This is a genomic window from Clostridium culturomicium, assembly GCF_000821305.1.
In the GTDB taxonomy this organism is placed as follows: Bacteria; Bacillota; Clostridia; order Clostridiales; family Clostridiaceae; genus Clostridium_J; species Clostridium_J culturomicium.
Window position 1 is genome coordinate 346,029 of record NZ_CCXK01000017.1, and the last position, 57,671, is coordinate 403,699.

Below are 57,671 nucleotides of genomic sequence, written 5' to 3' on the forward strand. Positions count from 1 at the left end.
CATTTACTTTAAGGGTCTTTGAATCAAGAAGATTTTCAGCTAATGGCATATCATCTGCAAAGCATTCAACATAAGCTTTTTCAATTTTAGCAGTTGCTTCCTCAGGTACACCACATTCAAGCATTAATGTTTTGATATCATCTTTGGATAATATTATTGGATCACAATCTACGTCTTCATAGGTGGCATTAAACTCTTCAATCATGGCATTAAGGTTTTCTTGTACTTCCATAAAAACTTTTTCAGCTTTTTGTTCATCGTCACTAAGGGAGCCTTTAATTATTGATTGGAATGTTTCTTTTTGGATGGTGGCTGTCTGTTTAGAATAACAGCCTAAAGCATTCTCCATTAATTCATAATGAGGATCTTTTGCATTTTTAGTGTAATACATTATTGAGTTTACATCAGTGCTGCGATCTATGAAGGCCGGGAATACGAAACCGTGTGTTGGAACTTCAACAATCCAGTCTCTGATGCGAGCCGATATTCTATTGTCTTCTTCACAGTATCTAAGACCAGGCTCAGATAGGGAAACTGGACAGATGGCACATAACACATATTCATAAACTTCCTCAGATTCATCCAGCTTTGCATTATCTGTAGTTTTAGTGATAATGTCATAAGCATCATGGAAAAGAAGTATTAAAATATTGCCAGTATAATCATAATTGTCAATAATGGTGTCATAAAATTCATCAAGAAGAGTATCATCCTTTAATTTACTATTTTTCAGCTTTATTAAAGCTATTTGGTTTTCGTTTATGTACTCATCATTTACAGGGAAATTTAGTTCGAGTATGTTGTTTCCAATGGTTCCTGATAAAACTTTTTTAGCTATTTCCATGTATTTATGAAATTCATCTTCATCTAAATTTAGAAAGGTTTCTCTAAATTTTAAAATTACATTTTTTTCCCCGTTAACATAACAGCCGCACATTTTTGTAAAAGTACAATAGTCTTTTTTTAAACGTTTCTTTAATTCAAGTATATCTTTCTTTCTCATATATAAACCCCTTAATATAGTTAATTTTATTTTCAAATCCAACATTTGGAGACTCGCTTATTTTAGTATATTATTTTTTGAAGAGTTTTTAAAGATTTTATTATGTGAAGTTTTAATTTTAAATATACAAAAGTAAAAAAGTTATCATAATAAATATTATATTTAAGTTTTATATATCTTAATCGTAAAATAAAAGAGCCCCTTAAATGGCTCTTTTCATGTAATGTATTTTTTACAGAGTTATGAAAGCATATTATTGGTTAATTCCAATAAATATCACATTTGCATTAAGTGCATTTCCATTCAATTCAAAGTGTGCAGTGGTTTGAATATGAGGAACATACTGCAAAAATACATTTCCTTTAGTTCCTTCAGTTGGTAATAGGGCTTTAATTAGCAGTTTTGTTCCACTTTCAAGTGCAAGATCATTCAAATCCTTTTCCCAGATTTCATCAATTGAATATTTATCGCTTACAAGGATTCTTGTTCCATCTTCTTTTTCAAGAGCCCATTTTATGGAGGTCCAAGAAAGATTTTCACTACTAATCCTATCACAATTAATTATAGGTAATTCACCTATATATCGTAGCTCTTTATAAATGGAGTCTATCTCTCCAAATACATCGATGGATTTATCATATTTTCTTTCGAATAAGGTAGTTTTATCTATAAAGGTATTATTTACGTCTATTCTTCTATCACTCACTGTAATCCTCCTTCGTATTTATTAATTAGAGAAAATCTCTTTATTAGGCTTATTACAATATATGAAAAATTAAGTATAAAGATACTTTTACAAGGTTGAATTTACAATATTTAAGAATGTTCTATGAAACAGTATAAATTGAATTGATGCTAAAAAAAGAATTATTATTACTAATTATGGTATTATAAGTATAAGTAAGGGGGGGATGATGGGTGAAAAGATATATAAAATTTTCAAATTAAAAACTTTAAAAATTATTATAGCTTTAATAATTTTAATTTTATTAGGAGTATTCTTTTATTGTATTTATAGTAAAAGTGATTTTAAGCGAAAGGTTTTTAGTGATGAGTTTCTAAATGGGTCAAATATTGTCATTAATAATTTAGATAATAATGAAGTTGAAAGCTTAAGTAAGCTTTGTAAAGTTTGGGGATTTATTAAATATTATCACCCTAAAGCAATTGAGGGTGATATAGACATGGATTTTGAGTTGTTTAAGGTAATTCCATTAGTTATGGAGGCTAAGAATGAGAAGGCTGTAAACAGAGTTATATATGATTGGGTTAATAGTTTCGGGGAATTTGATGAGGGAGTATATAGCGAAGAGTATGAAGAAGAGTGTGCTTTAAAGGTTGGTGATGTAATACTTAGAATTAATGATAAGGATATATTTGAAGTTATAAATGAGCAATCTAAGTATTTTTCTTTTTCATGGGAAGAGGCTATAGTAAATACTCTAGCCTATAATTTATTTAGGAGTAAAGAGTATAGTTTAACTTTAAAGGTAGAAAGAGCAGGTTCAGAATTAATAGAAGATATTAAGTGTTATAATGTGAGTGACGTAAATATTGCTGAAGTAAAGGGAGAATCCCATGAGCTTTTAGAGGGCAATATCGGAGATATAAACCCTGGGGCTTTAGCTAAGGGGAAAATAGAAAAGATTATGAAAAATCTAAAGTATACAGATAGTATAATTGTTGATTTGAGATATTTTCCTTCAGATATGATAGCATATACCATGCCTAATTATCTTTTACCAGAGAAAACGGTATTTTCAAAGGGGACAATTGCTAATATAGCAGTACCAGGTGAATTCATATTTTGTGAAGACATAACCGTTGGAATGAAGAATCCAGATTATTATAAGGGGAAAGTAGTAATAATTATAAATGAATGTACTCAAAGTCAGGGAGAATTTACTGCAATGGCCTTAAGAAGGGCGCCTAATGCAGTTGTAATTGGTGAAAACTCAGTTGGAGCAGATGGAAATGTTTCATATATAAATTTACCAGGAGGGGTAACTACAGTTATCTCGGGAGTTGGAATATATACACCTGAAACTTTTGAAACACAGAGGGTTGGAGTTAAGCCAGATATATATGTTAAACCAACTATTGAAGGGATACGAAGTGGGAAGGATGAACTTTTAGATAAGGCAATTGAAATTGTGAAGGACAAAAAATAAATGTTAATGGTTAAAACACAAGGATATCATTAAAATATAAGGAAATAAATATGAATACAGCCTTATCCAGATTATTTAATGGATAAGGCTGTATTTAAATAAATTAAAGTATACTAATCTATTTTAGTAAATAAAAGTATGCAAGAACTATTATACCTAAAACTATTCTATACCAGCCAAATACTTTGAAGTCATTCTTTTTAATATATGACATTAAGAATTTTATTGCCCATACAGAAACTGCGAAAGCTACAACCATTCCAACGATTAATAGAATTAACTCACTACCAGTAAATGCAAAGCCAAATTTAACAAGCTTTAAAGCACTAGCACCAAACATTACAGGGATAGCTAGGAAGAAAGTAAATTCAGCAGCTACTGTTCTAGATACTCCGATTAATAGAGCTCCAACTATGGTTGCACCAGAACGAGAGGTTCCAGGGAACACAGCAGCGATTAATTGCCACATTCCGATTATTATAGCAGTGTTGTATGTAATCTGACTTAAGCTATTGATTTTTGGTAATTTGTTTTTGTGAGAGTTTTCAACCACAATGAACAGAATACCAAATAGGATAAGCATGATTGCAACGGTTGTTGGATTGTAGAATAAAGCGTTTAAGTAGTCATCAAATAAAAGTCCAACTACTGCTGCTGGTATGCAGGCTACAACGATCTTAAACCACATATCAAAGATATCTTTTTTGATTCTTAGTCCTTTTCCTTTTTTTATGTAGAAAGGAAATATCTTATTCCAGAAAATCAAGATTACTGCAAGGATTGCTCCAAGTTGAATAACAACTAAAAACATCTCCATGAATTCAGGGCTTACTTTAAGCTTTAAGAATTCATCAACTAATATCATGTGACCTGTACTACTAACAGGCAGCCATTCTGTTATGCCCTCAACAACACCAAGGATAATGGCTTTGAAAATTTCTATAAATTCCATTCTTATACCTCCAAAATAAATTCGCAAAATAATTATGCCCTTCTAATTATATATATAATTTCAGGATTTTTAAACAATATCATGTAAATTTAGTATGAATCATTTATATTTTTTAAAAAATAAGGTAAGAACCATTATAAAATGGGAATGATAATATTACTAATTGAGGTGTTTTTCTAATACCCTTAAATTATCATTCCCATATAAAATAAATTTTTGAAGTTATTCTATTGCACTTTTATAGCCAAGATATGTGGCGTAAAAATATCCTCCATATACCACAATAAAGATTAAAGCAGTAATCAAGGCTGAGAATAGTATGTCATAGTTACCAAAGGTTTTTAAATACTCTTCTACAACATTAATTCCTACAATTGAGTGCACAATTGCTAGAGATAAAGGAAGCAGAAAGAAGGTTAATACCTCTATTAAAATACTTTTGTTAATCAGGCTCTGTGATGCACCAATTTTCTTTAAAGCTTCATATCTATCTAAGGAATCATTACATTGAGATAGTTGCTGAAGGGCTAACACAGCTGCACTGGAAAGCAAAAATACAATTCCAATATATATTGCTATAAATAGTATTATTGTAGACATTCCTGTGCTTGCGTCATAGGCTATTTCCTTAGTCATTCCACTTAATTTAATTTCGCTTTCAAAGGAAGGGGTCCCCATAGTAACATATTTATCAAGCAGCTTATTGACCTCAGCTATCTTTTGCTCCTTGTTTTCTCCAACATAAATAATGTTTATAGTCTCATCTTGAGGAACTAAAGCTTCACAAAATTCATCTGGCATGATCAAAGAAAATAAATTATTGCTGGCTGGGGAGGTAGCTAAGGAATCCTCTATAACTTTCTTTTCTTTAATTTTATAAGTTTTGCCATTGATTTCAACCTGATTATTTTCCTCAAAGAATCTTTCAATGGTTGGTATTAAATTATCATAATTTGAAGAAATATAAATCTCATCTTCCTTTAAATCTAAAGGTTCTTCACCAAGCAACTCCCTGTTCTTGTTTAAATCTGAAACTGAAATAACTTGTGATTTTTCAAAGGCTGGATTGAAGTTTATAAGTTCAGAAGCTGAATCAGTATATTTTCCCATCATGTTCTTTACACTAAAATCTATTATATAGCTATTCATGGTTATATAGTTAGTGCTGTCATCTAAAACAATTCCTGTTGTCTTTAATGCTTCCTCTATTGGAATATTGCTTGCCTCATTGTCTTTATCTAAGGAAAAGGATAAATCAAAGGTTGTATATTTCTTAATGCTTGTCTCAAAGGAGCTTTTAATACTAAAGCCTGAAGTTAAAATTCCTATGGTAACAAATAACATTAAACATATAACAGTCATTGAAATAAAGTTTGTTGTAAATTTACTTGTGATTTGACGTATTGTAAAAGTATTTAAGCTTTTATAATAGGTGCTCTCATTTTTCCTTAAAATAACTAATATAACTGAAGATAAGCCATAGAAGAAACCTAATGTTCCGAGAATTCCTAGTATAATTGCTGCCATAAACCTTTTATCAAAGAAATTCAAATTAGTTATAACTGCAAAGTAATAAGCTACACATAAAATTATCATAGATAAAAGTAATATTATTGCTGATACTATGCCATTTCTTACACGAATTTTTTCGCTTTTTCTTGAAGAATTTATTAAATCTATTAGCTTATATTTTGATATTACAAAGATATTAAATAGAATAACTACAAAATAAATTAAATTAAAATAAGAAATTGACTTTATAACTGCTGCCTTAGAAAATACAAATCTGAACTTAGATAATTCAACTAAAAACAATTTTACGGTTAGAATTGATAAGCCCTGTGAAAGTATTATTCCAAGTATTAATCCTGCTATTAATGAAATACATCCTACTATAAGGGTTTCGATAAATAGAATAAGTGAAATTTTTCCTTTTCCCATTCCAAGCATCATATAAATTCCAAATTCTTTTTTTCTTCTTCTAATAAGAAAATTAGTGGCATAAATTATTAATCCACTCAAAATAAAGGATACAAATACCGATACTACTGATATTAAAGTCTGCATTACCTCAACATAGGACACTTGTACTGCACTCATCTCTGTCATTGCCATCTGTGAGTCTATGGAATTAAAGCAGTAAAATATACATACAGCAAAGGTAAGTGTTAAAAAATAAATTGCATAATCCTTAAAGCTCTTTTTAATATTTTTTATGGCTATCTTAGAATACATCTGAAGTGTCACCTCCAAGTAGAGTAACTACTTCAATTATCTTATTGAAGAAATCTTTTCTGCTGTCATTTCCTCTAATTAATTCATTGAAGATTTTTCCATCCTTTATGAATAAAATTCTATGAGCATAGCTGGCTGTAAAGGCATCATGGGTAACCATTAAAATTGTTGCTTCTAATTCTTTATTCAGCTTTTCCATAGAGGTTAAAAGCATTCTTGCTGACTTAGAATCAAGGGCACCTGTAGGTTCATCTGCAAGAATTAAAGATGGATTTGTTACTATTGCCCTTGCCGCTGCAACTCGCTGCTTTTGTCCACCTGACATTTCATAAGGATATTTACTTAAAACATCCTCAATGCCTAAGCTTTTAGCTGCATCTTCAATTAATGGTCTTATTTCTTTTCCAGACCTTCCACCAATAGTTAAAGCTAGTGAAATATTTTCATAAGCAGTTAAAGTATCTAAGAGATTAAAATCTTGAAATATAAATCCCAATTTGTTCATTCTAAACTTATCAAGTTTTTTACCTTTCAATCTTGTGATATCACAATCTTCAATTTCAATTGCGCCTGTAGTAACCTTATCTATGGTTGAGATGCAATTTAATAGAGTTGTTTTACCACTTCCCGATGGACCCATAATGCCTATGAATTCCCCTTTATCTATGGTAAAACTAATATCATCTAGGGCTTTTGTAATATTATTCTTGCTTCCATAATATTTTTCTACATTTTTAACTGTCAAAATACTTTTCATAAATTAAACCTCCATTTTTTCAGGAAAGTGTCAAACCAAACTTAGTTTTATTCTGTTTTGTTCGAGCTTCCTCCGCTTTCATTAACTAAATTATAAATCTGCCCTAGAATTGAAACTATCGAAAAATCTTTCAACTTTCTTTCAATTTTGTAAGAAAGCTATTATATACATTTTCATGATGGACAAATAAAAATCCTCTCAAACCTGAAGTTAAGGTTTAAGAGGCAGCATTAGCTAATTCTATTTATGCAGATGGGTTAAATATCCCAAAGGAAACACAAGGTTAACCTTTGTTCCTTTATCATATTCAGAGGTCAAAGTGATATTTAAACCAAGTTTTAAGCAAAGCTTCTTACAAAGATATAAGCCTATTCCAGTTGATCTACCATATATCCTGCCATTATATCCAGTAAACCCTTTTTCAAATACTCTGTCCACATCCTTTGCTATTATTCCGATACCATTATCTTCAATAGTTAAAATTAGCTTATCTTTAGAAAGGATTGTATAAGCTTTGAGTTGAACATTATGTTCTTTTTTATATTTAATTGCATTGATAATGATTTGATTAATAATAAATTCAAGCCACTTTTCATCAGTGATAACTTTTCCAGTTACATTCTCTAAATCAATTTGAAAATGTCCATTAATTAGCTCGAAGCGGTTATTTCTAATTACCTTATTAAGGATGTCTCTAATTTCAAATTCTTTAATAAGGTAATCCTTATTTACATCAGTACTTCTAGAGTAATATAGAACCTGCTCCACGTAGCCCTCTATCTTCTTAGTTTCATTTTGTATAATAGTCTTTGTTTTTCCTTCACTATTTTCTGCCACTAACTTTGTTAGGGCAATTGGAGTTTTAATTTCATGAACCCAGGTTTCAATATATTCTCTGTACTCACTTTGCATTATTTTATATTCATTGACGTGTTCATGCATAGCTCTATTACATTCTTCTAAGACGTCATATATAAGCTGACCTTCATAGGAGCTAGGTCTGTTTATAACCTCAGGAAGTAGATATTTTTTATCTAATTTATTTGTAAGTGTAATAATTTCAGAATAAAATCTTTTTTTAGTGAAAAAATCAAACATCATAAATATAAAGATAGGCATAAACCAAACAAAGGCTAAAAGCACAATTATGATAGGTGTAGAGTTTGATACTTTTAACATGATTGAACAGAATAAAAAAATAATTATATTTAAGACTAAAAAAGGTATTTTATCTATAATATATTTTTTTAAGCTCATATCAGAATATACCCCATGCCTCTCTTAGTTTCTATGGAATTCTTAAGACCTATGCCATCAAGTTTTTTTCTTATTCTAGTAATATTTACTGACAAAGTATTCTCATCAACAAATAAATCAGAACTCCATAAATAATCCATGAGCTCATCCCTTGTAACAATTGTTTCCTTATTCTTCAGCAAGCAGCTTAATATTTTAATTTCATTTTTCGTTAAATCAACTGTTGCTGCCTTATAAGCTAATGTTCCAGTTGTTATATTTAATTTAAGACCTTTATGCTCTAAAATATCCTGAACTTTTCCACCTGAACTTCTTCTTAGTACCGAAGCTATTCTAGCTAAAAGAATTTGGGTATTGTAGGGTTTAGTAATAAAATCATCGGCTCCTAAATTCATACTCATAATTTCATCCATATCACTATTTCTGCTGGTTACAACTATAACTGGAGTATTTTTTTCTTTTCTAAGTTCACGACATATATAATAACCATCATAATAAGGTAAATTTACATCTAAAAGAATTAAATCTGCATCATCCTTTAATACAGTATTCATTATATTATCAAATCTATCTGGTCCATAAGCTTCATATCCATATCTAGAAAGAAACTCTATTAACTCATTTTTAAATTCTTTGTTATCCTCAATTATCATAATTTTTTCCAATATAAACACCTCAATGATATTATATTTTAAAATTTTCATTAAGTCTAATTCTTTTATAAATAAACTTATTGGGAATAGGTTTGCAAAGCATTATTGATAAACAAGTCAGAGTTTTTTAGTGAAAATAAAGGTAAAAAAATGAAATTAATGCAATAATTAAGTTGAAAGAAAAACAGTTTAAATTTATAAATTTTATTAAAGAAAGCCCTGCCAAGTAGGAATCTATATAATTCTACTTGTAGGGCCATTATTTATCTAAAATTTTTTATATCTATTTAATGTTGTGCCTAAAAATACTAAAAGTAGAGTTGAGGAAGTACTTTCCAATCGGAAATTAGCAGTAACGTTGCTATCAGGATTATATTCCAAAATCACTTTAGAGGTAAGATTATTATTCACAACAAGAGCCTCTAAAATAAATTGTGTGCCATCATCTATATTTAAGGTACTTAAATCAAGAGTACAAGTTTCATTACCACCATAGCTAGGACTAATTGATAGTCTAGCTGTATTATTATCAAGAGCCCATTTTGCAATGGTGGCAGAGTTGTTGTAGCAAACAATCTTTGAACACTGAAGCACTGATGATGAAATGTTGTCATCAATGAGGCAATCATCATGTTTTTTTATATCAAGTGTACTGTTCTCTGCCTTTTTACTCATAAAAATTCTCCTAAAGATTGATATCACCTATTATTTAAGCTACATACAGCATGTCCAATAATATGCTTATTATAGTATATGTTTTTAAATAATTTTAGGAACATAATATGTAGATAAATATTAGTAGTTTGTATAAAAAAAGTCTTAACTATGGTTAAATAGTTAAGACTTTAAGTAAAGGAGACATTATAAGAGTGTAAGTTCATGGGGTGATGGCATTGCTGGAATTGCGCCTCGTCGTTGAACGCAGATACATGCAGCAGTGTTGGCAAACTTAGTGAAATCTATAACTTCACTCAAGGTAATTTCCTTTGGGGTCTTATTGGATTTTCTTAAGCAGTATAAAAAAGCTCCCCAAAAGGCATCTCCAGCACCAGTGGTATCTATTGCAGCAACCTTTTTGGAAGGTACCTTTGCACAGCCTTCCTTTGTAGCTACGAAAGCACCTTTTTCTCCAAGGGTAAAGGCTGCAATGGAGATACCTTTGTTTAGAAGGAATTCAGCTGCTTTTTCAAGGTCTTCTTTACCAGTAATTAAATTCACTTCTTCATAAGATAATTTTATTACATCTACATAATCTAAAACATTAGTCATTTTTTCAATAGCATTTTCTTTGCTTTTCCAAAGAAGTGGACGATAGTTTGGGTCATAAGAGATTATGGCTCCAGATTTTTTTGCATGGTTCACTGCAAAATGAGTTGCTTCCCTAGCTGGGTTATCAGTGAGGGAAAGGGAACCAAAGTGAAAAATTGTACTATCCTCTATTAAAGCAAGGTTAATTTCTTCAATGGTAAGCTGAGTATCAGCTCCAGGATTTCTTGCAAAAGTAAAGGCTCTATCACCTTTTTCATCAAGACTAACAAAGGCTAGGGTAGTAAAGAAATTGTCATCCATAATAAGCCCGCTAGTTTCTATGTTAGCTTTGCTTAATATATTTTTTAAAAATACTCCCTGCATATCATTTCCTGCTTTTCCTATGAAGGCTGTTTTAAGACCAAGCTTTGCAGCGCAAGCAAGAACATTAGCAGGAGCACCTCCAGGGTTTTGCTCGAATACCATCATGCCTGCTTTTGAATTAGGCATTGGGGTATAGTCTATAAGAATTTCACCTAGTGCAGTTATATCATATTTTTTCATAGTAAGCTCCTTTAGTTGAATTTAAGATATTCATATCAGAGAAGATATTCTGCTTACGCATCTTCATCTATGGAAGTTAATGTAATAAACGTTTTTTATATAGATACTTAGTTTATTTTCAAATAAGGAATTAAAGGTGTAAGTAATGAGGTTAGAATGTTATTTTCATTTATTTTCCATTCATTATCTTCTTTACCAAGATGTAAATTCAGTTCTACAGGTGTTTCCTCCATTGAAATTTTATCTTTTAAAGTAAATGAAATTTTATAACTATGCAAATCTGGATTGGGGTTATCTTGTGGCTTTATAGAAAGATCGAGAACTTGTAACTCTACATCATCTATGAAGCGTCCTGAAAGATTTCCTCCGATAGCTCTTTTAATACAAAAATCTTCATAGGCTGTAGATGTCAAATATTCTTCATAAGGTTCAAAATCGTATTCATTGTATGTGTAAAATGTATTAATAAAGTTTGTAATTAGTGTTTTGTCTTCTTTTTTATTTTTAGTTAAGCATCCGGAAAGTAGAATTGACGTAGTAATTATTAGTAATAAAATAGTAATTTTTAAGAATTGTTCTTTTTTCATATTAATCAGCACCTCTCTTACTAAAACTATTGATAGGGGAATTTAGTTTGAAATATTTTGAAGTTGTAAAAACGATTTCTTAATTACATAATTCGCTAACTTAACATTATATGATTCAATCTGTCCCTAAAAACAATATCATTACATTATTTTTACAAATTAAATACTAGTATAGTATTTATGAGTAGATTCATTATGTATTATATGAATATTATACTATAAATTTACATTTAAAATAAGGGGTTACATTTTAAAGCTTTTTATGAATGTTTTAGACATAATGAAATTAATTCGATAATAATTATTGATAAATAATAATTATTGAACTATAATTAGATATAAATGAAATCTAACAAAAACACTATATATAGTAGGGGGTATAATATGACTTACTATATATAGTGCTTTTCTTGTGAAAGGTTGATTTAATACAGAGAAATTATAAGGATGTGGAATTGTGAATTGGATTGAACTTAATAACCAGGTAATCATAAGAAATGAAGAGGGACAATATCAATTAGAAAAGGATAAGGAAGCTTTAGAATGCTACTTAAATGAAAGTATAGATAAAAAAATGATGAAGTTTAACTCTTTAATGGAGAAGTTAGATTATCTTATAAAACATGATTATTATGATGAAAATGTTATAAATAAATATAGCAATGATTTTATAGAGAAGATTTATAATCATATAGAAAAAGAAAAATTTACTTTTAAATCTTATATGAGTGCTAATAAATTCTATCAAAATTATGCACTTAAAAGTGATGATGGAAAATACATATTGGAGAACTATAATGATAAAGTTCTAATTGTTGCTCTCGCTCTTGGAAATGGTGATGAAAAGTTAGCTTTTAACATTGCAGATAAGCTGATAAATCAGGAGTTTCAACCTGCAACCCCAACCTTCTTAAATGCAGGAAGAAAAAGAGCCGGAGAGATGGTTTCCTGCTTCCTCCTAACTGTAGAGGATAGTTCTGATGGTATATCTTATGCAATTTCTTCAGCAAACCATTTATCTAAAATTGGTGGGGGAGTAGCTTTAAATCTATCTAGGCTTAGAGCTTCAGGTGAGGACATAAAAGGAATTCGAGGAGCAGCAGGTGGCGTAATTGGAGTAGCTAAAATGCTTGAACAATCCTTTAGTTACTTTAACCAGATGGGAGCTAGACAAGGTGCAGGGGCTGTGTATTTAACTGTTTTCCATCCAGACTTTGACATGTTAATGGATTCAAAGAAGATAAATGCAGATGAAAAGATTAGACTTACATCTTTATCCATAGGAGCAGTTATCCCAGACAAGTTCATGGAGCTGGCTGAGAAGAATGAAATAGGATATGCCTTTTATCCTCATACCATATTCAAAAAGTATGGAGTACGTCTTGATGAACTAAATATGGATGAATGGTATGATAAGCTTGTTAATGATGCTGATATTCGTAAAAAGGAAATTAATCCAAGACAGATGCTTACAAGGATTGCACAAATGCAACAGGAAAGCGGATACCCTTACGTGATATTTATAGATACAGCCAATAAAGAGCATACATTAAGAGATGTGGGCAAGGTTAGAATGTCTAATCTATGTTGTGAAATATTCCAATATCAAACTGAGTCAGATATTAATGGATATTCTTGTGATAATGTATGGGGACAAGATATTAGCTGTAATTTAGGGTCCTTAAACATTGCCAATGTAATGGATAATAAGGACATAGAAAATACTGTTGAAACGTCAGTAAGAGCTTTAACCTTTGTTTCTGATAAAACAAGTATTAATCAAGTTCCCACAATAAAAAATGGTAATAGTAAATCCCATGCAATTGGACTAGGAGCAATGAATCTTCATGGTTATCTCATGAGAGAAAATATCCTTTATGGTTCTGAAGAAGCTTTAGATTTTGCAAATGTATTCTTCGCAATGATGAGATACTATTCTATAAAAGCTTCCATGAATATTGCAATGGAAAGAAAAGAAGCTTTTTATGGCTTTGAGAAATCAGAGTATGCAAAGGGAATGCACAGTGAGGTTTTAGGAAAATATGCACAAAATTCGTATTCGCCTAAAACTGAAAAGGTTGAAGAATTATTTAAAGGAATTTATATACCAACAAAGGAAGATTGGATAAACTTATTAAACCAGGTGAAGGAAAATGGAATATATAATGCATACCTATCTGCAATAGCGCCAACGCAGAGTATTAGTTATGTTCAAAACTCGACCTCAAGCATAATGCCAATTACAGAACCAATTGAGGTAAGAACTTATGGAGATTCAACAACAATCTATCCAATGCCATTTTTAACAAATGAAAATATGCTGTATTATAAGTCTGCCTATAGAATGGATATGAGAGAAGTAATTGATATGGTTGCAACAGTACAGGAGCATGTGGATCAAGGAATTTCAACAACTCTCTTTGTTACTGACGATAAGACCACTAGAGATATTGCAAGACACTATATATATGCATATAAAAAAGGATTAAAGAGTTTATATTATACAAGAACGAAAATGACCAGAGACAGTAATGAATGTCTTATGTGTTCAGTTTAGGAGGGTGACTTATGACATTTAGTTTAAATAGAATTCATAAAGCTGTTAACTGGAATAATGAAGATGACGGATTTACACAAGCCTTTTGGGAGCAAAATGTTAAACAGTTTTGGCTTCCAGAGGAAATTTCAGTTTCAAAGGATATAAAGGTTTGGGCGGAATTAAGGGATGAAGATAAAGAATTATATAAAAAGGTTTTAGCTGGCTTAACTCTTCTTGATACAAAGCAGGGAAATAACGGAGTTCCATCCATGATGAGCTTAACTGAAAACCTTCAAAGAAAAGCAGTTTTATCCTTCATGGGAACCATGGAAGAAATTCATGCAAAGAGTTATTCATCTATATTCATGACGTTACTATCAAAGGTTGAGATTGATGAGCTTTTCCAGTGGATAGAAACAGAGCCAACCTTGCAGAAAAAGGCTGATTTAATCCTTGCTCAATATGAGAATACCACAGATAATAAAAGTCTTTACTTATCTATGGTAACCAGCGTATTTTTAGAGAGTTTTCTATTCTATTCAGGGTTTTTCTTCCCACTATACTTAGCTGGTCAAGGTAAAATGGTGGCGAGTGGAGAGATAATTTCTCTTATACTAAGGGATGAATCTCTACATGGTAAATATATAGGACTGTTAGCACAAGAAATTTTTGATGGCTTTAATGAAGGTGATAAAAAGGAACTTAAGGAAAGAGCTTATTCAATCTTTGAAAGTCTTATGGAGAATGAAATCAACTATACAAATGGGATATATGAGCATAGCGGTTTAGTTGATGAAGTTGTAGATTTCTTAAAATATAATGCAAATAGAGCTCTAAATAATCTTGGATTTGAAGATTATTATAAAGTAGGTAACATTAATCCAATAGTTTTAAATGGCTTAAGTGTTGAAACAAAGACCCATGATTTCTTTTCAACAAAAGGTAATGGATATCAAAAGGGGATTTATGAAGAGTTAGAAGATGAGGATTTTATAGTTTAATTTATGAATTAAAAGTTAAAAAAGAATTGAGTAGAATATTCTGCTCAATTCTTTTTAGTTATTTTTAGTTATTTTTAGTTATTTTTAGTTATATAAATATACTTATCTTTAAAAAAATCTCTTCACAACCACTGCAAAGCAAATAATAAATAAAAAAAGAATTATTAAGTTGAAAAATGTCAACATAAAGGTATCTAAATTAAAAGATAGCTTATACATAAATGAACCTCCTTAATTTGAGAGGAAAGGTAAGGTTTGACTGTGTTTAAACTCCAGCTTCTGAAAACTATAGATTAATTATATAAGATATTATACCATAATTTTGAAAATGTATATAATAGAAATCCGTTGCATAATAAAAAGTATATTTATGATTTTTCAAATGATTAGAATAAAAAGATAATGTTTACAGTGTAAAAAATAAAAAATATTCAAAAAAAGGTATTGTAATCAAAAAACTACTGTGGTATTATCAATATAAAGTTAAACATAAACGTGTTGAAGAGGAAAGTAAATTTAGGATGTCTCTTACAGAGAGCTTCGGTAGCTGAAAAGAAGCAGAGAATAGTAAATTGAAAATGGCCTTGGAGTGGTGCAGGCGAGATTCAAGAGAATTAAGGTTGCAACGGGTTCGCCTGTTATAGCGATAGAGTATAATCATGATTTTCATGACGTACTTGAAGAGGTTTATATTGTGAGATATGAATGAATTAGAGTGGTACCGCGAGTTTATACAGCCTCGCCTCTAGTTAGTTATAATTAAAACTAACTGGAGGCGGGGCTTTTTGTTTTTACATAAAGTCATTAAAAGGAGGGAGCAGTAGTGATAGAGATTAAAAACATCAATAAAACATTTGGGGAAGGACAAGGTAAGGTAGAAGCATTAAAGGAGATAACACTATCCATTGAGGAAAGAGATATTTTTGGAATTATTGGTTACAGTGGTGCTGGTAAAAGTACATTAATCAGATGTATAAATGGTCTTGAAAAGCCATCAAGTGGTGAAATAAATGTATTAGGAAAAAATATTAATGAGCTAAAAGAAAAGGAGTTAAGAACTATAAGAAAAGACATAGGTATGATATTTCAGCATTTTAATTTAATGGGCAGTAGGGATATCTATGATAATATTGCATTTCCGTTAAAAGGAAGAGCTATGAGTAGCATTGAAAAAAAGGAAAAAGTTAAAAAACTTCTTCAGTTGGTAGGACTAGAAGATAAGGAAAAAGCATACCCATCACAGCTAAGTGGTGGACAAAAACAAAGGGTAGCAATAGCGAGGGCCTTAGCAACAGAACCAAAGATACTTTTATGTGATGAAGCAACATCAGCATTAGATCCGATGACTACTAAGTCAATTTTACAACTTTTGAAAAAGATTAATGAAGAATTAGGAATAACAATAGTTTTAATTACTCATCAAATGGAAGTGATTAAGGAAATTTGTACAAAGGTTGCAGTTATGGAGCAAGGAAAGGTCGTTGAGGAAGGGTCTTTAGTTAAAGTATTTACAAGTCCAACTAGTACCATAGCTAAAGAATTTGTTACAAAGAATTTTCATTATGAGAAGTTTGGAAGCGAAGGGCCAAATAGAGTTAGCAGGCTTTTACAGCTTAAGTATGTGGGTGAACCTGCCAGTGAACCATTAATTTCAGTGATTTCACAGAAATTTGGAGTTACTGCTAATATTACTTTTGGAAACATTGAAAAGCTTCAAGAGGTTTACTTTGGAAACTTGGTTGTGGAGCTGGAAGGCAGTGAACAACAGGTAATTCAAGCAATAGAGTATATGAAATCAAAGAAGGTTGAAGTGGAGGTTATAGAGGATGAACGAGTTACTTATAAGAATTATTCCCAATGTAGTTGAGTATTTTCCAGAAATGATGAAGGCTATAGTTGAGACCTTTCAAATGGTTGGGGTAGCAACTGCTATTTCTGCAGTATTAGGAGTTCCACTAGGGGTATTTTTACTAGTTACTTCACCAGGACATGTGTTGGAGAATAAAGCAGTAAATAGCATTTTTAGCAAGGTTACAAACACCTTAAGATCTATTCCTTTTGTTATACTAATTCTAGCGGTGAAGCCTATTACAAAAGCATTAGCAGGAACCACCATTGGAACAGCTGGAGCAGTAGTACCCTTAGTAATTGGGGTCACACCTTTTATTGCAAGACAAATAGAAGCAGCTCTTCAAAAGGTAGATAAGGGTGTTATAGAAGCTGCAAAGGCTATGGGGTCAAGCCCAGTGGAAATTATCACAAGAGTTATTTTAAGAGAAGGCTTGTCAGGTATTGTTCATGCAATAACAATTTCAGTAGTAAGTCTAATCGGATATTCAGCTATGGCGGGAACTGTAGGAGGCGGAGGTCTTGGAAATTTTGCAATTCTATATGGATATCAAAACTATAAGATGGATATCATGGTTGTCACAGTAATTCTTCTTATTATTATGGTAAGTGGAGTGCAGAAGTTTGGTGACTGGGTTGCTGGAAAGTTTGCTCATTAAGTGACAGTTTAAATTTATGATTTAGTTACTGGAGTCTATTCAGTGAAGTTCTTTTGGAAACAAGAGAGAAGGTATTTATTTAAGTGAATATCCAAATCTGAATTTAGAAAATATGACTATACTTATTCTAAGAAAGAGAAATGGTATTTTAAAATAAATAAAAAATAAATCATAAACAAAGTAAAAATAGAAGAAAATATTTACAGAATATTATGAATATTTAAAAATAAAGGAGAGTATTGAAATGAAAAAAGTTAAAGGATTAATTTTAACAGTTTTATTAGGAGCTTTATTAACAGGTTGTGGTAGCAAAGGAGCAGGTGAGGATAATCATATTAAGTTAGGGGTAAATGGTACTGATTTTAGAGTTTGGGATTATGTTGAGGAAGAGCTTGCTAAGGAAGGTATAGACCTTGAAGTAGTAACCTTTGCAGACTATATTCAACCAAATCAAGCTTTAGCAGAAGGAGAGATAGATATTAACTCCTTCCAAACACAAGTATACTTTGATCAGTTTAAAGAAGAGCATAATCTAGATTTAATCAGCATTGGAGATACAGTGTTTGCACCAATGGGTATATATTCTGAAAAGCTTAAGGATGTAGCTGACATTGGAGAAAAGGGGAAGATTGGAATTCCTAATGACCAAACCAATGGAGGAAGAGCCTTACTACTTTTAGCTGATGCAGGAGTAATAAAGCTTAAAAAGGATGCTGGATTAACACCAACTATCAAGGATATTGAAAGTAATCCAAAGAATGTTGAAATAATACCTATGTCAGCACAACAGATTCCACTTTCTCTTGGTGATTTAGAAGTTGGGGTAATTAATAGTGGAGTTGCAGTAACTGCAGGATTAAAACCTCAAGAGGATTCAATTTATATTGAAGATCCAACAGCAGAAGGAAATGAAGCTTACTACAATATCTTTGCTGTAAGAAAAGAAGATGAAAATAATAAAACTTTAAAAAGATTAGTTGAAATTTATCAAACAGAGCCAGTTAAAGAAATTTTAGATGAGATGTACGATGGAGCACAAGTGCCACTATTCTAAGTTTCACTATGTTGATCTTCATGGTCACTAATTTATACCCTGAAGGAATAGAGTCTTACAGAAACACTATTACTATTCCATAATTTAGACCAGAGAGATCCATAATTTTAAAGGAGGATATTATGAGTATTAAGGAAAGGATAATTGAAGTTATAGATAGCAATAAGGACAGGTTTATAGAAATTAGTCACTTGATTCATGAAAAACCAGAGGTAGGAAATAAGGAATTCTTTGCTTCAAACCTTTTAATAAAGGAACTTGAGAACCATGGTTTTTATGTTGAGACTAATATAGCAGGCCATGAAACGGGCTTCATTGCAACAAAGAAAGCTTCAAAGGAAGGAGCTACTATTGGATACCTAGCAGAGTATGATGCGCTGCCAGGACTTGGTCATGGTTGTGGGCATAATATAATTGGAGCAAGCAGCATAGCGGCAGCTATAGCACTTGGGGAAGTTATTGAACAATGTGGAGGAACAGTAAAAGTATTTGGAACTCCGGCTGAAGAAGGGGGAGAGAATGGAAGTGCTAAAGGAAGCTTTGTCAAGGCTGGAGTTTTTGAAGGTGTAACAGCTGCAATGATGGTGCATCCAGGTTCCTATACTCAAAGAACAGGTAAGTCTTTAGCTGTTGCACCCATAGACTTTGAATTCTTTGGAAAGCCTGCTCATGCTTCTGGTTGTCCAGAAGAAGGAATAAATGCATTAGATGCTATGCTTTTATTCTATAATGGAATTAACGCATTAAGACAACAGGTTACTTCAGATGTGAGAATACATGGAGTGATTTTAAATGGAGGAGAAGCTCCTAATATTATTCCAGAGTATACAAGAGCACGATTTTACTTAAGGGCAGCCACGAGAGAAGCTCTTGAAGTTCTAACCCATAGAATTATAAATATTGCACAAGGTTCAGCAATATCAACAGGGTGTACAACAAGTCATACGTACATTCAAAATATAGTTGAAAATTTGGTTCCGAATGTAGCTCTTGATAATATCTTTGAAGAATGTATTGAAGACTTAGGTGAAATGGTTGAAAGGAGCATAAAAAAAAGTGTTGGTTCAACGGATACAGGAAATGTAAGTCATGTGGTACCAACTATTCATCCAACAATTTCAATCTGCGATGAAGAAATACCAGCCCATACTGTGGAGTTCAGGGAAGCTGCTTGTTCCACAAAGGGGGATAAAGGCTTGATATTGGCAGCTAAGGCTTTGGCTTTAACAGGCTTAAAGGTAATAGAAGATCCAGACATAGTTAGATAACTGTATAAAGTTTTATGAAGCAAAAAGGAAGTCTCTCTTTAGACTTCCTTTTTATATTGAAAGTTACCTTACAATTACATATAATTTTATGTAAGGATTATTTATTTTAGCTTCAAATTTATTTTCTTGTATATTATAATCAAAGTTGTTAATTTTATTATTGCTACATATGCTAGTATAAGTGCTTGCCAAGAGTTTGGTTTGGTAATTGCTAGTTGCTTTAAATAATTTTTTTGTTGCAATTTTATATGTTTCCATAGTATACTCCTAACTATATTTGAAAAATATTTGTGCATTTAAAAGTCTGTAATTTACAGATGTGATAGCACAAAATAATGTTTAATTAAATTAATATAGTTAGAGTATGATAAAAATCGCATTTCAAATTGTTTGGAGTGAAGAGGAATTGCATAGTTTAAAATTAAAGAGGAAAATTAATATATATAATAAATAATATTAGAAGTTGAAAAAATTGGGAGGGGATTTAGTACGAATGAAAAAGTTTATATCAGAGTTTAAGTCTTTTGCGTTAAAGGGAAATATATTTGATTTAGCTATAGGTGTTGTAATTGGGGGAGCTTTTAATAAAATAGTATCATCTCTTGTTACAGATATAATAATGCCTATTGTAGGTTTCTTAACAGGTGGAATTAACTTTACTGAATATAAAATAACTTTAGTAGAAGCTATTGGTGATAAGGCAGCAGTAACTCTTAATATTGGGTTATTTATTCAGAATGTTGTTGATTTCTTAATTATTGCGCTATCTATTTTTGTAACAATCAAAGTAATAGCAAAACTAGAAAAAAGAGTGAAGAAAGAACAGAAAGATGAAGAGAAGAAGACTCCTGAAGAGGTTATACTTCTAAAGGAAATTAGAGATTTATTAAAGGAAAATAATCAGGGATTAACAAAAGAGGAAATGTTACAGAAAGAGAACGAAGAAGTTGTAGATATGCCGCAAGAAGGTAACTTGACATATGAATAGAAAACTTCATTAAGTTATCAGAAGATCGGGTTAATGTAGATATTTAGCTTCATAATACTGTAACACTTACTTAAGTGAGTTGTTATAATATCTTCAAGAATTTAAAAACTGTGCAGTTTACAATTGCTTTGGGAATGAATTTCAGTATCTGAGAGGAGAACTTTTTTATAAATTGAAATCGTGATTTTGAGTGCTATATTAGGGTGAAATATATTAGTTTATTTAGAGATATTCATAGGAATATCTCTTTTATTTTTTAGGTAATAAAAAATTATGCTATAAGCATTTTTATTGCACAACCCCTGTTAAAAATTTTATTAGAGAAATTGAAGAGGAAGTGTAGAAGAAGGATAAGATAAAACCGAGGTTATCCATTAAAAGAGCAGGAATTGTGGGAGTTAGAAACTTTAAAGTAATGACTTTGAAATTTGCATTAACCTCAGTAATTTTAGTATTATCTTCATTTTTCTTGCTTTTAAACTTCAGCGGGTCTATTGCTAACGAGCAACAGTCAATAATTGAAGAGCTTGTAGCAAAGAAAGGGAATGGCTTAAGAGATATTGCAGTGTTTTCCAGTGTAACAGGAGGAGCAAGTACAGAGGAGGAAGACAGCAATAAGCCGAATATAGACATTGAACAGTATGTTTCAAAGGTGTTAGATAAGTATAAAAATGATGAAAGAATTGAACATATAATACCTGCACTAAATATTAATAATATGAAAGTATCTATTGACGGAGTAGTAAATAATTATCAAGTAGAGACCTCTAATACTGTTGCTTCAATTGATAAGGTTGAGGCTGGCAGATTACCAAATCTAGATGGCAGAGAAGTTGCAGTTACAAAATTATTTCTTGAAAAAAATAAGTTAAAGCCAGAAGAGGTTATAGGTAAGAAGATATCTATTGAAGGAGAAGGTTATGATTGGTCAAGTGGACAACCTCAATCAATAAAACAAACAGTAAAGGACTTAACTATTGTTGGAGTTGTGGATTCAACTATTCGATATGATTCACCAGATGGAAAGCCTTATGAATTTGAACTTGAAGATGCATTTATTTATGGGTTAGATGTTGTTAAAGAGCTTAATAAGCAGAAGAACTCTTCAGATACTAATATATCCTGCACTATAAGAGTTAAAAAGGTAGAAGATATTATGAATATTGTTGAGGAATTAAATGCAGAAGGAATAACACCTTTTGGAGAATTTGAATCAGTGAAAGATATCCTTAAAATAGATAATACTTCAGGAGAACAAACAAGTTCTATGGCTGGTATTTTGGCGGTTATTGCAGTTGTTGTAACCCTGGTTGTAACAATTATTAATGGTTATTTAAGAAAGGGTGAGTATACGATACTTAAAATTAATGGATACTCTAAAAATAGCTTATTAAATTTAAGTATGATGGAATATTTATTAATTGCTTTGAGTTCATCAGTTATTTTTGTTGCAGGATTGCCTGTTATCAATAGTTTATCTATAAAACTTTTTGGTATGTCTATATCAGGTTCAAATTCTATGGTTATGGGTATTGTGATTATAATTATTCAAGGTTTAATTGCAGGATTAATCACATCATTTATAGCAGCTAAAACTAATATATCTAATAATTTGATGACAGGTGATAGATAATGATTAAGATTAATAATTTATATAAGAGTTTTAGAGAAACAAAAATATATGAAGGAACTGATTATGAGTTTAAAGAGAATAAATTAACTTGTTTCTTTGGGCCCAGTTGATCGGGTAAGTCAACCTTATTTAACTTGATAGCTGGTTTTGATACCAAATATGAAGGGGAGATAATTGTTAATGAAAATAAGCTAAAGGAGTTAAGTTTGGATGAGTTAAGTCAATATAGATTTAACAATATAGGCTTTGTATTTCAAAATTATAATCTTTTAAAGGGCTATAGTGCCTTAGAAAATGTTTTAATGGGAATCCACTTAAATGACAAAATTTCAATAGAAGATAAAAGGGAAAAGGCGAAGGCGCTATTAATTAGCTTAGGTCTTGAGCTACAAATCAATCAATCTATTGAAACCTTAAGTGGAGGTCAAAAACAAAGAGTTGCAATAGCTAGAGCCTTAATAAATGAACCTAAAATAATCTTGGCAGACGAACCTACTGGTGCTGTAGATGAAGAAGCTACTAGGGAAATTATGGAGGTTTTAAAATCAATTTCTAAGGAAAAAACTGTGATAGTAATTACTCATGATGAAGAGGTTGCCGAATATGCGGATGAAATTATTGAGATTGAGGATTATGGTATTGTTATAAAAAAAGATGAAGGTGAAAGGGAAAAAATTGCTATTAGATCAGATGTACAGAAGGAAATAACAAAGAAACCTAAACTTAATAATGAGATTTCACGAAAGCTTAGCTTAAAGAACTTTAAAATTCATTTATTACAGTTTATCTTGGCTGCCTTGATTATTGCTTTGGGAAGTGCGGCATTTGTAGGTTCTTTGGCAACAAAAAAAATCACAGACAACTTAATTAGTGATTTTAAAGAAAAAAATTTCGCTTACAATATTGGACAGGCACCTTTGTTTTATGAAGGGAAAAAAGTTAATGAAGATATGGAAAAAATCTTTAAGTATTTAGAGGCTCATAAGGATATTGAAAATGTTTATTATCAGTATGATCTTGAAGAAGTGAAGTTGATTAGTGGAGAAAAGGAATTAAATATTCCTATAAAGGTGCCTACAGCTATTGCAAAGGAAACTATGGCTTATGGGGAAATGCCAAGACCAGGTAAAAAAGAAATTGTAATATCTTCTAATGTTGCTAATAGATTAGTTGATGATGTGAAATCAATAATTGGAAGGGAAATTAAACTGCAATTTAAAAGTTCTTCAGGAAATTTAGAAGAGATTAAATTAAAGGTAACTGGTTTATCTAATTCCCAATATCAGGATTTCACCCTAGATTCAGCAACAGAGAAGGAAGTATATGAAAAAGCTGATATAAATAAAGAAAATCCAACAGCAGTTTCTTTTGTTGTTAAGGAATTTGAGAAAATATCTGCCATAGATAAGGAATTAAAGGAAAACAAAATAGGTGTATTTACGAAGGCTCAAGAGGTTGATGCTTTCCAAGAGTCATTTACAAGCTTAATTAAGCTGTATACAATAATATCTGTATTAATACTTATTGTGGGATTAGCAGTGAGTGGAATTATTCTATATGAGATTTCAGTTGAAAGATATTCAGAAGTTAACGAAGTTATTGGCACTATGAATAGCTTTTATTTTATGATTTTCATTTTCGTCTTTATCTTAATAATAAGTATATCTTTTATATATTCCAAGGCAATGACAAAACTATTGGTGGACATGAGTAAAATTGCTCAAAAAATTTCTCAGTGTGATTTTCAGTATAAATATAAGGTAACAAGGGAAGATGAGATTGGTATCCTGGGAAGCTCATTGAATTCAATATCAGATAATTTAGAGAAAAGCTTAAATGATTTGCAGTGCAGCAATGAAAAGCTAAAGGAAGAAATGAAGATTCAAAGGTATCAAGAGGAGAAAAGGGCTAATAGCTAATATTTCACATGAATTAAAAACGCCTATAACTATCATACAGGGTACAATTAATAAATGTATGGGATATTGACTTGAAAATAAGTCCTATAGGAGGAGAAAATATAATCCTGCCTATAGTTTTTTTCTTATAGTTGATTTATTAATAATAGAGAATAATAGAGTAAAAAGTAATAATAAGCAAAATTAACAAAAAACAATTTTATTGTAAGATAAAACATTGTAAATGTGGGGAAAATATGATTAAAATACACAATAATTGCGTAAGTTATTATTTGTCTTGAAAATTATCTTTTTTTAAAATAATATAATTATATAATATAAAGTTGAACAATGTCATAATTCTAATGATTAATTTAATATTTAAAGTTAGTTGAAAATATGAGGTTAGATAGCTTAATCGTTAGAGAATAGTGATAGAAGGAGAAAGAAAAATGACGAAGAAAATAGCTAGTGAATTAGTAAGATACTACAGTAATGAAAACGGTCCCACTATTGGTGTTACAGTAAAAGATGTAATTAATGTAGATGGAATGTATTTTAGGGATATTAATGGTGATGGAAAACTTAATGTTTATAAGGATTGGAGAAAGTCACCAAAGGAGCGTGCTGAGGCACTAGCTGCGGATTTATCTATTGATGAGAAAATAGGCTTAATATTCATAAACTCATGGAATATGGGTAGATTTCAAGAAGATAAAGAGCAAGTAGATGAAACTGGACTTTTAGATGAAAAGCATGTTAAGAAGGGTGAAAGCATATTTAGTGTTGAGTCTACTTATGGTACAACTCATACTGTAAAGGAATGGGGAATTCGTCACTTAATATTAAGACAAAATCCAGAACCAGATGAGCTTGTAGACTGGATGAATCAATTAAATCTTTTAACTGAAGAGTGTGATCATGCAATACCTATGGTAATGGTTTCTAATTCAAGAAATGAAAATGGTGAAATGGTATTTGGAATGAATGATGCAGTTGGAGTTTTTGCTGCTTGGCCAGGAACTATGGGGATAGCTGCAGCAATTAAAGGAAGTGATATAAGCATCATTGATGATTTTGCAGATTGCATTCGTAAGGAATGGGATGCTGTAGGAATGAAGAAGGGTTATATGTACATGGCTGACGTTATGACTGATCCAAGATGGCAGCGTACTTACGGAACATTTGGAGAAGATCCAGCACTTATTCAAGATATATTTGAGCGTCTTATTCCAGGAATTCAAGGCAGTGCTGAAGGTGTAACTACTGATGGAGTAGCAATGACAGTAAAACACTTCCCAGGTGGTGGAGCTCGTGAAAATGGATTTGATCCACACTACAAACAAGGTCAATGGAATGTGTACCAAACTGAAGGAAGCTTACAAAAGTATCATTTACCAGGTTTTGCAGTTGCAATAGATAAAAATGCATCTTCTATAATGCCATATTATGCAAAACCAGCTTTAGAGAAAAGTAAGCCACAGGTGGATTTAGATGGAAATCCTGTAGAAATGAAGCCATTAGGTTTTGCTTTTAACAAGTTCTTTAATGAAGAATTATTGAGAAATAGAATGGGCTTCAAAGGGTACATTAACAGTGATTCAGGGATTATCGGAAAAATGTGCTGGGGAGTTGAAGAGTTAGATGAAGCAGAAAGAACAGCTTTAGCTTTAAATTCAGGCGTAGATATAATAAGTGGTTCTTTAAGTATTGCTGAAGCTAAGGAAGCATATGAAAGAAGAACTAATGGTTACTACACAACGGAAGGAAATAAACTTCCTGAAGGATATACATTGGAGCAGGTTACTTTAACAGATGAAGTTTTAACTAAAGCTGTAGAACGTACCTTAACAGAAATGTTTGAACTTGGAATTATGGATAATCCATATAGAGATGCTGCTAAGGCAGTAGAGGTTGTTAAAACTCAAAAGCATTGGGATGCTGCCTATGATGTACACCGTAAATCAGTTGTTCTTTTAAAGAATGAGGATGAAGTTCTTCCATTAACTTCAGAAAAACTTCAAGGCAAGAAGGTTTATGTTGAAGGCTTTAAGAAGAAAGCTGAAGAAGCTGAAAAACTAACTGAAAACTTAAGAAAGCAGCTTTCAGAAGAAGCATCATTAACATTAACAGAGGATTACAAAGAGGCAGATTATGCAATTTTATTTGTTAATCCAAGTTCAGGAGATTATTTTAATGCAACACCAGGATATTTAGAGTTAGATATTTGTGATGCTAAGACAGTTGTAAATGTAGATGAAGTTGGAAGACCAGCTGAAGAAACTCATGAGGAAACAACACTTGCAAATGCTGATAAAATCAGAGAAATTTATGAAGCTGTAAGTGCAAAGGGTGGAAAGGTAATTTCTAATATTAACTTTACTTTGGCTTGGATTATAGGAAATGTAGAGAAGAACTGTCATGCATTATTAGCAGGCTTTGATACTTACCCATCTGCAACAATGGATGTTATACTTGGTAGATTCAATCCGGTAGGAAAGATGCCAATAACTCTTCCAAAAGATGATAGTGTTATTGCTGTTGACAAGGATGGAGTATGTGTTTCTCCTAATGATGTTCCGGGATATGATAAGGATATGTATATGCCAGAATCCATGAAGGATGAGAACGGTAAGGCTTATGCTTATAGAGATAAGTGTGGTAACTACTATGAATTAAACTTTGGTTTGTCATATAAATAAAACTAATAATAAGAACTGGTGTAAGAGTAATCCTACACCAGTTTTTTTATGTTTACATATTTAAAATATATAATTTCAAAATTAAACTCATCATGATTAGAGAAGGGGATTAGATAAATTAAATATTTTTTATCATAAAGGTATAAAAGATGTTTGTAAAAAGTGAGAAAGATAGATATATGTCAATTCATCTAAACATAAATAGAATATTAACAGAAAATGAAGGAATATGAGTTTAAACGGAGAATATGATATTTGAATGGATAGTAATGTGGCATGAAATAAAAAATGCTACGTGTAAGGTGGAGGAAATATGGAAGATATTAAGATACTAGTTGTTGAAGATGAAGAACCTATTAGAAAGTTGATTGGAAAAATTTTATCAACACAAGGGATGTCAGTATTTCAAGCTGCAAATGGAAGTCAATGCTTAGGGTTAATGGAGAAGTATGATTTTGATTTAATAATTTTGGATATCATGATGGGAGACATTTCAGGTTATGATGTAACAAAAATTATTAGAGAACAAGATATAATGACACCAATTATATTTTTAAGTGGCAAAAAGGAAGATGAAGATATTGTTAAAGGATTAGATGTAGGCGCAGATGGTTATATTACAAAGCCTTTTAGTCCCGCTGTTCTATGTGCACAAGTAAAATCACAAATTAAAAGAAAAAGAGAGATTTTAAATAAAGAAGCCAAAACGAGCATATTAAAAAGAGGTCCCTTTACCTTTGATTATGCAAGTTATAGATTTTTCAAAGATGGAGTAGAGATTAAGCTATCCTCAAAGGAAACGAAGCTTATCAAGTTCTTTATGGAAAATCCTCATAAAGTATTTTCAAAAGAAGAGTTGTATCAAAATGTATGGCATGAAACAGAAACTGATGATAATAGCATAATGGTTTATATAAAGTATTTAAGAAATAAAATTGAAGATGTACCAAGTAAACCTCAATACATCAAAACTCTATGGGGAATTGGATATGAATTTGATGCAGATTAAAAAGCTTTTTGGTAGGAGATGTATAAAGATTTCCATTGTAATACTTTTTATAGGTTTGTATGCTTTGGGAATGTATATAAATTATGATGAGTACAGGGATACAATTGTTGCTAAGCAGCAAGAAAATATGCTTGGTATTACAAGATCTATTTGTAGAAGTGTGGAATTATATTTTGAAAGCATCATTGATACTATGGAATCTATTTCAGGCGATAGAGAATTTATACAAGATATTAGTCGAATATCAGAAACAGGAGAAAAAAATGTTATACTTGATGAGTTTAGGGCATATTATAACTCGAAAAGCGAACTGGTGGATAGAATTTATTTTATTGATTCCATAGGAAAGGTAGTATCCTATTATCCTGATGGTGGTGAAGAAATTTATCTTGAAAATAAAGAAGATATTGAAATAGCATTGAAAACTAGACAAACTCATATTGGAAGAGCATATATGCACAAAGATTTAAAAATATTTGTTGTAAATATTTTTAAACCTGTATTTATAGATGAAGAGTTTAAAGGGGTTATTGCAATTTCTTTAAGTCTTGATGTTATATATGATAATTTGATTGCACCAGTTAAGGTTGGGCAAAAGGGTTATGTTATGGCAAAAGATCAAGAAGGTATAATCATAATGCATCCAGTTAAAGAACAGGTGGGGATGGATGTAATAGAAAGTAGAAAAAAAGCATATCCAAGCTTGGAGTATCAGGAACTTGAGAGACTTGTCAGTGAACAATTAGAAGGTGAAGAAGGAACAAAAATTTATCATTCCTATTGGTGGGGAGATAATGTTTTGAAAAAAACTAAGAAGTTAAATGCATATACGCCTTTAAAATTTGGAGATTATTTTTGGGTGGTAGCACTAACGACTTCCTATGAGGAAATAGCTGATCCAATAAATAAATTTTTGTTAAAAAGCTTCTGTAATTCAATTGCTATTGCAGTTATTATGGGTTTATTTCTGATTGTATTGTTTAATATGAAAAAAAATAAAGATGAGCTTGAAAAGGAAACAAAGTACTTAAAAATGCTTAATGAAACATCTGAGCAACTGCGAAAGCAGGAGGCAGAGTTATATCATTCTCAGAAGCTGAAGATGATAGGAACTTTAGCGGGAGGTATAGCTCATGATATAAATAACCTTTTAACACCTATACTGGGATATTCTGAATTGCTTTTAATGGGGTTCTCAGAAGATTGTGAAGAATATGAAGAGGTTCAAGAGATATATAAAGCTGCTCAGAAGGGGAAGGAGCTCACACAGCAAATGCTTGTATTAGCAAGAAGTGATAGTAACATTATTCAAGATGAATTGGTGGATATTAATTTTGCTTTAAAAGATACTTTGAAATTATTAAAGACATTAGTACCAAAAAAAATAGTTATCAATGAATATATTGAGCAGAAATGTGGTTTTATTAATATCAGCTATACACAAATTCATCAAGTTCTTTTTAACTTATGTACAAACGCATATCAGTCTATGGATGGCAGTGGGGTTATGGAAGTTTCTTTAAAGGTGATTTCAGGTAAAAAAGCTCAACAAATTAGTAGTAAATTATCAGCGAAGAAAGATTATGCTGAAATTATTATTAAAGATTCTGGTTGTGGTATGGATGAAGAAACTCTTGCTAGAATTTTTGAACCATTCTTCACAACAAAAGAAATTGGCGATGGTACTGGCCTTGGGCTATTTGTTGTGCAAAGTATAATTGAAAAACATAATGGTATAATATTAGCTAATAGCAGCGTTGGCGTAGGTAGTACTTTTAAAATTTATTTTCCGTTAGTTAATGGGAATGTTAATAATTTTGAAGCTAGTAAAAGAAAAGAAAAGTCAGAAGTAAAAAGAATATTAATTGTTGATGATAATGAAGAAGTCATCAAAGTTCTAAAAAAAGGGCTACAGCAGCAGGGGTATAAGGTTGTATACTATACATCTCCAATTCAAGCGTTAAAAGTTTGGAAGGCGAATTATAATCTTTATGATATTGTAATTACAGATTTTATGATGTCTGATATGAGGGGAAATGAGCTTGCTAGAGAAATGAAGGCTGTAAAGCCAGGTATTCCAATAATTTTGATGACTGGTTATATGGATAGTGAATTAGTTGAGAAAGATAAGGATATTTTTGATGGCTATCTTCCAAAGCCAATAGAAATTTCTGCATTAGTTAGACTTATTAAGGATATAAAATAATAAAATGAGCTAAATTCTTAAGTGAATTTAGCTCGTTTTTTATTAAATTAATAACTTAAAAGGTTTATTAATTTGAGTACATAAAGTCATGAACTTAACAGTTTTTCTATTTTTATCATAGTAAATGTTAAATAATTGTTTTCTTAAAAAATGTCGAAAATAGATATATTTATTTAAGATTATTTTAAGAATTTACTAAGTTTATTTTAAGAATATTAATTTTATTAAAAATAATTTAAAAAAACTATTGCAAAGATTAATATGTTAATATAAACTAATATTAACAAATAAATACATAAATTGTTAATATTTTGAGGAGGGTTTATTATGTTAGCTTTTCTAGGTTATGCAATGGTAATCACATTTATGGTACTTATAATGAGCAAGAAAATGACAGCGTTTACTGCACTTATAACTGTACCAGTTGTTTTTGGACTTCTAGGTGGGTTTGGTCTTGAACTCGGGGAATTTGCTTTGACAGGGGTAAAAAGTGTTTCATCAACAGCTGCAATGTTATTATTTGCAATTCTATTCTTTGGAATTATGATAAGTGCAGGGGTATTTGATCCTTTAGTAAATGCAACTTTGAAAATTGTAAAGGGTGACCCACTAAAAGTTTTAGTAGGAACTGCAATTTTAGCAGCTATCGTATCACTTGATGGTGATGGTTCAACTACTACAATGATTTGTTGTTCGGCTTTAATTCCTGTTTATAAGAAGCTTGACATCAAAATGATGTATTTAGCAGCAATTATTATTATGCAAAACTCAATTATGAATTTAATTCCATGGGGTGGTCCAACTGCTCGTGTAATGGCTGTATTAAATCTTGATGGGGGTGCAATTTTTAGACCTTTGATACCAGGAATGATTTTAGCAGTAATTTATGTAATCTTTGTAGCTTACTACTTAGGATTAAAAGAGCGTAAGAGGTTAGGTGTAAAAAACTCAGAAATAGCTGTTGATGAAATAGCTGCATCTATAAGTGCTGAAGAAGCTGCTCTAAAAAGACCAAAACTGATAATAGTAAACTTTATCTTAACTATTATTGTTGTTGCAACTTTAATCAGTGGTAAAATTCCAGCAGCAATAATATTTGAAATTGGTACTGCTATAGCATTATTAATTAACTATCCTAAATTAAAAACCCAAAGAGAAATTATTGAAACAAATGCAGGAGCTGCAATGCAAGTTTTAATCATGGTTTTAGCAGCTGGTGTATTTATGGGAATATTAACAGAAACTAAGATGGCTGAAGCTATCGCACAAAACTTAGTTGCTTTAGTGCCAGCTTCAATGGGGAAACATTTTGGTTTAATTACTGCAATAATTAGTATACCAGGAACATTCTTCTTATCTAACGATGCATTCTATTTTGGAGTTCTTCCAGTACTTGCTCAAACGGGTGCACAATTTGGATTTACAAGTTTACAAATAGGTGCTGCTTCCTTATTAGGGCAAGCATTCCACTTATTAAGCCCTCTAGTAGCTTTCATATATTTATTACTTCAATTGACAGGTGTAGATATGGGAGAGTGGCAAAGATATGTGGCAAAATGGGCAATTGGGATATTTGTAATATTCGTAGTTGCAGCTGTAGCTGTAGGAATAATTCCACTATAATTTATAAAATATAGAATTGGTTTAAAAGGTAATTGAATTAAAAACAACCCAATTGATATTTAATCAAGTCTTTAAAACAGTCCCTCTTAGTAAGTAATATCACTAAGAGGGATTTTATTATTTTAAAATATACATTAAATTTAAAGTAGATAAATTTGTAATAGTTAATATTTTACAATAGCTGATCTCTCATGGGAAAGAAAATTGATAAGTAAATATGTTAATGAATTAACTAACTTGATAAAAAGAGAAGAGTACAATAATTTTAAGTACTCTTCTAATTACAAATATGAGTCAAGATAATGTTATCCGTTATTTTAATCAGTAACAATTGAATGCCAGTTTGCATGAATTTTTGTAAGCATACAATAAAGGTCTGAAGCATCTAGATTATGCTCATTTGTTTCTACATCACCGTGGTATTGGTATGAGGCAATGATATCACTTAGGTCTTCATATAATTCAGATCTGTTCATAAATTTAACCTCCTATAAAATAAATTATATAATAATATCACGAATTGTTTGATAAAATTATAACATACTCTTTGATTCAGAAGATTATAATTTATAAAAGTTTACAAATATTTAATTTTATTGAAGATAATGTAACGATTTAGAACTAGGGTTTCCCTTATTAAGTAGGTGGATGTTATAAATTTAAATTGATTATTTTGCTAAAGAATAAACAGATTAACAAATATAATTAGAAAAACATTGTAAATAATTAAGTGAGGGAATAATATAGCAAAATTCACAAAAATTGAATATTCAGTTAATTAATTTTTAATATAATAAAACTTTTATTTTTAGTGATATAATGTATAATGTAGAGAGTTTTTTTTTGATTAATTGATTTTAAATCTGTTGTACTTCTATGGTATAAAAGTAGATTAATTAGTTAATTAACATAATTTGCAGTTTTACAGTTTCTAAATTAAAAATGGGGGGATTCATATGAAGAAAGAATTTTCATTAAGCAATGACAAGGTAATGTTGAATTTTTCAGCAAAATATTGTGACACTATCGAAAAGTTATTAAAAAGCTATGGGTTTAGAAGGGTATTAATATCCTATTGCAATAGAATAAAAAGTAGAAATTCTAATTTATATAAGTATCTAGAACAAAATTTAGAACATGTTAATTCAGATGAAGAATTTGTAGATGAATTAATTGATTTATTTAGGCTTCTAACTGTTTTAAAATCAAGTGAAATAATTACATTAAATGCTAAGTTTGGCTCAGTTCTTAATGATAGTGATAAATTCTTTGATTTTGTTGAGGATTTTTATGGCTATTGGAGAAGGCTAGAAAGATATTCTATAGTTCATAATGTAAGGGTAGCTGATGGTATAGCCACTGTAAGTTTCGTGGATGCAAACAATAAATTTTCAAAACTTGTTTTAGATTTATACCGTAAAGTACAAGAGAGTGTTTTATCTTCAGAACCGTCAGTATATAGGCAGTTAGCTGCTGGAGCAAATGCTGGCTTAATATTGAATAACACTGTTTGGCCATGTCCTTATGAATATGAGATATTAGAGGATATTCCTTTTATAAGTAATATAATATTAGAAGCACCATTTATTAATTATCCAAAGAAAAACACAAGAAGCGGTTACTTTAAAGAAATATTTAAAAATCCATTAAGTGACTGTTATATTGATAAAGAACACTTTTTTTGTTATCCTGCAAAAGTTGGAGAGTTGACAGCGTTTATATATTTTCATAGGGATTTAATGGCCCATGGTGTAACTCTTTGCAATTTATTTGAAATGGCAAGAAAAGAAGATTATAGAGGTAAAAAGCCGGATATAGTATTTGTGTTTGGAGCTAGAGATGATAGCAGTGAAAGTAAAACATTATTCTACGATGATATAAAAAACAACATAATGTTAGGATATATTAATCACAATGATGCTATAGATTATTTTGGCTACATGAAGAAGATGACATTGACTCTCCATAATTTAATTATGATCAAAAGAGGAAATCTCCCAGTTCACGGGGCCATGGTTAATGTGGTTCTTAAAAGTGGAAAGTCTGCTAATGTTGTAATTATGGGTGACAGTGGAGCTGGTAAGTCCGAATCACTTGAAGCTTTTAGAGGATTAAGTGAAGATTATATTAGTGATATGACTATTGTATTTGATGATATGGGATGGGTGAAATTAGATGAGCATGGCGGAAAGCCGTTAGCTTATGGAACAGAAATAGGCGCTTTTGTTCGATTAGATGATTTAGATCAGGGATATGCTTTTAAAGAGATTGATAGAAGTATATTTATGAATCCTGATAAGACTAATGCAAGACTTGTTATGCCTGTTGCAAGTTATAAGGAAATAATGAAGGGATATCCAATAGATTTATTCCTTTATGCAAACAATTATAAGGCTGTTGAAGAAGGAAAAGGAACTCTTGAATACTTTACATCGGTTGAGGATGCAATTAAGGTATGCAGAGATGGAGCAAGAATGGCAAAGGGAACTACTTCGGAGATGGGACTAGTTAAATCATATTTTGCAAATCCTTTTGGTCCTTACCAAAGGCAAGAGGAAACGGACATATTAATAGAAAGATTTTTTGACGAATTCTTTAAAACGGGAGTGAGGGTAGGAGAGATGAAAACTTGTCTTGGGCTGCCTGGAAAAGAAAAGGATGGTCCTAGAGAAGCGGCTATTGATTTGTTTGAATTTATTAAAAATTTATAAAGATATTGTTAAGCAGGTCTTAATGACCTGCTTTTAATATTGAAAAATCAATGGTGAACATTATAATAAGGGAAAAAAGGTCAGTATGGTGATTTGTTGACATAATTTTTTAAATATGATATATAAAAGATATGTGATTAGCACTCAAGTATTTAGAGTGCTAACAAAATGTTTAATGATAGGGAGAGATATTAGTATGGAAAAGAAACAATTTAAAGCAGAATCCAAAAGATTATTAGATCTTATGATTAATTCAATTTACACCCATAGAGAAATATTTTTAAGAGAACTTATTTCTAATGCTAGTGATGCTATTGATAAAATGTATTATAAAGCATTAGTTGATGAGTCTTTAACATTTAATAAGGATGACTATTTTATTAAAATAAGTATAGATAAAGATAATAGAGAAATTAAAATATCAGATACAGGTATTGGAATGACTGAAGAAGAACTAGATGATAACCTTGGAGTAATTGCAAAAAGTGGTTCTTTACAATTCAAAAAAGAAAATGAAGAAAAAGATGGTCATGATATAATTGGTCAATTTGGAGTAGGGTTCTATTCTGCATTTTTAGTTGCAGAGAATGTAACTGTTATAAGTAAAGCTTTTGGTAGCGATAAAGCTTATAAATGGGAATCAACTGGAGTAGAGGGATATACAATCGAAGAATGTGAGAAAGCTACAGTTGGAACAGATATAATTTTAAAACTTAAAGATAACAACGAAGATGAGAACTATGATGAATATTTAAATGAATATACATTAAGAAACTTAATTAAGAAGTATTCAAATTTCATTACATATCCAATTAAGATGGATATAACTGGAAGTAAGGTTAAAGAAGGAACAGAGAATGAATACGAGGATTATGTTGAAGAACAAACAATAAACAGCATGGTTCCAATTTGGAGAAAAAATAAAAATGAATTAACTAAAGAGGATTATGAAAATTTTTATAAAGAAAAGCATTTTGGATTTGATAATCCATTAAAGCATTTACATATAAGCGTAGATGGTGCAATAAGCTATAATGCAATTCTTTATATCCCAGAAAATATGCCTTATGATTTTTATACAAAGGAGTATGAGAAAGGACTTGAGCTTTACTCAAAAGGAGTCCTTATTATGAATAAGTGTGGAGATTTATTACCTGATTACTTTGGTTTTGTTAAAGGGATAGTTGATTCAGAAGACTTATCTTTAAATATTTCAAGAGAAGTATTGCAGCATGATAGACAGCTTAAATTAATAGCTAAAAATATTAAAAATAAAATCAAAGGTGAATTAGAAAATATGTTGAAGAATCATAGAGATGACTATGAGAAATTCTATAAGGCCTTTGGAAGAACCTTGAAATTTGGCGTATACAGTGATTTTGGAAAGGATAAAGAGGTACTTCAAAATCTGTTAATGTTCTATTCTTCTAAAGAAAAGAAAATGGTAACTTTAGCTGAATATGTTGAAAGAATGGCAGAAGATCAAAAATACATTTATTATGCATCAGGAGAATCTATAGAACGAATTGAAAAACTTCCACAAACAGAGCTTGTTGCAGATAAAGGGTATGAGATTCTATACTTCACAGAAGATATTGATGAATTTGCAATAAGAATGTTAATGAATTATAAGGAAAAAGAATTTAAATCAGTATCAAGTGGTGACTTAGGAATAGAAGAGAAAGATAATGAGAATGAAAGTTCTAAAGATGATGATAATAAAGAATTATATGAAGCAATGAAGAATGTTTTAGCTTCAAGAGTAGTAAAAGTAAAAACATCAAAGAGATTAAAAAATCACCCAGTATGCTTAGCCAATGAAGGTGATTTAACAATCGAGATGGAGAAGGTATTAAATTCTATGCCTGACAGTGAAGGAGTTAAAGCGGATAAGGTATTAGAGATAAATACGAATCATGAAGTATTCAATGCATTAAGAGATGCTTTCAGTAATGATAAAGAAAAGTTTAATTTATATACAGAGCTATTATATAACCAAGCGCTATTAATTGAAGGATTATCAGTGGCTGATCCTGTTGAATTTTCAAATGGCATATGTAAACTAATGAAATAGAAAAAAAGACAATCTTAGATTGAACATACCTGTTTATTGAGGGAGAGTGTTCAAATAGGATTGTCTTTTGCATTTATTCTTTTAATAAAATAGCATCTTTTAATAGAGAATTATCATATTAGCTATATTAGGAATATAATAACACATTTTAATATTTTTCATAAAATAAATATAGAAAACTACTAAGGAAGTGTGTTATTACGAGTATCATAAACAAAGCTCTGTATAGGATTTTAGTATACACGGGAACACCTATTGAAGGAAAATTTAAAAAGTACACTAAAAATCCTAGAAAGGTAAATGAAAGAATTTTAATTAAAATTTTAAAGAAAAATTCGAATACTGTTATTGGAGATATATATGATTTTAGAAATATTAATACGGTGGAAGATTTCAAAGAGAAATTTCCTATAACAGACTATAGTTATTATGAAAATTATATTGAAAGAATGGCAAGGGGCGAGAAAAATATATTAACTAGTGATGAAGTTGAGTATTTTTCACATACTTCAGGCACAACTGGAAAGCAAAAGTTAATCCCAACAACAACTACAAGTCGGAGAATTCCATCAAAGTATATGGCTTTTTTAATAAATAGATATGCTTTTAATGAGTTTAAGAAACAATGGAATTATGAAAAAGGATTAATGCTGGCAGATATTACAAATACAAATTATACGGAAGGTGGAATTCCTATATGTTCAGCAACTTCAGGTGGAATAAACGCCATCGAACCGATTTTACCTTATTTATACACTTCACCTATTGAGGTCATGAAGGTAAAAGATAAAGAGGTGGCTAGCTATTTGCATTTATTATTTGCATTAAAGGAGAGATCCCTTTTATTTATTAATGGAGTGTTTATTTCAAATGTAGTTGATTTATTTAGAGTATTAGAGAAATATAGTTTACAGCTAGTAAGAGACATAAAAAGAGGCGTGATAAGCAGAAGTTTAAACTTAAATGAGGACGTAAGAAAAAAGTTAAATAAGTATTTGTCCCCAGATGCTTATAGGGCAGACGATCTAACTTTAGAATTTAAAAAGGGATTTAAGGGTATTGCCAAAAGAGTATGGCCTAACTTAACTTATATTGGAACAGTTACAGGAGCGAATTTCTCCATTTATGATGAGATGTTAAATTATTATACTGATAACCTTCCAGTGTATTCACCAATTTATGCAGCCTCAGAAGGCACTATAGGTATTAATCCTTATGTGAAAAAAGTTGAATATGTAATTATCCCAGACACGGTATTTTATGAATTTATAGAGCAGAAAGATTTTAATTGTCAAAATCCTAGAACTTTATGTATAGATGAGTTAAGCCAAGGTGGAGTGTATGAAATAATATTAACTAATTATTCTGGATTATATCGTTATAGGTTAGGGGATGTAGTTAAGGTTGTAGATTATTTTAATAGTACACCTTCAATTGAGTTCTTATATCGTAAAAATCAAGCTTTAAATATGGTATCTGAGAAAACTACCGAAGAACATCTTACTAATGCTATTCTTAAAATGGTTGATAATTTAAAAATTAAATTAATTGATTATACTACTTATCCTGATAATTCTATTAGCCCAGGAAGATATATTATTTATTTAGAAATAAGCGATGAATACAAAGAAAACAGCATTTTAGAAGCTGAATTTGATAAGGAGCTTTCTTTGGCTAATTTGGCTTATGGAAGAGCTAGACAAAGTAAGAAGTTAAGAAGACCTAAGATTATTTTGCTGAAAAGAAATACTTTTAATAAGATAAAAGAACTTTTAATTAATGGAGAAGTTTCTAAAAATCAAATTAAAATTCCAAGGGTTGTTGTAGGAAAGGAAAAAATTATAACAGTTTTAAAAGAAAATATTATAAAATAAAACATAATGGATGAAGGAAGAACTGAGAGAGTTCCTTCATCCATTTTTAGATTATATATATAAGGCTATGGTATAATATATATAGGGAGTAAAGTAAAAAAAAGCCTGTAATAAATTATGTTTATTGCGGGCTTTTTTACTTAATTCAAGAACTACTGAGGATTTAGAGTTAAACTTTTACTAAATAAAACAATAAACTTTTCTATGGATGAAACTAAATCATAATTCCCGTCATGCTTAGCCCAGTCAGAGCTATAACCACGAAGTAGGACCATTAGCATTCTGGCAGTTTCTTCAGGATCAATGGAAGAATTAAATTGTTTTTTTTCCACACCTCGAATTAATAAATCTTTAAGAACTTTAAAGATTTTTCTGTTTTCATCCAAGTAATTAACTGAATTATTCTTAAGTGGTGCCATATTAATACAACGGCTTGTTTCAACTCCGTTTCTAATGTTGTACTTTCCATAACAGGTACAGAAGAGTTTTAAATTTTCTACTTCATCTTCTTTGAATTGTGAAAGAACTTCATTAGAGAAAAAGTCATCTATATCTGAGAAGAGAGCCCAGGCAAGGTCACCTTTTTCTGAAAAATAGTGATAAAAGGTTCCTGTAGATATATCTAGCTTTTTACATATTCCTCTAATAGTTATATTTTCGTAGCCTTCAGCGTTTATTAATTCTGTTATTTTAGAAAAAAGTTCTTGTTTGCGAGCTATAAATTTTTTAGTTGGGTTCATTTAATACTCCTTTAGATAGTTGAAATCTACATATGCTAATTATCTTTTAATTTTAACAATAACATAACTAATAATACCACTTTTTAATATAATTGCAAGGGCAGGCCTAAACCATGATGTTTAGACCTGCCCAACATATAATATTAAATTAATTAGGGGTTAATTCTTGTTGATATAATTATTTTTAAACTAATTATTACTTGGTAAATGAAGCTGCATTTGTACCTGCTATTCTACCAAATACTACGGTATCAGTTAAAGCATTTCCACCTAAACGGTTACTTCCATGGATTCCACCAGTAACCTCACCAGCAGCATATAATCCAGAGATTACATTACCATTTGTATCAATAACTTCTGTAGCTTCGTTGATTTCCACTCCACCCATTGTGTGATGAACTGTTGGTATACGAACTGCAGCATAGAATGGACCATTGTTGATTCCGTTGTGTACTTTATTAGTATCTACAAATAATGAACGTCCAAACTCATCAGTTTGTCCTTCAAGATCTCCGCCTTGACAATAACGGTTATATTCTTCAACAGTTGCAACTAGGTTTTTAGCAGGAACACCGATTTTCTCAGCTAATTCTTCTAAAGTATCAGCTTTTACCGCTCTTCCAGCAGCCACTAAGTCATTTATTGTTTCACCAAAGTTATTTAATTCATCACCAGTAGGGTAAGAATCACTATCCATAACTATGTACATTTTATTTTCAGGCTGAGCAAATAATCCAAGAGTCATTTCATCACGACGCCCAGCCTCATTAACAAATCTATTTCCTTCGATATTAACAAAAATACGGCTTTCAACAGAATGCTCTATATTTCCAGAAAGACTTCCAGTGTTTGGATCACCTAAAGGTAATAATTGAATATTGCCCATCTGAACAAGGTTTGCACCAACTTCTTCAGCCATTTTAATACCATCACCTGTTATTGAACTTGTATTAGTACTTAATATGTTATCACCAAGAGAAGGCCATTTATTAAGTATTTTATTTGCTTCTTCACGCATTTCTACATTTTGTCCAAATCCGCCTGTTGCCAACACAACTCCATTATTAGCTTTAACAGTAATTTTGTTTCCTGTTTTTCCAGTACAGTTTACACCAGTTACGGTGCTATCTTCAACAATTAATTCATCAGCAGTTGTATGATAAACCATTGTTATACCTTGATTTTTGTCCATATATTCTTGATATGTTTTGAAAAATCCAGTTCCTTCTGGTTCAACTGGTTTATGCGCACGTGGCCACATACCTCCAGTTACAGTGAAAGGTTCATCATAGAATTCCATACCAAGACTTTTTAACCATTCAACACCGTCCCAAGCATTTTCAGTTAAAGTTTCTACTAGAACTGGATTACCTTCTTGATCTCCACCGTTAAAAGTTTGATCGTAATGGTGCTGAACACTGTCATTATTTGCAGCAGCAGTTTCACTACCGTCATCAACAGCGTTTAATGCACCTCCAGAAAGGATAGTATTTCCACCCATTTGTCCCGTCTTTTCTATGACTACAACGCTTTTGCCAGCTTGATGTGCAGTAACAGCAGCAGCCATACCAGCACCACCAGCACCAATTACAACAACGTCGGCTGTTAGTTCTTGATCATCTTCTTTAGAAACTTCTTTTTTTATTTCACGTAAAGCTTCAATATCTGAATCAGAAAGGCCAGCTTGCTTTAAACTGTTAATAACACCTTCAACAATTGCATTACTTGTTAAAGTTGCTCCGGAGATTGTATCAACCCCAAGACCTTGAATTTCAAGTATTTCTTCTGATATTGTTTTTACAGCCGGTTCTCCAATACCTGGAGTTTCTGTGTGATCGATTTTGATATCTGTGATTTCACTTTCAGAAACAGTTACTGATATGGTCATTTCATGCATACCATTGACTGTAGCTGAATATGTACCAGGCTTATAAGTTAAAGATTTGTCAGGTGTGTTCTTAGATGAACAACCTACGAAGGAAGAAGTTGCCATTGTTAAAGCTAATGCTAAAACTAATATGGTTTTTTTACTTCTTCTTAAATGATTTTTTCCCATTTGGTCCCCTCCATACAATAAAAAAATATAAAAAATAGAACGTGTTATAGAACATGTCTGTTAATTTTATAACATAAATTTTGCTGTGTTGCAATATGTTTTTTTATATTTTTGAAAATTTACTAAAATTTTTATTAAAAAGTATATATTTTGTCAGTTACGGATATAAAAATGATGCTTATGTAAATAGTAGTAACTTTGATATATGGACTTATAACTCTTAATCTATAATATTATTACGTGAAATATAATATACTTATTGAAAAATGATGTTATAAATAATAAGCTATAGGTATATAGAGTATTAATAGAATATAAATAAATGAATTTGTAAATGAGGAGTAGTTCGATGAATGAAATGATAATATTAGTTGATGAAAATGATAGAGAGGTTGGGACCATAGAGAAAATGGAAGCTCATGTGAAGGGGAAGCTTCATAGGGCGTTTTCAGTTTTCGTTTTTAATAATAAGGGCGAAATGATGCTTCAAAGAAGAGCACTTCATAAATATCATTCTGGAGGTCTTTGGACAAATACTTGCTGCAGTCATCCAAATGCTGGAGAAGTTTTAGAGGAAGCAGTGCATAGAAGACTTGTGCAGGAGATGGGATTTGATTGTGAGCTGAAAGAAATAAAGTCATTCTTATATCATGCTCATTTAGATAATAATTTAATTGAACATGAATTAGATCATATTTTTGTTGGGTATTATGAAAATGAACCTGAAATTAATAAGGAAGAAGTAGAAGAGTGGATGTGGATTAGTTGTGATGAGTTGAAAAAGGAAATTAACAATCATCCAGAAAAGTTTACTTATTGGTTCAAGGTAGCAATGGACGAGGTTTTCTTACCGAAGGATTTAAAAGATTATATAAAGTAAAATTAATTGTATAAAAAGAGGTAAAAGCTGTCACTATTAGTGACAGCTTCTTTATTATAAAATATAAACTTATAGTTCGATTCGTGTCCATTTCCCAGTTCTAAAGCGTAACATATTAATAATCAGACGTATATTTTGATCGATAAATACTGCAATCCATGCACCAATAAGCCCAAGGCCAGCAGGAAAACATAAGAGCCAGGTTAATAGGGGTCTTACAATTGCTATGCTTATGAAAGAGGTACGTGCAACATATTTTGTATCTCCAGCTCCCCTAAGAGCACCAGAGATTATTACTTGAGAGGTCTGAATGTGGGTAGTAAAGGCTATGATTATTAAGATTATAGAGCCCAGCTGAATTATTTCTGCTTCTTTTGTAAAAAGTCCAACTAAGAAATTTCTTCCAAAAATAAAGAAGAAGAAAAGGATGGTTGAAGCAATAATGGCCAGTCTTTGAGTAATACTAGCATAAAGCATGGCTTTATCGGGTCTTTTAGCACCTAAACTTTGACCTACAAGGGAAGAGGCTGCAATACTAAATCCATCACCTACTGCAAAGGAAAGATTTAATATGTTCATACAAATTTGGTGAGTGGCAAAGGATGTTGTACCTAGAGCTGCTACCATTTTAGCGTATAAGAAAAAGCCTATCCTTAAAAATACCTGCTCAACCATAGCGCTGCTGCTTACATTGAATACACTAGATATAGTCTGTTTGTCAAAGGACCATGGAATTTTAGTAGTTATATCAAGAAAGCCACGATTTTTCACAACAGAGCGTATTGCCATAATGAGGGCAATGATGTTACCCAAAGAAGTTGCAATAGCGGCCCCTGTAACACCTAATTTTGGAAAGAAGAAAAGACCATTAATTAAAAGCGCATTAAATATAACATTTACGATATTTGCAGTTATATTTGTATACATGGAAATCTTAGTATTTCCTATTCCTCTTTGAGCTGCATTAATAGTGAGACAAACAGAGTTAAAAATCATACCTAGTAGAATGATTCTAAAGTATGTAACAGAGGTGTCAATTATATCAACGTTAGCACCAGCAAAAGCTAAAAGAGGCCTGGCAAAGAGAATTCCAACTAAAGCAAGTAAGGTTCCGGATATGAGACTCAATATCAAGCATTGTTTTAAACAGCTATTTGCACCTTTAATATCATCTGCTCCTTTACGTCTTGCCACAACTGCCGTTACTCCAACATTTAAGGAAAGGATAACAGCAAGGAGAATAAATCTTGGCTGATTTGTAATACCAACTGCTGCAATTGCGTCAGGTCCAAGGTTTCCAACCATCATGGTATCAACAGCAGCGACTAATGAAACAAGGATTGCTTCAACTATGGATGGCCATGCAATTTTTAAAGTAGCAGTATATCCATCACGGGTTAGCGGGAGACTACCAAGTATATGTTCTGGCTTAACCATGTATTTACATGAAAATGCCCGTTTTAATAAATTTTCCATCACAAAATAACAACCTTTCTTACAGTTTTAACAAAATATTGCTTATAAGTATATTATAGCATTATTCTTCGTCATAAGAAAATTTCGCAATACGGATTAAATTAAAGATAAATGAAGCTAGAAAGAAAAAATAGAACCTAGAATTGCTTAACGCTCAAATCTAGGTTCAAGAATAAAGTATTCATTTTTAGAAGGTATATCCATATAAGAATATTTTTAAAGTTTCAGGTACAACTTGAAACTTTAGTTCTTTTTCCATTAAACGCTTAAAGTTTTGGCTATCATAGAAGCCATAGTTACAACGTGTATCAGTATATAGATATAAAGAGGTTACCTTCATTGAGGTCATATAATTAAAGAGCTGATTCAACAAGGCTTTACCTACTCCAAGTCCACGGCTTTCTTCTGAAACTATAAATAGTTGAATACAACCTTGAAACTCATTTTCCTTGTCTTTTATCATTTCATTATAGATATTTTGTATTTTGCTAAATTCTTTTAGATCTTTTTTGTTTTCTTTTTTTGCAAAAGCTATTTTTAGTAAACTTGCTAGAGCGCTAAGGTAGTTAAAGGGCTTTCTAAGTTTGTTTTTATCATTTTTAGCACTTCCTAAAATAATGCCGATAACTTTATTGTTTTTTACAGCTACTTTACTAAAGTTACTTGATAATATGCATTCTTGAAGATAAATATTTAAGGCTGAATCTAAAAAGGCATCGTCTTTTAAGAATTCATCAAAGCCAAAGGCTTTATTTATTAGATATTTAATTGGTTTATAATCTTCTCTTGTTAAACTTCGGTATAGTACTTTTTCCATATATAAAATCCTTTCTTACATTTAATTTTCTTTTAAAATTAAATTAATTACGTTAAAATGATAATAGAGTCTACCCTAAGAGGAGAGTCAATTAAGAAAGTGTTAATAATGCTGAGGTGGATAAAATGGAGCAATTATACTCAATTGGAGAAGTTTCGAAAATAAAAGATATAACAATTAAAGCCTTACGATATTATCATAAAGAAGGTATCTTAATACCCAAATATATTGATGAGGTAACAGGGTATAGGTTTTATTCTTTGGAGCAGTTTATTTATATAGATATTATAAAGGGCTGTAGGGTGTTAGGTACAAGTATTGATGAATTGAGAAAGATTTTTAAAGAATGCAATACTAATCAGCTTATCGAATTTTTGAATATAAAGAAAGTAGAGGCAGAGAAAAATATTATTAAAATGCAAGAGATTATAAAAAATATTGAGGAATTATCTAATAGTATTGAGAAAGCAAGAGTATTAGCAGAAAGTAGTGAGATTAGGACTATATCTTTTAAGGAAAGACCTATAATAATAGTTCCGTGTAATGAAACAGGATATTTAAAGGAAGTTCTATATTACTCTGAATTAGATAGAATTGCTCAGGTGTGTGGAATAGAGATTTCCATGGAAAGAGGAATTATATATGATATTGATTTAAGTGGAAAGGTTAAGCCTGCATATGTTTTTAGTACCTTCCAAGGGAGTGAGGATTTAATTTGCAAAGATAATTTAGCATTTCTTCCAGAAGGAAAATATTTAACTGTTGCTTATAATAAAGATAATGAAAGTGAACGGGTGGATGAGTTAATTAAGTATGTAAAGCAAAGAAATATAAAGGTAAAATGTTTTTTAGAAATAGAGTTGTTTAATGATTTGTTTAATACAGAAACCTTTAGCTGCCAAATTCAAATGTGTGTTGAAGAAGAAAATAGTTACATGGATGAAATTAAAAGTTAATAGAAGATTCATGAAAAGCAAGAAATCCTATGGGATAATAAAAGTTGATTATGAGTGAGGTAACTATGTAAGTAGTTTAAGGTATTAATAATTATAGAATCTATAAGATGAAAGTTTTAGCTTTAAGGAGGACGTTTTTAATGAAAAAATGGGGGAAGAAGAAAATAAGTATTTTAGTAGGAGTGTGTATACTTATGTACTTTATTATAGGTGCCATGGGACCATTTTTCATACCAAAGAAGGTCAGTGAGGAATATATTAATAATTTTAATACTGAAGATTTTTACGGAAGCAGTAATTCTGTTGATAGAGCTATGATTTTGGAAACTAATCAAAGTGCATGGGATGAAAGGTTAAGAATGTTGGATAAGGCAAAGGAGAGAATTATTTTATCTACTTTTGATATGAGAGATGGAGAAAGTACTAAAGATATTTTATCTGTTATTTTAGCCAAGGCAAATGAAGGGGTGCAGGTCAAGATTTTAGTTGACGGTTTTAATGGTCCCTTGAGAATGAGTAATAATCCACTGTTTCATGCGATTTCCAGCCATCCTAATATAGAGGTTAAGATGTATAATCCAGTAAATATATTATTTCCTTGGAAAACACAAGGGAGAATGCATGATAAATATATAATTGTAGATGATCTGGGGTATATTTTAGGTGGACGAAATTCTTTTGATTATTTTATTGGAGAATTTGAAGCAAAGAGTAAAAGCTTTGATAGAGAAGTTTTAGTTTATAATGGGGCTAATGGAGATAAGGACGCAAAGGAAAGTTCTTTATTTCAATTAGAGGAATATTTCAATAGGGTTTGGAACTCAGATGAAAGTAAGATGTTTTTTGATTCGGAAAGTTTAGCTGAAAAGGAAAAGGTTAAGGATAAGGTTGGATTTCTTAAGGAGAGATATACTTATCTTAAGGAGGAATGGCCAAAGTTATTTGAAGAATATTCATATGAATCAACAACAGTTCCTACAAAGAAGATAACACTATTATCTAATGATATTCATGTTTATGGAAAAGAACCAAAGGTTTTTTATTCCTTGGTACAATTAATGAAGGATGCAAAAAAACAAGTGGTTGTCCATTCTCCATATGCTGTGTTTGATGACTATATGCTAGAGCTGCTTCAGCAAGTAGGAAGCAGTGTAGAAGATTTTCAAATGGTTATTAATTCAGTTGAAAATGGTGACAATTTTTTTGCTTCTAGTGATTATTTAAGAAATAAGAAAAAGATTGTTGAAATAGGTGCAGAATTGTTTGAATATGATGGGGGAACCTCTTATCATGCAAAATCCCTAACTATTGATGATAACATATCAGTAGTAGGCTCCTTTAATTTCGACTTAAGAAGTACCTATGTAGATACAGAATTAATGCTAGTTGTAAATAGTGAAGAACTTACGAGTCAGTTAAGAGGTTATATGGAAGGGTACGAGAAGGATTGTAGAAGGGTTATAGATGAAAAAAACTATGAAGTTCCAGAGCATCTAGAGATCGCAAAGGTTGAGCCAGTTAAAAGGTTTCTTTGGTGGTTTGTGGGATTAGTGATGCAGCCATTTAGAATTTTGGTTTGATTTAAGTATTTTTTAGTAAAGATAAGAAATTTTATTTTAATAAAAGCTTATCTTTATTTTTTATAATTTTGGAGGAGATTTAATTAAAATCTGTAATTTTTAATATAAATAAAGTATTATATAGACAGTAAGATTAAAATAGAATTGAGGTTACAAATGAAAAATATCAACTTAATTAAAACATTGAAAATTGCAGCAGGAAGTATGCTTGCTATAATTATTGCGCAATCATTAAATATCTCTTATAGTACTTCAGCAGGAATTATAACTCTGCTTTCAATTCAGAATACAAAAAAAGAAACAATTAACGTTGCAGTAAAAAGGGGAGGTTCTTTTTTTCTAGCTATACTAATAGCAATTATTACATTCACCTTAGCAGGGTATTCGCCAATAAGTTTTGGAATTTTCCTTTTATTTTTTGTTTCTATTAGTTATAGATTTGAATTACAAGATGGAATTTCAATAAATGCTGTCTTGATGACTCACTTACTTGTGGAGAAATCAGTTAGTTATAGCTGGATTATTAATGAAGCAGGATTATTTTTAATTGGCTCATCCATTGGTATTATATTAAATTTATATATGCCTTCCTCAAAAGCATCTGTTGTGGAGTTTCAGAGAAAGGTTGAGAAGAAAAGTAGGGGTGTTTTGGAGAATATTAGCAAAAGGATTAATGGAGAAGAGGTACATGAAGAAAATATAAATCAATTATTTAAGATTTTAAAAACAGCAAAAAGAAAAGCTTATGAGAATATGAATAATACTTTTGTAGGGGATACACAGTACTATATTGATTATATTGAAATGAGAAAAAATCAAACTAAGATATTGAAAAAAATATATGAGAATATAGCATTGCTTACAGGTATTCCAAATCAAGGAAAGATAATTTCTCAATTTGTTCTAAAGATAAGTGAAACATATCATGAACACAATAATGGCAAAACACTCTTAAAAGAATTAAATGAGTTGAAAATTAATATGAAAAATGAACCTCTCCCTGCAGATAGAGAAGAGTTTGAAAATAGAGCAATTCTTTTTATGGTTCTTAGTGATCTGGAAAGATTTTTAGAGTTAAAAGTGGAGTTTTCAAAACAAATGACCTTCGATTAAGTCGAAGGTCATTTGTTTTATTTATAGATTAATTATAACCCCATATAGTATGCAACTTAAGCCTAATAAAATCCAAATCATGAAACCGAGGATGATTTTAAAAGTATTATCTCTTTGACGAATAATTCTTGAAGGATTTGTAGGGTCATAGAAAACGTAATCTTCATCACCAATTTTTTTTAGATTAGTTTCTTCTGGTGCCCCACTAAAAGTATAAAAATTTCCGTTAACAACATATTGATATATTGGAATATAGACAATAGTTTTCATAGATTGTTTAACTTTTTTATATGATACGGTTTTTTCTTCAATTTTTATAATTCTAGCAGTTTCTTTTATGGTACATTTGCTATTTTTAAAAATAGTAATAAGTAGTGCTGAAAATCGATATAATATAGCTAAAAATATAATTGATATTCCTAATATGATAGATAGAGTGCCAGTTGATTCCATAAATAAGCCTCCTTTAAATGATAAGCACATAATATACATAGTATGATAAGATGGTTAAATTGGAGTCTAATAAATGTGTAAAATTAAGCTTAAATTATTTATTGAGGAATTTTTGAGACGAGTACAGAAGCGTTTAGAGAATGACATCTTTATAGTAGAGGTTTTAAAAAGTTAGATTTTGTTGTATAATCATAGAAGGCTATGGTATAGGTGAATGAGTACCATTATTTTTTTGCGTAATAACAAAGGATGACAATAAAGATTTGCTAAAGGGGTAAGAGAATAAATGAAAATTTCGATTTGTGATAAGTTATTAGAGTATAAAGTTGATGTTTTAAAGGAGCTCGCAAAGCTTTTAGCTTTAAAAAACTACTCTAAATTAAAAAAGAAAGAGTTAGTTGATAAAATTGCTGAGCGTATTCTTGATGAAGAACATGCAGAACTTATATTTTTATTAACACAAGATGATGAGATAAGATTATTTGAAGCTGCATGTAATGGTGAAACCATAATAAATGAAGAAGAATTGAAGTCTTTTGATTTTCTATATGGGAAAGGGTATATTTTTATATCCCAAGATTTAAAGGTAACTGTTACTGATGATGTTAAAGAACTTTATAATCGTATTAATACTGCAGAATTTAAAAATAAAAGAGAAAGATTCCAGCTTGTTTCAGATTATTGCAGGGCATCAGTTAGATTGTATGGATTAGTACCTGTAGAAAAATTAATAGAAATTTTCAATGGTTATAATGAAATAGAAGCTACATTAGATGAGATTATGGGTGCTTGCGAAGGTTCTGATATTAAAAATGATGCCTTTACTTTCCACGATGGGTATGTAGTTGGTATTGAATTGTTAGAAAATGATGTCTATGAGCGTTTGCTTAAGGAGCAGGATGATAAGCCATATTATATACCATCAAAAAATGAATTTTTGAAATATAATGAAGGTATGTACTATGAAATAACACCTCAATTTAATAGACTAAAAGAATGTATACTTGCTTTAGAGCTTACAAAGGATGAGGAGTTAGCTTATAGTATTTGCGAGGGAGTTCAAATTGCAATAATTCTTGGTGCAGAAGTAAATGATTTATTTGAGGAGTTTGAGTTTAAGGGTGTGCCAATAAAAAACAGAAAACAAGTAGAAAAATTATTACCTCATATAGGTAATTTAATTAATCATACAAGAGGAATTTGGAATAGAGGGTATACAGCAAAAGAACTTGATATGATTAGAGGAGAAAATAAAATTGTTGAATTTCCGACTACTTCAATTAGAGAAGAGTCTGAGAAAAAGATTGGAAGAAATGAACCATGTCCATGTGGAAGTGGTAGAAAGTATAAGGTTTGCTGCGGAAAGTAGAAAACAAAAATAGGTGCTGATAAAATATCAGCACCTATTTTTATTTTCAATGTTTAGAAGTATCTCTTTAATATTTATACCGCCACCATAGCCAACGAGATCACCATTAGAACCAATTACTCTGTGGCAGGGAATAACAATCATGATGGGGTTTTTATTATTGGCCATGCCAACAGCTCTATAGGCTTTGGGGTTATTTATTGAAACTGCGATATCTTTGTAACTTCGAGTTTCGCCATAAGGGATATCAAGAAGTGATTGCCACACTTGTTTTTGAAATTTTGTACCAGATGGAGCAAGTGGTAAATCAAATTGCTTTCTTAAGCCATTTAAGAATTCATCAATTTGAACAGCTGCATTTTTGATTAAAGGCGTTTCTTTAAGGATATAATGTTTAAAGCTACTATCTTCAAAAAATCCTATAGAAGTTATAAATCCTTCACTCTCGGCTATAGTGATTTTACCGATAGAAAAATTATAATGATAGATACAATCCATAATTTCCTCCGTATACTAATTCATAATAAGTTAAATATAAGATTATTATAATATCAAACTCAACTAAAAAGAATAATATATTTTTATTTGTTTGTGAATGGATTAATTTAAAATGAGTAAAATTTATTAGGATAGATTTTATACGAATAATATTGATAATAAAAATTAATGTTGCGATAGTTTGGGAATTATTTTAATAAAGTCCATATAGAAAATAACCTAAATACAGTGATATAGAATAGATCAGTTATGAAGATATTAATTATTAAATAAAGGAATGAGATCAATGAATCTAAAGAAAAGTGAACTGCTAATAAGTGAATTAGAAAATACAAAGTCAAAAAAATATTCATTAAAAAAGGATGAAGAGTTTTTGGTAGGTGTAGATTTAGGCACAGCTTATATAGTTATTGTTGTTTTAAATAAGCAGAAGAAGCCAATTACTTATGAAATGGAATATGCACAGGTGGTTAAAGATGGATTATTAGTTGATTATATGGGTGCATTAAATATCTTGAAGCGTTTAAAAAGTAAAATTGAGAGTGAGTTAGGAACAGAGTTAACCAAGGCTGCAATTGCGGTACCACCAGGAACATCTAAGGGAGATTGCAAAAGTCATATTTATGTTGTTGAAGGTGCAGGCATGGAAGTAATAAATGTATTAGATGAACCGACAGCTGCTAATTCTGTTTTGGAAATTAATAATGGGGTGGTCGTAGATGTAGGGGGCGGAACAACGGGGCTTTCAGTCATTAAAAACGGCAAGGTTATATATACTGCTGATGAACCTACCGGAGGAACACATTTATCTTTAGTTATTTCTGGAGCATATCATATTGATTTTGATACGGCTGAAGCTATAAAAAAAGATATAAACAAATGTAATGAAATTTTACCTTTGGTCACGCCAGTAATTCAAAAAGTTGCATCTATAATAAGCAGACATATTGTAAAATTTGAGGTTAGTGAAATATATTTAGTTGGGGGTACATGTTGTCTTAAGGGGTTCGAAAATATTGTTGAAAAAGAGACAGGAATAAAAACTTATAAACCTAGAAATCCATTTTTAGTTACACCTTTAGGTATTGCTATGAATTGTAAATAAGTAGAGAAGAACTGATACCAGTTCTTTTTTATTTTAAAAAGAACATTAATATTCTTGAAATTGGAAAAATAGTATGTTAGTATCTTAACAGGTGTATATACACCTATAAAACTCGATGTAAGGGGATGTGCAGAATGCAAAAATTATTAATAGTTATTGATATGCAAAAAGATTTTATAAATGGAGTTCTTGGGACAAGAGAAGCGGTGGATGTTGTGCCTAAGGTTATCAGCAAAATAAAAGGTTTTAATGGTGAAGTGATTTATACCAGAGACACTCATGATGAAAGATATTTAGAAAGTCAGGAAGGAATAAAGTTACCAGTAGTACACTGTATAAAGGAAACAGAAGGGTGGCGTTTAATGGATGCAATTGATGAATTAGCAATTAAAGCTAATAGCAAGATATTTGATAAACCTGCCTTTGGGTCAATGGAAATGGTTAAATATGTATCAAAGTTATATGAAGAAAAGAAAGTTGATGAGGTTGAACTTGTTGGAGTATGTACAGATATTTGTGTAATTTCTAATTCTATGTTATTAAAATCAACTATGCCTGAGTTAAAGATAGTAGTTGATAGTGAGTGTTGTGCAGGGGTTACGCCAGAAAGTCATCGCAATGCGTTAAATGCTATGAATATGTGTCAGATTGAAATAATATAATATTTTATAAAGAAAATTTAAAAGGGGGATATAAAAATGAAAAAAATTTGGGCTACAAAATTGAATGCTGCAACATTAGTACTAATTCCAGCATGTATTGGAATTAACTATTTAGGAAAAGCATTTGCTGCTGCACTAAAACTTCCTTTATGGTTAGACGCTATTGGGACATGCATTGGTGCTTTTTTAGGAGGTCCAATCATTGGAGCAATATGCGGTGCTGCAAATAATTTGATTTATGGTTTAACTACAGGTGATAACATTACTTTAATATATGCGTTAACAAGTGTTGGTATTGGTATTGCTGTAGGTATTATGTCACGCTTAGGAAAAATGAAAACACTAGGAGGAGCAATTTTAACCGCATGTGTAGCTGGTTTTGCTGCAGTATTAATTTCTACACCACTTAATGTACAGTTTTGGGGTGGTACTACAGGGAATATATGGGGGGATGCACTTTTTGCATGGACCCAATCAGCTGGAATGCCTGTTATGGTTGGATCCTTTTTAGATGAACTTGTGGTGGATGTACCGGATAAGATACTTACTATTTTGGTGGTATATGCTATTGTTAAGGGTTTACCTAAGAAATTGATTTCTCTCTATGAGGCTGATGATTCAATTGAAAGTCTAGACATATAAGTAAAAAATAAAGGCTCAATTAGCAGCAAAAATTTTGTGCTAATTGGCCTTTTTTAGGAGGAAATATGAAAAGTATTAGTTTATATGTAGATAAAAAGACGTTTTTAAATAGAATTGAACCCTTTAATAAGGTCTTTTATATATTAACTGCAATTATTGTTCCTTTGTTTATCGGTGAATTTTGGGCATATGGAATATTTATTGGATTAAGTTTAATATTATTGTTTTTGGGAAAAACATTGAAAAGAACGATTCCTTTAATAGCCTTTTCTTTTACAATACTAGTTACTATTTTTCTAATTCATGGATTATTTAATGCTAGTAATGAGAACATTTTGTTTACTTTTGCGGGATTAAGGTTTTATAAGGAAGGAGTATTGTATGCAACAAGGATCAGTTTGAATATTTTAAATATGTTGCTTTCATTTGCTATTTTTGTTCTTACAACAAAGCCTTCGGATTTAGTTGAAGATATGGAGAGAATAGGGTTCTCACCAAGGTTTGGATATATTATCGCATCAGTATTTCAAATTATACCTCAAATGATTGGGACTATGAGCACCATAACTGATGCACAAAGGAGCAGAGGTCTTGAGACAGAAGGAAAGTTTTGGGTTAGAGCTAAGGCTTTTATACCATTAATTGCACCAGTTGTTATGAGTTCTTTGTCTAATACACGTGAAAGAGCAATTGCTCTTGAGGTTAGAGGTTTTGAAGCAAAAGGTAAAAAGACTTTTTTAAATGAGAAAAGAAAAACGCAGACAGATTTAATTGTTAGGGTATTAATGATATTAGCAATTATTTCTTCTGTAATATGGAGGGGATACTTGTGGCTTTCATAAAGGTGGAAAATTTAAAATATAGATATCCTCATACAAAGGAGCTGGCGTTAAACAATATTTCCTTTGAGATTGAAAAAGGTGAATTTATCGGTATTATAGGTGAAAATAATGCGGGGAAAAGTACATTATGCCAGGCTCTTATGGGGCTTGTACCTAATTTTTATAAAGGTGCATATGGTGGAAAGGTAGTAATAGATAATATAGAGATTGCGAAGACTCCCATTTGGAAGTTATGTGAAAAGGTTGGAATGGTATTCCAAAATCCATTTAATCAGCTTACAGGTGCAAAGGATAATGTTTATGAGGAAATTGCATTTGGACTTCAAAATCTGGGAATAGAACGTGAAGAGATTCATACTAGGGTGGAGCATGTATTAAGATTATTAGGTATTTATGAATATAAGGATAGGAATCCTTTTGATTTATCAGGTGGGCAAATGCAGCGTGTTGCTATTGCCAGTATTTTAGCGATGAAGCCTGAAGTAATAGTATTAGATGAACCAACCTCACAACTTGATCCACAGGGAAGTGAAGAGGTTTTTGAAGCTGTTGATTCACTAACAAAGGCTGGCATAACAGTTATAATGGTAGAACATAAAATTGAAAAAATTGCAGCTTATAGTGATAAGGTAATGCTTCTTCATAAAGGTAGTTTAATAGCTTATGATAAGCCGGAAGTTATTTTTTCAATGGAAAATTTAATGGACTATGGAGTTGAAGCACCGGCATTTACAAGGATTTGCAAGGCTTTAAATTTGAAAAAAGTAAACTCTGAATACTATCCAGTTACATTAAACGGGGCTGATGAACTATTAAAGGACTATAAAAAATCTGATATATACAACAAGGGGGATGATTTAAATCAAGTTCAGGAAATTATTAAAGTAAAAAATTTGGATTTCTCATATAAGATAGGGAGTCCAATTTTAAAGAATATCAATCTGAGTTTTGATAATAGACCAACAGCTATAATTGGTCAGAATGGGGCAGGAAAAACAACCTTTGTAAAGTTGATAAAGGGATTGTTAAAGCCGGTTGGAGGAAATATATATTATGGCGGGAAGGACATTAGTTCACAAACAGTAGCAATGCTAGCTGGAAAGGTAGGCTTTGTTTTCCAAAATCCTAATGATCAAATTTTTAAAAATAAAGTTATTGATGAAGTTATGTTTGGACCATTAAATATTGGAATGGATGCACAGGTTGCAAGAGAAAAATCAATGGAGGCTTTAAGTTGTGTAGGTCTTAGTGATTTTGTTGAGGAAAATCCATATGATTTAGGGTTGTCTGAAAGAAAGCTTGTTGCTATAGCTTCTGTGTTGGCAATGGATACTGAGATAATAATTTTGGATGAACCTACAATTGCTCAGGATTTTAAAGGACGGGAAATAATTAAAAGTATAGTAAGAAAACTCACAGGAGACGGTAAGTTAGTGATTACAATAATTCATGATATGGATTTTGTTGCAGAAGTTTTTGAAAGAACTATTGTGTTTGCAGAGGGAAAGGTTTTGTTAGATGGCAAAACCAGAGATGTATTTGATGATGGAGAAGTTTTAAGAAGAGCATATTTGGAGCAGCCTCATGTTACACAGCTTTGTAAAAAACTTGGTTATAAGCAGGTTTATTTAACAGTAGAAGATTTTATATCATAAATTGAGAATATAAATATAACCTTATGTTTAACATGAGGTTATATTTTTTTGTTTCAGAATAATATTCGTGTTTAAATGTAGTAATTTATATTTAAATGTAGAAATTTGTAATGAGACTAAAAGTGAAAAATAAAAAAATAATTAAAGCTGAAGTGAGATTTATTTAAAATAATTAAAAAATGTTAAAATAAAGGAGTGGATTTTATCTTTTATATTAAATAGTTGTTTTTACATATAAGAAAATATGTAAAAAATATATAAATAAAATATAGTTAAAATATTGATAAATTGCTTTCTAGTAGATTATACAACAAAATAAGCAATAAATTGTCGAAAATAAAATTAATAAATTGTTAAGTTGTGTATTACAATTAGGAATTTTCAATAAATATTTAACATTATTATAAATTTTATTATTGTGTTAATTGTGTGATGGTGGTAAAATAAAGAAAAGATAAAAAGACGAACATTAATACAGAAATACAGATGAAACAATCGTATTTGAAAGGGGCAGCTGATGGGTAAGGTTTTAGAGGTAATAGATTTAACTAAAATATATGATGGCGGTATTCTTGCAAATCATAATGTAAACTTTTCTGTTGATGAAGGTGAAATTCATGCTCTAGTTGGTGAAAATGGTGCTGGTAAGAGTACTTTAATGAAAATGTTATTTGGACTAGAGTCAATTACAAGTGGAAAAGTTATAGTGAATAATAAAGAAGTAAAATTTGTATCAAGTAAGGATGCTATAGATCATGGTATAGGAATGGTGCATCAGCATTTTATGCTAGTAGGTTCTTTATCTGTAGCTGATAACTTAACCTTAGGAGTTAAGGGACGTGGATTTTTCCAAGATAAAACTAAAGCATTAAAGGAAACCCGAGAAATAGCAAAAAAATATAATTTTGATATTGATGCAGACAAGCTTGTTAGAGATATAAGCGTTGGTATGAAACAAAAACTTGAGATATTAAAAGTTTTATATCGTGGAGCTAAAATAATAATTTTGGACGAGCCAACAGCTGTTTTAACTCCACAAGAAACAGAGGAACTTTTTGAAAAGTTAGTTGAATTGAAAAAACAAGGATTAACCATAATATTTATTTCTCATAAGTTAAATGAAGTAAAGCAGTTGTGCGATAGAGTTACTATATTAAAAAATGGTAAGACGAGAGGAACTTATTTAACTAAGGATGTTACAGAAGAAGAGATATCAAGATTGATGGTTGGAAGAGATGTAGTATTTGAATATAACAGAAAAGTTATGAATTCTAAAAAAGAACTACTTAAGTTAGAGAATATGGAGTATACAGATTATTTTGGTGTAAAAAGACTCGATGGCGTATCATTAAAGGTTAATGATGGTGAAATTGTTGGTATTGCAGGAGTTGAAGGAAATGGTCAAAGTGAACTCATTGAAATCATTATGGGAAGTATGAAACCAGAAGCAGGAAAAGTTATTTTTCAGGGAAAAGACATTACAGGTAAAAATACAGGATTCATACGTGAAGAAGGAATTTCTTTTATTCCAGAAGACAGGCTTTTCAATGGTTGCGCTGAGGAAATGAGCGTGGGAGATAATTTAATTGTTTCTAATATAGCTTCATTCACAAATAAGCTTGGAATAATAAATGAGAAGAAAGTAAAAGAGCATTGTAAGGAACTTATCAAAAAATATTTAGTTAAAACAAAAGATGAAAATCAAAAAATTAAAGGTTTATCAGGTGGTAACATTCAAAAGGCTATTGTCGCAAGAGAGTTTAGTGCGCCAAGTGAATTATTAATAATTAGCCAGCCTACTCGTGGAGTGGATGTTGGAGCCATAGAATTTATACATAAAAAAATCTTAGAAAAGCGTGAGGATGGAAAGGGAATACTTCTCGTTTCGGCTGATTTAAGTGAATTAATAGGTCTAAGTGATAGAATTTTAGTTATGCATAAAGGGAAAGTTGTTGCTGATTTAAACAACACTAAAAGAGTAAGTGAAGAAGAACTGGGCCTTTATATGTTAGGTGTAAAGACTAAGGAGGTATCAGCAAATGGATAAGAATAAAAAAAATCGTGACTATCATGGACTTCTTAGAATAGTATGTTCTATTTCTATAGCATTAGCTTTTGCTTTTATAGTTATTTGTTTAATTACAGATGATCCGGGGTTAGCTATTTCTAAATTGTTAACGGGACCATTTCAATCAAAAAGAAGCTTTTTTAATGTAGTTGAGAGAATGATTCCTCTTGTATTTACTGGACTGGCAATGAACGTAATTTACAAAAGTGGATATTTTAATATGGGCGCAGATGGATCTTTATATA

At 30.9% G+C, this 57,671-nt stretch carries 46 protein-coding genes, 2 pseudogenes and 1 other annotated feature (2 of these 49 cut by a window edge); of the genes and pseudogenes, 30 read left to right on the forward strand and 18 right to left on the reverse strand.

Translation table 11 applies throughout. The annotated features are described in order from the left end of the window. Window positions 1–1,003, reverse strand: partial view of a DUF4317 family protein gene (locus tag BN1075_RS14130; protein ID WP_040193861.1) — the 5' portion only. Its footprint begins 449 nt before the window's first position; the window shows 1,003 of its 1,452 coding nt (coding positions 1–1,003); it begins with the start codon at window positions 1,001–1,003; its stop codon lies off the left edge, out of view. A 253-nt stretch (window positions 1,004–1,256) separates the two neighbouring features. Continuing rightward, window positions 1,257–1,709, reverse strand: coding sequence for a hypothetical protein (locus BN1075_RS14135; RefSeq protein WP_040193862.1), 453 nt, complete (start codon window positions 1,707–1,709; stop codon window positions 1,257–1,259). 208 nt (window positions 1,710–1,917) lie between these two features. Here BN1075_RS14135 and BN1075_RS14140 point away from each other — a divergent pair, with 208 nt between their 5' ends. Further along, complete coding sequence (locus BN1075_RS14140; protein WP_052406559.1) at window positions 1,918–3,174, forward strand: S41 family peptidase; 1,257 nt, start codon at window positions 1,918–1,920, stop codon at window positions 3,172–3,174. A 118-nt stretch (window positions 3,175–3,292) separates the two neighbouring features. Here the strand turns inward: BN1075_RS14140 and BN1075_RS14145 are convergent, their stop codons facing one another. The 8 genes from BN1075_RS14145 to BN1075_RS14180 form a co-directional block, all read right to left on the reverse strand. Continuing rightward, window positions 3,293–4,126, reverse strand: coding sequence for an undecaprenyl-diphosphate phosphatase (locus BN1075_RS14145; protein ID WP_040193863.1), 834 nt, complete (start codon window positions 4,124–4,126; stop codon window positions 3,293–3,295). A gap of 222 nt (window positions 4,127–4,348) precedes the next feature. Beyond that, window positions 4,349–6,361, reverse strand: a complete 2,013-nt coding sequence (locus tag BN1075_RS14150) for an FtsX-like permease family protein (protein ID WP_040193864.1) — start codon at window positions 6,359–6,361, stop codon at window positions 4,349–4,351. Further along, a complete protein-coding gene (locus BN1075_RS14155; protein ID WP_040193865.1) occupies window positions 6,351–7,118 on the reverse strand; it encodes an ABC transporter ATP-binding protein in 768 nt (255 codons plus the stop codon). The genes BN1075_RS14150 and BN1075_RS14155 overlap by 11 nt, the downstream gene beginning before the upstream one ends. 240 nt (window positions 7,119–7,358) lie before the next feature. After that, on the reverse strand, window positions 7,359–8,375 hold the full coding sequence (locus tag BN1075_RS14160; RefSeq protein ID WP_040193866.1) for a sensor histidine kinase: 1,017 nt from the start codon (window positions 8,373–8,375) through the stop codon (window positions 7,359–7,361). Then, a complete protein-coding gene (locus BN1075_RS14165; RefSeq protein WP_040193867.1) occupies window positions 8,372–9,040 on the reverse strand; it encodes a response regulator transcription factor in 669 nt (222 codons plus the stop codon). The genes BN1075_RS14160 and BN1075_RS14165 overlap by 4 nt, the downstream gene beginning before the upstream one ends. Window positions 9,041–9,295: 255 nt before the next feature. Then, window positions 9,296–9,703 (reverse strand): hypothetical protein, encoded by a 408-nt coding sequence (locus BN1075_RS14170; RefSeq protein ID WP_040193868.1) that lies wholly within the window; start codon window positions 9,701–9,703, stop codon window positions 9,296–9,298. A 186-nt stretch (window positions 9,704–9,889) separates the two neighbouring features. Beyond that, window positions 9,890–10,840 carry a carbohydrate kinase family protein gene (locus BN1075_RS14175; protein ID WP_040193869.1) on the reverse strand — a complete coding sequence of 317 codons (951 nt, stop codon included), beginning with the start codon at window positions 10,838–10,840 and terminating at the stop codon, window positions 9,890–9,892. Window positions 10,841–10,947: 107 nt separating this feature from the next. After that, entirely contained in the window at window positions 10,948–11,427 is a 480-nt protein-coding gene (locus tag BN1075_RS14180; protein ID WP_040193870.1) for a hypothetical protein, read from the reverse strand. Window positions 11,428–11,884: 457 nt separating this feature from the next. Between BN1075_RS14180 and nrdE the strand changes: the two genes are divergently transcribed. From nrdE to BN1075_RS14210, 6 genes are all read left to right on the forward strand, one after another. Then, window positions 11,885–13,984, forward strand: a complete 2,100-nt coding sequence (gene nrdE / locus BN1075_RS14185) for a class 1b ribonucleoside-diphosphate reductase subunit alpha (RefSeq protein ID WP_040193871.1) — start codon at window positions 11,885–11,887, stop codon at window positions 13,982–13,984. An 11-nt stretch (window positions 13,985–13,995) separates the two neighbouring features. Further along, window positions 13,996–14,967, forward strand: a complete 972-nt coding sequence (nrdF, locus tag BN1075_RS14190; protein ID WP_040193872.1) for a class 1b ribonucleoside-diphosphate reductase subunit beta — start codon at window positions 13,996–13,998, stop codon at window positions 14,965–14,967. Between the two features lie 489 nt (window positions 14,968–15,456). Further along, window positions 15,457–15,717: a binding site (T-box leader), on the forward strand. A 73-nt stretch (window positions 15,718–15,790) separates the two neighbouring features. Next, window positions 15,791–16,834: a methionine ABC transporter ATP-binding protein gene (locus BN1075_RS14195; protein WP_040193874.1), complete on the forward strand. Its 1,044-nt coding sequence runs from the start codon at window positions 15,791–15,793 to the stop codon at window positions 16,832–16,834. Beyond that, window positions 16,794–17,474 carry a methionine ABC transporter permease gene (locus BN1075_RS14200; RefSeq protein WP_040193875.1) on the forward strand — a complete coding sequence of 227 codons (681 nt, stop codon included), beginning with the start codon at window positions 16,794–16,796 and terminating at the stop codon, window positions 17,472–17,474. The genes BN1075_RS14195 and BN1075_RS14200 overlap by 41 nt, the downstream gene beginning before the upstream one ends. A 244-nt stretch (window positions 17,475–17,718) precedes the next feature. Further along, window positions 17,719–18,528 carry a MetQ/NlpA family ABC transporter substrate-binding protein gene (locus tag BN1075_RS14205; RefSeq protein WP_040193877.1) on the forward strand — a complete coding sequence of 270 codons (810 nt, stop codon included), beginning with the start codon at window positions 17,719–17,721 and terminating at the stop codon, window positions 18,526–18,528. 122 nt (window positions 18,529–18,650) lie between these two features. After that, window positions 18,651–19,796 carry a M20 family metallopeptidase gene (locus BN1075_RS14210; RefSeq protein WP_148315516.1) on the forward strand — a complete coding sequence of 382 codons (1,146 nt, stop codon included), beginning with the start codon at window positions 18,651–18,653 and terminating at the stop codon, window positions 19,794–19,796. A gap of 63 nt (window positions 19,797–19,859) precedes the next feature. Here the strand turns inward: BN1075_RS14210 and BN1075_RS14215 are convergent, their stop codons facing one another. Next, window positions 19,860–20,054 (reverse strand): hypothetical protein, encoded by a 195-nt coding sequence (locus BN1075_RS14215; RefSeq protein ID WP_040193878.1) that lies wholly within the window; start codon window positions 20,052–20,054, stop codon window positions 19,860–19,862. Between the two features lie 235 nt (window positions 20,055–20,289). Here BN1075_RS14215 and mscL point away from each other — a divergent pair. The 8 genes and pseudogenes from mscL to BN1075_RS14250 form a co-directional block, all read left to right on the forward strand. Then, window positions 20,290–20,694, forward strand: a pseudogene (gene mscL / locus BN1075_RS14220) (large-conductance mechanosensitive channel protein MscL); the annotation flags it as partial. 505 nt (window positions 20,695–21,199) lie between these two features. Further along, window positions 21,200–22,417, forward strand: a complete 1,218-nt coding sequence (locus tag BN1075_RS14225) for an FtsX-like permease family protein (protein ID WP_148315517.1) — start codon at window positions 21,200–21,202, stop codon at window positions 22,415–22,417. Between the two features lie 122 nt (window positions 22,418–22,539). Next, window positions 22,540–24,336 (forward strand): annotated as a pseudogene (locus BN1075_RS22225) (ATP-binding cassette domain-containing protein); the annotation flags it as partial. A gap of 1 nt (window position 24,337) precedes the next feature. After that, window positions 24,338–24,406, forward strand: coding sequence for a hypothetical protein (locus tag BN1075_RS22230; RefSeq protein WP_235777847.1), 69 nt, complete (start codon window positions 24,338–24,340; stop codon window positions 24,404–24,406). A gap of 361 nt (window positions 24,407–24,767) precedes the next feature. Continuing rightward, window positions 24,768–27,017, forward strand: a complete 2,250-nt coding sequence (locus BN1075_RS14235) for a glycoside hydrolase family 3 protein (protein WP_040193880.1) — start codon at window positions 24,768–24,770, stop codon at window positions 27,015–27,017. Window positions 27,018–27,330: 313 nt separating this feature from the next. Beyond that, the gene (locus BN1075_RS14240) at window positions 27,331–28,026 is read left to right on the forward strand and encodes a response regulator transcription factor (RefSeq protein WP_040193881.1); all 696 of its coding nucleotides are present in this window, start codon (window positions 27,331–27,333) and stop codon (window positions 28,024–28,026) included. Next, window positions 28,007–30,232, forward strand: a complete 2,226-nt coding sequence (locus tag BN1075_RS14245) for a hybrid sensor histidine kinase/response regulator (RefSeq protein WP_040193883.1) — start codon at window positions 28,007–28,009, stop codon at window positions 30,230–30,232. Before BN1075_RS14240 ends, BN1075_RS14245 begins: the two co-directional genes overlap by 20 nt. A gap of 327 nt (window positions 30,233–30,559) precedes the next feature. Beyond that, complete coding sequence (locus tag BN1075_RS14250) at window positions 30,560–31,855, forward strand: CitMHS family transporter (RefSeq protein ID WP_081911611.1); 1,296 nt, start codon at window positions 30,560–30,562, stop codon at window positions 31,853–31,855. Between the two features lie 317 nt (window positions 31,856–32,172). Here BN1075_RS14250 and BN1075_RS21640 read toward each other — a convergent pair whose 3' ends face one another. Then, window positions 32,173–32,331, reverse strand: a complete 159-nt coding sequence (locus BN1075_RS21640) for a hypothetical protein (RefSeq protein ID WP_156132798.1) — start codon at window positions 32,329–32,331, stop codon at window positions 32,173–32,175. Window positions 32,332–32,811: 480 nt separating this feature from the next. Between BN1075_RS21640 and BN1075_RS14255 the strand changes: the two genes are divergently transcribed. From BN1075_RS14255 to BN1075_RS14265, 3 genes are all read left to right on the forward strand, one after another. Next, the gene (locus BN1075_RS14255) at window positions 32,812–34,566 is read left to right on the forward strand and encodes a phosphoenolpyruvate carboxykinase (ATP) (RefSeq protein WP_040193886.1); all 1,755 of its coding nucleotides are present in this window, start codon (window positions 32,812–32,814) and stop codon (window positions 34,564–34,566) included. Between the two features lie 196 nt (window positions 34,567–34,762). Further along, window positions 34,763–36,640, forward strand: a complete 1,878-nt coding sequence (gene htpG, locus BN1075_RS14260; protein ID WP_040193887.1) for a molecular chaperone HtpG — start codon at window positions 34,763–34,765, stop codon at window positions 36,638–36,640. Between the two features lie 254 nt (window positions 36,641–36,894). After that, the gene (locus BN1075_RS14265) at window positions 36,895–38,514 is read left to right on the forward strand and encodes a GH3 auxin-responsive promoter family protein (RefSeq protein WP_235777848.1); all 1,620 of its coding nucleotides are present in this window, start codon (window positions 36,895–36,897) and stop codon (window positions 38,512–38,514) included. A 152-nt stretch (window positions 38,515–38,666) separates the two neighbouring features. Here BN1075_RS14265 and BN1075_RS14270 read toward each other — a convergent pair whose 3' ends face one another. Beyond that, complete coding sequence (locus BN1075_RS14270; RefSeq protein WP_040193889.1) at window positions 38,667–39,254, reverse strand: TetR/AcrR family transcriptional regulator; 588 nt, start codon at window positions 39,252–39,254, stop codon at window positions 38,667–38,669. 196 nt (window positions 39,255–39,450) lie between these two features. Beyond that, the gene (locus tag BN1075_RS14275) at window positions 39,451–41,310 is read right to left on the reverse strand and encodes a flavocytochrome c (RefSeq protein WP_040193891.1); all 1,860 of its coding nucleotides are present in this window, start codon (window positions 41,308–41,310) and stop codon (window positions 39,451–39,453) included. 349 nt (window positions 41,311–41,659) lie between these two features. Here BN1075_RS14275 and idi point away from each other — a divergent pair, with 349 nt between their 5' ends. Next, window positions 41,660–42,190: an isopentenyl-diphosphate Delta-isomerase gene (idi, locus tag BN1075_RS14280; protein WP_040193892.1), complete on the forward strand. Its 531-nt coding sequence runs from the start codon at window positions 41,660–41,662 to the stop codon at window positions 42,188–42,190. A gap of 69 nt (window positions 42,191–42,259) precedes the next feature. Here the strand turns inward: idi and BN1075_RS14285 are convergent, their stop codons facing one another. Next, window positions 42,260–43,627, reverse strand: coding sequence for an MATE family efflux transporter (locus BN1075_RS14285; RefSeq protein WP_197072324.1), 1,368 nt, complete (start codon window positions 43,625–43,627; stop codon window positions 42,260–42,262). A gap of 226 nt (window positions 43,628–43,853) precedes the next feature. Then, on the reverse strand, window positions 43,854–44,483 hold the full coding sequence (locus BN1075_RS14290; RefSeq protein WP_040193894.1) for a GNAT family N-acetyltransferase: 630 nt from the start codon (window positions 44,481–44,483) through the stop codon (window positions 43,854–43,856). Between the two features lie 125 nt (window positions 44,484–44,608). On the opposite strand from BN1075_RS14290, the gene BN1075_RS14295 reads away from it, so the two are divergent. The 3 genes from BN1075_RS14295 to BN1075_RS14305 all read left to right on the forward strand — a co-directional run bounded on the left by BN1075_RS14295 (window position 44,609) and on the right by BN1075_RS14305 (window position 48,132). Further along, window positions 44,609–45,439 (forward strand): MerR family DNA-binding transcriptional regulator, encoded by an 831-nt coding sequence (locus tag BN1075_RS14295; protein ID WP_040193895.1) that lies wholly within the window; start codon window positions 44,609–44,611, stop codon window positions 45,437–45,439. A gap of 140 nt (window positions 45,440–45,579) precedes the next feature. After that, window positions 45,580–47,019 (forward strand): phospholipase D family protein, encoded by a 1,440-nt coding sequence (locus BN1075_RS14300; RefSeq protein ID WP_040193896.1) that lies wholly within the window; start codon window positions 45,580–45,582, stop codon window positions 47,017–47,019. A 156-nt stretch (window positions 47,020–47,175) separates the two neighbouring features. After that, window positions 47,176–48,132 carry an aromatic acid exporter family protein gene (locus BN1075_RS14305; protein ID WP_040193897.1) on the forward strand — a complete coding sequence of 319 codons (957 nt, stop codon included), beginning with the start codon at window positions 47,176–47,178 and terminating at the stop codon, window positions 48,130–48,132. A 21-nt stretch (window positions 48,133–48,153) separates the two neighbouring features. On the opposite strand, the gene BN1075_RS14310 is transcribed toward BN1075_RS14305, so the two are convergent. Then, window positions 48,154–48,585, reverse strand: a complete 432-nt coding sequence (locus BN1075_RS14310; RefSeq protein WP_040193898.1) for a DUF3592 domain-containing protein — start codon at window positions 48,583–48,585, stop codon at window positions 48,154–48,156. A gap of 286 nt (window positions 48,586–48,871) precedes the next feature. Between BN1075_RS14310 and BN1075_RS14315 the strand changes: the two genes are divergently transcribed. Continuing rightward, window positions 48,872–49,954: a YecA family protein gene (locus BN1075_RS14315; protein ID WP_040193899.1), complete on the forward strand. Its 1,083-nt coding sequence runs from the start codon at window positions 48,872–48,874 to the stop codon at window positions 49,952–49,954. Between the two features lie 27 nt (window positions 49,955–49,981). Here BN1075_RS14315 and BN1075_RS14320 read toward each other — a convergent pair whose 3' ends face one another. Then, window positions 49,982–50,452 (reverse strand): methylated-DNA--[protein]-cysteine S-methyltransferase, encoded by a 471-nt coding sequence (locus tag BN1075_RS14320; protein ID WP_040193900.1) that lies wholly within the window; start codon window positions 50,450–50,452, stop codon window positions 49,982–49,984. Between the two features lie 277 nt (window positions 50,453–50,729). On the opposite strand from BN1075_RS14320, the gene eutJ reads away from it, so the two are divergent. From eutJ to BN1075_RS14355, 7 genes are all read left to right on the forward strand, one after another. Further along, a complete protein-coding gene (gene eutJ, locus BN1075_RS14325; RefSeq protein WP_040193902.1) occupies window positions 50,730–51,557 on the forward strand; it encodes an ethanolamine utilization protein EutJ in 828 nt (275 codons plus the stop codon). Window positions 51,558–51,691: 134 nt separating this feature from the next. Next, window positions 51,692–52,219 carry a cysteine hydrolase family protein gene (locus BN1075_RS14330; RefSeq protein WP_040193903.1) on the forward strand — a complete coding sequence of 176 codons (528 nt, stop codon included), beginning with the start codon at window positions 51,692–51,694 and terminating at the stop codon, window positions 52,217–52,219. 36 nt (window positions 52,220–52,255) lie between these two features. Beyond that, window positions 52,256–52,861 (forward strand): membrane protein, encoded by a 606-nt coding sequence (locus tag BN1075_RS14335; RefSeq protein WP_040193904.1) that lies wholly within the window; start codon window positions 52,256–52,258, stop codon window positions 52,859–52,861. Window positions 52,862–52,926: 65 nt separating this feature from the next. Further along, the gene (locus BN1075_RS14340) at window positions 52,927–53,703 is read left to right on the forward strand and encodes an energy-coupling factor transporter transmembrane component T family protein (RefSeq protein WP_040193905.1); all 777 of its coding nucleotides are present in this window, start codon (window positions 52,927–52,929) and stop codon (window positions 53,701–53,703) included. Continuing rightward, window positions 53,691–55,358 carry an ABC transporter ATP-binding protein gene (locus BN1075_RS14345; protein ID WP_040193907.1) on the forward strand — a complete coding sequence of 556 codons (1,668 nt, stop codon included), beginning with the start codon at window positions 53,691–53,693 and terminating at the stop codon, window positions 55,356–55,358. Before BN1075_RS14340 ends, BN1075_RS14345 begins: the two co-directional genes overlap by 13 nt. 517 nt (window positions 55,359–55,875) lie before the next feature. Next, on the forward strand, window positions 55,876–57,405 hold the full coding sequence (locus tag BN1075_RS14350) for an ABC transporter ATP-binding protein (protein WP_040193908.1): 1,530 nt from the start codon (window positions 55,876–55,878) through the stop codon (window positions 57,403–57,405). Then, window positions 57,398–57,671, forward strand: partial view of an ABC transporter permease gene (locus tag BN1075_RS14355; RefSeq protein WP_040193910.1) — the 5' portion only. The gene runs 830 nt beyond the window's last position; the window shows 274 of its 1,104 coding nt (coding positions 1–274); its start codon is at window positions 57,398–57,400; its stop codon lies beyond the right edge, outside the window. The genes BN1075_RS14350 and BN1075_RS14355 overlap by 8 nt, the downstream gene beginning before the upstream one ends.

Excerpts from the sequence above, each read along its gene's own strand:
- BN1075_RS14140 (WP_052406559.1), top strand. The coding sequence starts at position 1,918 with ATGGGTGAAAAGATATATAAAATTTTCAAATTAAAAACTTTAAAAATT.
- BN1075_RS14145 (WP_040193863.1), bottom strand. The coding sequence starts at position 4,126 with ATGGAATTTATAGAAATTTTCAAAGCCATTATCCTTGGTGTTGTTGAG.
- BN1075_RS14150 (WP_040193864.1), bottom strand. The coding sequence starts at position 6,361 with ATGTATTCTAAGATAGCCATAAAAAATATTAAAAAGAGCTTTAAGGAT.
- BN1075_RS14155 (WP_040193865.1), bottom strand. The coding sequence starts at position 7,118 with ATGAAAAGTATTTTGACAGTTAAAAATGTAGAAAAATATTATGGAAGC.
- BN1075_RS14160 (WP_040193866.1), bottom strand. The coding sequence starts at position 8,375 with ATGAGCTTAAAAAAATATATTATAGATAAAATACCTTTTTTAGTCTTA.
- BN1075_RS14170 (WP_040193868.1), bottom strand. The coding sequence starts at position 9,703 with ATGAGTAAAAAGGCAGAGAACAGTACACTTGATATAAAAAAACATGAT.
- BN1075_RS14175 (WP_040193869.1), bottom strand. The coding sequence starts at position 10,840 with ATGAAAAAATATGATATAACTGCACTAGGTGAAATTCTTATAGACTAT.
- BN1075_RS14180 (WP_040193870.1), bottom strand. The coding sequence starts at position 11,427 with ATGAAAAAAGAACAATTCTTAAAAATTACTATTTTATTACTAATAATT.
- nrdF (WP_040193872.1), top strand. The coding sequence starts at position 13,996 with ATGACATTTAGTTTAAATAGAATTCATAAAGCTGTTAACTGGAATAAT.
- BN1075_RS14200 (WP_040193875.1), top strand. The coding sequence starts at position 16,794 with ATGAACGAGTTACTTATAAGAATTATTCCCAATGTAGTTGAGTATTTT.
- BN1075_RS14205 (WP_040193877.1), top strand. The coding sequence starts at position 17,719 with ATGAAAAAAGTTAAAGGATTAATTTTAACAGTTTTATTAGGAGCTTTA.
- BN1075_RS14210 (WP_148315516.1), top strand. The coding sequence starts at position 18,651 with ATGAGTATTAAGGAAAGGATAATTGAAGTTATAGATAGCAATAAGGAC.
- BN1075_RS14215 (WP_040193878.1), bottom strand. The coding sequence starts at position 20,054 with ATGGAAACATATAAAATTGCAACAAAAAAATTATTTAAAGCAACTAGC.
- BN1075_RS14225 (WP_148315517.1), top strand. The coding sequence starts at position 21,200 with ATGACTTTGAAATTTGCATTAACCTCAGTAATTTTAGTATTATCTTCA.
- BN1075_RS14235 (WP_040193880.1), top strand. The coding sequence starts at position 24,768 with ATGACGAAGAAAATAGCTAGTGAATTAGTAAGATACTACAGTAATGAA.
- BN1075_RS14240 (WP_040193881.1), top strand. The coding sequence starts at position 27,331 with ATGGAAGATATTAAGATACTAGTTGTTGAAGATGAAGAACCTATTAGA.
- BN1075_RS14245 (WP_040193883.1), top strand. The coding sequence starts at position 28,007 with ATGAATTTGATGCAGATTAAAAAGCTTTTTGGTAGGAGATGTATAAAG.
- BN1075_RS14250 (WP_081911611.1), top strand. The coding sequence starts at position 30,560 with ATGTTAGCTTTTCTAGGTTATGCAATGGTAATCACATTTATGGTACTT.
- BN1075_RS21640 (WP_156132798.1), bottom strand. The coding sequence starts at position 32,331 with ATGAACAGATCTGAATTATATGAAGACCTAAGTGATATCATTGCCTCA.
- BN1075_RS14255 (WP_040193886.1), top strand. The coding sequence starts at position 32,812 with ATGAAGAAAGAATTTTCATTAAGCAATGACAAGGTAATGTTGAATTTT.
- htpG (WP_040193887.1), top strand. The coding sequence starts at position 34,763 with ATGGAAAAGAAACAATTTAAAGCAGAATCCAAAAGATTATTAGATCTT.
- BN1075_RS14270 (WP_040193889.1), bottom strand. The coding sequence starts at position 39,254 with ATGAACCCAACTAAAAAATTTATAGCTCGCAAACAAGAACTTTTTTCT.
- BN1075_RS14275 (WP_040193891.1), bottom strand. The coding sequence starts at position 41,310 with ATGGGAAAAAATCATTTAAGAAGAAGTAAAAAAACCATATTAGTTTTA.
- idi (WP_040193892.1), top strand. The coding sequence starts at position 41,660 with ATGAATGAAATGATAATATTAGTTGATGAAAATGATAGAGAGGTTGGG.
- BN1075_RS14285 (WP_197072324.1), bottom strand. The coding sequence starts at position 43,627 with ATGGTTAAGCCAGAACATATACTTGGTAGTCTCCCGCTAACCCGTGAT.
- BN1075_RS14290 (WP_040193894.1), bottom strand. The coding sequence starts at position 44,483 with ATGGAAAAAGTACTATACCGAAGTTTAACAAGAGAAGATTATAAACCA.
- BN1075_RS14295 (WP_040193895.1), top strand. The coding sequence starts at position 44,609 with ATGGAGCAATTATACTCAATTGGAGAAGTTTCGAAAATAAAAGATATA.
- BN1075_RS14300 (WP_040193896.1), top strand. The coding sequence starts at position 45,580 with ATGAAAAAATGGGGGAAGAAGAAAATAAGTATTTTAGTAGGAGTGTGT.
- BN1075_RS14305 (WP_040193897.1), top strand. The coding sequence starts at position 47,176 with ATGAAAAATATCAACTTAATTAAAACATTGAAAATTGCAGCAGGAAGT.
- BN1075_RS14310 (WP_040193898.1), bottom strand. The coding sequence starts at position 48,585 with ATGGAATCAACTGGCACTCTATCTATCATATTAGGAATATCAATTATA.
- BN1075_RS14315 (WP_040193899.1), top strand. The coding sequence starts at position 48,872 with ATGAAAATTTCGATTTGTGATAAGTTATTAGAGTATAAAGTTGATGTT.
- BN1075_RS14320 (WP_040193900.1), bottom strand. The coding sequence starts at position 50,452 with ATGGATTGTATCTATCATTATAATTTTTCTATCGGTAAAATCACTATA.
- eutJ (WP_040193902.1), top strand. The coding sequence starts at position 50,730 with ATGAGATCAATGAATCTAAAGAAAAGTGAACTGCTAATAAGTGAATTA.
- BN1075_RS14330 (WP_040193903.1), top strand. The coding sequence starts at position 51,692 with ATGCAAAAATTATTAATAGTTATTGATATGCAAAAAGATTTTATAAAT.
- BN1075_RS14335 (WP_040193904.1), top strand. The coding sequence starts at position 52,256 with ATGAAAAAAATTTGGGCTACAAAATTGAATGCTGCAACATTAGTACTA.
- BN1075_RS14340 (WP_040193905.1), top strand. The coding sequence starts at position 52,927 with ATGAAAAGTATTAGTTTATATGTAGATAAAAAGACGTTTTTAAATAGA.
- BN1075_RS14350 (WP_040193908.1), top strand. The coding sequence starts at position 55,876 with ATGGGTAAGGTTTTAGAGGTAATAGATTTAACTAAAATATATGATGGC.